This window comes from Tessaracoccus lapidicaptus (assembly GCF_001693815.1).
GTDB classification, from domain to species: Bacteria; Actinomycetota; Actinomycetes; order Propionibacteriales; family Propionibacteriaceae; genus Arachnia; species Arachnia lapidicapta.
The window spans coordinates 1-57179 of record NZ_MBQD01000004.1 but is presented as its reverse complement, the minus strand read 5'-3'; the positions used below and the strand labels follow the sequence as shown (position 1 = coordinate 57179).

51 protein-coding genes and 1 pseudogene (1 of these 52 running past the window's edge) are annotated in these 57179 nt (G+C 71.0%); 29 read left to right on the top strand and 23 right to left on the bottom strand.

The window, feature by feature from the left end:
• The 7 genes from BCR15_RS01965 to BCR15_RS01935 form a co-directional block, all read left to right on the top strand.
• A protein-coding gene (locus BCR15_RS01965) for a carbohydrate ABC transporter permease (protein WP_068749906.1) crosses the window boundary here: on the top strand, nt 1–29 show its 3' portion. Its footprint begins 895 nt before the window's first position; only the last 29 of its 924 coding nucleotides appear in the window; its start codon lies beyond the left edge, outside the window; the stop codon is at nt 27–29.
• 76 nt (nt 30–105) lie between these two features.
• On the top strand, nt 106–1500 hold the full coding sequence (locus tag BCR15_RS01960) for an ABC transporter substrate-binding protein (RefSeq protein ID WP_068749904.1): 1395 nt from the start codon (nt 106–108) through the stop codon (nt 1498–1500).
• Between the two features lie 163 nt (nt 1501–1663).
• A complete protein-coding gene (locus BCR15_RS01955; protein ID WP_228383369.1) occupies nt 1664–3277 on the top strand; it encodes an alpha-amylase family protein in 1614 nt (537 codons plus the stop codon).
• Nucleotides 3278–3498: 221 nt separating this feature from the next.
• Complete coding sequence (locus BCR15_RS14860; RefSeq protein ID WP_083196564.1) at nt 3499–5901, top strand: helix-turn-helix domain-containing protein; 2403 nt, start codon at nt 3499–3501, stop codon at nt 5899–5901.
• Between the two features lie 311 nt (nt 5902–6212).
• Entirely contained in the window at nt 6213–6659 is a 447-nt protein-coding gene (locus tag BCR15_RS14855; protein ID WP_068749903.1) for a hypothetical protein, read from the top strand.
• Between the two features lie 20 nt (nt 6660–6679).
• Nucleotides 6680–7156 carry a signal peptidase I gene (locus tag BCR15_RS14850; RefSeq protein WP_068749901.1) on the top strand — a complete coding sequence of 159 codons (477 nt, stop codon included), beginning with the start codon at nt 6680–6682 and terminating at the stop codon, nt 7154–7156.
• Complete coding sequence (locus BCR15_RS01935) at nt 7153–8376, top strand: hypothetical protein (RefSeq protein ID WP_141679990.1); 1224 nt, start codon at nt 7153–7155, stop codon at nt 8374–8376. The genes BCR15_RS14850 and BCR15_RS01935 overlap by 4 nt, the downstream gene beginning before the upstream one ends.
• Before the next feature lie 3 nt (nt 8377–8379).
• On the opposite strand, the gene BCR15_RS01930 is transcribed toward BCR15_RS01935, so the two are convergent.
• Together BCR15_RS01930 and BCR15_RS01925 are read right to left on the bottom strand one after the other, a co-directional pair.
• Nucleotides 8380–8985 carry a GNAT family N-acetyltransferase gene (locus BCR15_RS01930; protein WP_068749897.1) on the bottom strand — a complete coding sequence of 202 codons (606 nt, stop codon included), beginning with the start codon at nt 8983–8985 and terminating at the stop codon, nt 8380–8382.
• A 37-nt stretch (nt 8986–9022) separates the two neighbouring features.
• Nucleotides 9023–9730, bottom strand: coding sequence for a FadR/GntR family transcriptional regulator (locus tag BCR15_RS01925; RefSeq protein WP_068749896.1), 708 nt, complete (start codon nt 9728–9730; stop codon nt 9023–9025).
• A gap of 117 nt (nt 9731–9847) precedes the next feature.
• Here BCR15_RS01925 and BCR15_RS01920 point away from each other — a divergent pair, with 117 nt between their 5' ends.
• The 7 genes from BCR15_RS01920 (at nt 9848) to BCR15_RS01890 (ending at nt 18004) form a co-directional block, all read left to right on the top strand.
• On the top strand, nt 9848–11491 hold the full coding sequence (locus BCR15_RS01920) for an ABC transporter substrate-binding protein (RefSeq protein ID WP_068749894.1): 1644 nt from the start codon (nt 9848–9850) through the stop codon (nt 11489–11491).
• A gap of 93 nt (nt 11492–11584) precedes the next feature.
• Entirely contained in the window at nt 11585–12550 is a 966-nt protein-coding gene (locus BCR15_RS01915) for an ABC transporter permease (protein ID WP_068749892.1), read from the top strand.
• Nucleotides 12550–14628, top strand: a complete 2079-nt coding sequence (locus BCR15_RS01910) for a dipeptide/oligopeptide/nickel ABC transporter permease/ATP-binding protein (protein ID WP_068749890.1) — start codon at nt 12550–12552, stop codon at nt 14626–14628. Before BCR15_RS01915 ends, BCR15_RS01910 begins: the two co-directional genes overlap by 1 nt.
• On the top strand, nt 14625–15434 hold the full coding sequence (locus BCR15_RS01905) for an ATP-binding cassette domain-containing protein (protein ID WP_068749888.1): 810 nt from the start codon (nt 14625–14627) through the stop codon (nt 15432–15434). The genes BCR15_RS01910 and BCR15_RS01905 overlap by 4 nt, the downstream gene beginning before the upstream one ends.
• Nucleotides 15435–15468: 34 nt before the next feature.
• Nucleotides 15469–16386 carry a dihydrodipicolinate synthase family protein gene (locus tag BCR15_RS01900; RefSeq protein ID WP_068749886.1) on the top strand — a complete coding sequence of 306 codons (918 nt, stop codon included), beginning with the start codon at nt 15469–15471 and terminating at the stop codon, nt 16384–16386.
• Nucleotides 16383–17312 carry an ROK family protein gene (locus BCR15_RS01895; protein ID WP_068749885.1) on the top strand — a complete coding sequence of 310 codons (930 nt, stop codon included), beginning with the start codon at nt 16383–16385 and terminating at the stop codon, nt 17310–17312. The genes BCR15_RS01900 and BCR15_RS01895 overlap by 4 nt, the downstream gene beginning before the upstream one ends.
• A gap of 11 nt (nt 17313–17323) precedes the next feature.
• On the top strand, nt 17324–18004 hold the full coding sequence (locus tag BCR15_RS01890) for an N-acetylmannosamine-6-phosphate 2-epimerase (protein WP_068749883.1): 681 nt from the start codon (nt 17324–17326) through the stop codon (nt 18002–18004).
• Nucleotides 18005–18065: 61 nt separating this feature from the next.
• Here the strand turns inward: BCR15_RS01890 and BCR15_RS15420 are convergent, their stop codons facing one another.
• From BCR15_RS15420 to BCR15_RS01865, 5 genes are read right to left on the bottom strand one after another with little or no spacing between them, the layout of a single operon-like run.
• The gene (locus tag BCR15_RS15420; protein ID WP_078920467.1) at nt 18066–20282 is read right to left on the bottom strand and encodes a glycosyl hydrolase 53 family protein; all 2217 of its coding nucleotides are present in this window, start codon (nt 20280–20282) and stop codon (nt 18066–18068) included.
• A 44-nt stretch (nt 20283–20326) separates the two neighbouring features.
• On the bottom strand, nt 20327–21223 hold the full coding sequence (locus tag BCR15_RS01880) for a sugar ABC transporter permease (RefSeq protein ID WP_068749879.1): 897 nt from the start codon (nt 21221–21223) through the stop codon (nt 20327–20329).
• Entirely contained in the window at nt 21223–22758 is a 1536-nt protein-coding gene (locus BCR15_RS01875) for an ABC transporter permease subunit (RefSeq protein ID WP_078920003.1), read from the bottom strand. The genes BCR15_RS01880 and BCR15_RS01875 overlap by 1 nt, the downstream gene beginning before the upstream one ends.
• 32 nt (nt 22759–22790) lie before the next feature.
• A complete protein-coding gene (locus BCR15_RS01870) occupies nt 22791–24065 on the bottom strand; it encodes a sugar ABC transporter substrate-binding protein (RefSeq protein ID WP_068749875.1) in 1275 nt (424 codons plus the stop codon).
• Nucleotides 24066–24091: 26 nt separating this feature from the next.
• Complete coding sequence (locus BCR15_RS01865) at nt 24092–26116, bottom strand: beta-galactosidase (protein ID WP_068749873.1); 2025 nt, start codon at nt 26114–26116, stop codon at nt 24092–24094.
• Nucleotides 26117–26293: 177 nt separating this feature from the next.
• Between BCR15_RS01865 and BCR15_RS01860 the strand changes: the two genes are divergently transcribed.
• Nucleotides 26294–27307, top strand: a complete 1014-nt coding sequence (locus BCR15_RS01860; RefSeq protein ID WP_068749872.1) for a LacI family DNA-binding transcriptional regulator — start codon at nt 26294–26296, stop codon at nt 27305–27307.
• 83 nt (nt 27308–27390) lie between these two features.
• Nucleotides 27391–28302, top strand: coding sequence for a potassium channel family protein (locus BCR15_RS01855; protein ID WP_078920004.1), 912 nt, complete (start codon nt 27391–27393; stop codon nt 28300–28302).
• Here the strand turns inward: BCR15_RS01855 and BCR15_RS01850 are convergent.
• From BCR15_RS01850 to BCR15_RS01805, 10 genes are all read right to left on the bottom strand, one after another.
• Complete coding sequence (locus BCR15_RS01850) at nt 28256–28750, bottom strand: bifunctional nuclease family protein (RefSeq protein ID WP_068749869.1); 495 nt, start codon at nt 28748–28750, stop codon at nt 28256–28258. The two genes, BCR15_RS01855 and BCR15_RS01850, sit on opposite strands and share 47 nt — an antisense overlap.
• Before the next feature lie 84 nt (nt 28751–28834).
• Nucleotides 28835–29428 carry a cysteine hydrolase family protein gene (locus BCR15_RS01845; RefSeq protein ID WP_068749867.1) on the bottom strand — a complete coding sequence of 198 codons (594 nt, stop codon included), beginning with the start codon at nt 29426–29428 and terminating at the stop codon, nt 28835–28837.
• 247 nt (nt 29429–29675) lie between these two features.
• A complete protein-coding gene (locus tag BCR15_RS01840; protein WP_068749866.1) occupies nt 29676–31064 on the bottom strand; it encodes a glycoside hydrolase family 32 protein in 1389 nt (462 codons plus the stop codon).
• 34 nt (nt 31065–31098) lie between these two features.
• Nucleotides 31099–32685 (bottom strand): extracellular solute-binding protein, encoded by a 1587-nt coding sequence (locus BCR15_RS01835; protein WP_068749864.1) that lies wholly within the window; start codon nt 32683–32685, stop codon nt 31099–31101.
• Nucleotides 32686–32714: 29 nt separating this feature from the next.
• Nucleotides 32715–33656 carry a carbohydrate ABC transporter permease gene (locus BCR15_RS01830; RefSeq protein ID WP_078920005.1) on the bottom strand — a complete coding sequence of 314 codons (942 nt, stop codon included), beginning with the start codon at nt 33654–33656 and terminating at the stop codon, nt 32715–32717.
• A 5-nt stretch (nt 33657–33661) separates the two neighbouring features.
• Complete coding sequence (locus BCR15_RS01825) at nt 33662–34648, bottom strand: ABC transporter permease (RefSeq protein ID WP_078920006.1); 987 nt, start codon at nt 34646–34648, stop codon at nt 33662–33664.
• Complete coding sequence (locus BCR15_RS01820) at nt 34645–35670, bottom strand: LacI family DNA-binding transcriptional regulator (protein ID WP_141679989.1); 1026 nt, start codon at nt 35668–35670, stop codon at nt 34645–34647. The genes BCR15_RS01825 and BCR15_RS01820 overlap by 4 nt, the downstream gene beginning before the upstream one ends.
• A gap of 126 nt (nt 35671–35796) precedes the next feature.
• Nucleotides 35797–36288: a DUF456 domain-containing protein gene (locus BCR15_RS01815; RefSeq protein WP_068749860.1), complete on the bottom strand. Its 492-nt coding sequence runs from the start codon at nt 36286–36288 to the stop codon at nt 35797–35799.
• Between the two features lie 80 nt (nt 36289–36368).
• Nucleotides 36369–36779 carry a hypothetical protein gene (locus tag BCR15_RS01810; protein ID WP_068749858.1) on the bottom strand — a complete coding sequence of 137 codons (411 nt, stop codon included), beginning with the start codon at nt 36777–36779 and terminating at the stop codon, nt 36369–36371.
• Between the two features lie 79 nt (nt 36780–36858).
• The gene (locus tag BCR15_RS01805) at nt 36859–38289 is read right to left on the bottom strand and encodes an XRE family transcriptional regulator (protein WP_068749855.1); all 1431 of its coding nucleotides are present in this window, start codon (nt 38287–38289) and stop codon (nt 36859–36861) included.
• A 125-nt stretch (nt 38290–38414) separates the two neighbouring features.
• Between BCR15_RS01805 and BCR15_RS01800 the strand changes: the two genes are divergently transcribed.
• The 3 genes from BCR15_RS01800 (at nt 38415) to BCR15_RS01790 (ending at nt 43615) form a co-directional block, all read left to right on the top strand.
• Complete coding sequence (locus BCR15_RS01800) at nt 38415–40232, top strand: phosphoenolpyruvate carboxykinase (GTP) (protein WP_068749853.1); 1818 nt, start codon at nt 38415–38417, stop codon at nt 40230–40232.
• 97 nt (nt 40233–40329) lie between these two features.
• A complete protein-coding gene (locus BCR15_RS01795) occupies nt 40330–43008 on the top strand; it encodes an MMPL family transporter (RefSeq protein WP_068749851.1) in 2679 nt (892 codons plus the stop codon).
• Between the two features lie 4 nt (nt 43009–43012).
• Nucleotides 43013–43615 carry a TetR family transcriptional regulator gene (locus tag BCR15_RS01790; RefSeq protein WP_068749849.1) on the top strand — a complete coding sequence of 201 codons (603 nt, stop codon included), beginning with the start codon at nt 43013–43015 and terminating at the stop codon, nt 43613–43615.
• Nucleotides 43616–43628: 13 nt separating this feature from the next.
• On the opposite strand, the gene BCR15_RS01785 is transcribed toward BCR15_RS01790, so the two are convergent.
• The 3 genes from BCR15_RS01785 to BCR15_RS01775 are packed head-to-tail and all read right to left on the bottom strand — an operon-like array spanning nt 43629 to nt 45886.
• Complete coding sequence (locus BCR15_RS01785; protein ID WP_068749847.1) at nt 43629–44489, bottom strand: exodeoxyribonuclease III; 861 nt, start codon at nt 44487–44489, stop codon at nt 43629–43631.
• A 10-nt stretch (nt 44490–44499) separates the two neighbouring features.
• A complete protein-coding gene (locus tag BCR15_RS01780; RefSeq protein WP_068749846.1) occupies nt 44500–44949 on the bottom strand; it encodes an HIT family protein in 450 nt (149 codons plus the stop codon).
• Between the two features lie 49 nt (nt 44950–44998).
• Nucleotides 44999–45886, bottom strand: a complete 888-nt coding sequence (locus BCR15_RS01775) for a serine/threonine-protein kinase (RefSeq protein WP_068749844.1) — start codon at nt 45884–45886, stop codon at nt 44999–45001.
• A gap of 424 nt (nt 45887–46310) precedes the next feature.
• Between BCR15_RS01775 and BCR15_RS01770 the strand changes: the two genes are divergently transcribed.
• The 6 genes from BCR15_RS01770 (at nt 46311) to BCR15_RS01745 (ending at nt 50921) form a co-directional block, all read left to right on the top strand.
• Nucleotides 46311–47552, top strand: a complete 1242-nt coding sequence (locus BCR15_RS01770; RefSeq protein WP_068749842.1) for an MFS transporter — start codon at nt 46311–46313, stop codon at nt 47550–47552.
• An 81-nt stretch (nt 47553–47633) separates the two neighbouring features.
• Complete coding sequence (locus BCR15_RS01765; RefSeq protein ID WP_141679988.1) at nt 47634–48911, top strand: hypothetical protein; 1278 nt, start codon at nt 47634–47636, stop codon at nt 48909–48911.
• Between the two features lie 308 nt (nt 48912–49219).
• On the top strand, nt 49220–49501 hold the full coding sequence (locus tag BCR15_RS01760; protein ID WP_068749838.1) for a hypothetical protein: 282 nt from the start codon (nt 49220–49222) through the stop codon (nt 49499–49501).
• Between the two features lie 98 nt (nt 49502–49599).
• Nucleotides 49600–50049, top strand: coding sequence for a hypothetical protein (locus BCR15_RS01755; RefSeq protein ID WP_068749835.1), 450 nt, complete (start codon nt 49600–49602; stop codon nt 50047–50049).
• Nucleotides 50050–50075: 26 nt separating this feature from the next.
• Nucleotides 50076–50456 (top strand): thioredoxin, encoded by a 381-nt coding sequence (trxA, locus tag BCR15_RS01750; RefSeq protein ID WP_068749833.1) that lies wholly within the window; start codon nt 50076–50078, stop codon nt 50454–50456.
• Nucleotides 50457–50531: 75 nt separating this feature from the next.
• Nucleotides 50532–50921 (top strand): DUF302 domain-containing protein, encoded by a 390-nt coding sequence (locus tag BCR15_RS01745; RefSeq protein ID WP_068749831.1) that lies wholly within the window; start codon nt 50532–50534, stop codon nt 50919–50921.
• Between the two features lie 21 nt (nt 50922–50942).
• Here BCR15_RS01745 and BCR15_RS01740 read toward each other — a convergent pair whose 3' ends face one another.
• Entirely contained in the window at nt 50943–51767 is an 825-nt protein-coding gene (locus BCR15_RS01740) for a cytochrome b5 domain-containing protein (RefSeq protein ID WP_068749829.1), read from the bottom strand.
• 64 nt (nt 51768–51831) lie between these two features.
• Between BCR15_RS01740 and BCR15_RS01735 the strand changes: the two genes are divergently transcribed.
• On the top strand, nt 51832–52923 hold the full coding sequence (locus tag BCR15_RS01735; protein ID WP_176715167.1) for an LCP family protein: 1092 nt from the start codon (nt 51832–51834) through the stop codon (nt 52921–52923).
• Nucleotides 52920–53279 (top strand): annotated as a pseudogene (locus BCR15_RS15190) (VanZ family protein); the annotation flags it as partial. The gene BCR15_RS01735 and the pseudogene BCR15_RS15190, both read left to right, overlap by 4 nt.
• Before the next feature lie 45 nt (nt 53280–53324).
• On the opposite strand, the gene BCR15_RS01730 reads toward BCR15_RS15190, so the two are convergent.
• Complete coding sequence (locus tag BCR15_RS01730; protein WP_068749827.1) at nt 53325–54689, bottom strand: MFS transporter; 1365 nt, start codon at nt 54687–54689, stop codon at nt 53325–53327.
• Between the two features lie 44 nt (nt 54690–54733).
• Between BCR15_RS01730 and BCR15_RS01725 the strand changes: the two genes are divergently transcribed.
• Nucleotides 54734–55345 (top strand): beta/alpha barrel domain-containing protein, encoded by a 612-nt coding sequence (locus BCR15_RS01725; protein WP_068749825.1) that lies wholly within the window; start codon nt 54734–54736, stop codon nt 55343–55345.
• A gap of 6 nt (nt 55346–55351) precedes the next feature.
• Here BCR15_RS01725 and BCR15_RS01720 read toward each other — a convergent pair whose 3' ends face one another.
• On the bottom strand, nt 55352–56404 hold the full coding sequence (locus tag BCR15_RS01720; protein ID WP_068749823.1) for a hypothetical protein: 1053 nt from the start codon (nt 56402–56404) through the stop codon (nt 55352–55354).
• Nucleotides 56405–56571: 167 nt separating this feature from the next.
• Here BCR15_RS01720 and BCR15_RS14540 point away from each other — a divergent pair.
• Nucleotides 56572–57179 (top strand): hypothetical protein (locus BCR15_RS14540; RefSeq protein ID WP_218058936.1); only part of this gene is annotated, 608 nt, incomplete at its 3' end.

Below are 57179 nucleotides of genomic sequence, written 5' to 3'. Positions count from 1 at the left end.
ATTCGATCGGGTACTCGGGCAGCAAGTAGCCCGGGCCCGCCCTCTCCCGTGTCCGTCCACTCACTCACCCCACCCGTTCCACGTAAGTGCACGAAAGGAATTCCCATGGCCACGTTCAACTTCCGTAAGGCCGGAACCGCTTTGGCGGCCGTCACGGCCCTGTCCCTCACGCTGACCGCCTGCGGCGGCGAGTCCGAGCCCGCCGCCACGAACGGCGGCGACGGCGAAGCGGTCGACACGTCTGCCGCGTCGGGCCAGATCGACTACTGGCTCTGGGACAACAACCAGAAGCCCGCCTACGAGCAGTGCGCGGCCGACTTCCAGGAGGAGACCGGTGTCTCCGTCACCATTACGCAGTACGCGTGGGACGACTACTGGTCCGGCATCACCAACGGCTTCGTCGCCGGCACCGCGCCGGACGTGTTCACAAACCACCTCTCCCGTTACCCCGAGTTCGTCACCCAGGGCCAGCTCATGGCACTCGACGCCACCCTCGAGGCCGACGGGGTGGACGTCGACGGCTACCAGGAGGGCCTCGCGGACCTGTGGGTGGGCCAGGACGGTCTGCGCTACGGCCTGCCGAAGGACTTCGACACCGTCGCCATCTTCTACAACAAGGCCCTCATCGAGGAGGCGGGCGTCGACGAGGCCGACCTCGCCGCCCTGGAGTGGAACCCCGAGGACGGCGGCACCTACGAGGAGATGATCGCCCACCTCACCATCGACAACAACGGCGTGCGCGGCGACGAGCCCGGCTTCGACAAGACGAAGGTGGCCGTCTACGGCCTCGGGCTCGACGGCGGCTCCGGCGGCGGCAACGGCCAGACCCAGTGGTCCATGTACAGCGGCACCACCGGCTGGACCGTGACGGACAAGAACCCCTGGGGCACCAAGTACAACTACGACGCCGCAGAGTTCAAGGACACCATCTCCTGGATGGCGTCGCTGGCCGAGAAGGGTTACATGCCCACCGTCGAGGCGGTCACCGGCCAGAGCTCCGGCGACATCTTCGGTGCCGGCAAGTACGCCATGATCACCAACGGCTCCTGGATGATCAACCAGATGTTCGGCTACACCGGCATCGAGACCGGCCTCGCCCCGACCCCCGTCGGCCCGTCCGGTGAGCGCGCCTCGATGTACAACGGTCTCGCCGACTCGGTGTGGGCCGGCTCGGACAACAAGGCCGCGGCCGTCAAGTGGGTTGAGTACCTCGGCTCCGCCGCCTGCCAGGACATCGTCGGCGAGGCCGGTGTGGTCTTCCCGGCCATCCCCAGCGCCACCGAGAAGGCGCAGGCTGCGTTCGCGGATCGTGGCATCGACGTCGAGCCCTTCCTGGTGCACGTGAACGAGGGCACGACCTTCCTGTTCCCGATCACCGACTACGCCTCGCAGATCAACGGCATCATGCAGCCGGCTGTGGACGCTGTGTTCACCGGTCAGGCCGACGTGGACTCGCTGGACGCCGCCAACGAGCAGGTCAACGCCCTGTTCAACGGCTGATCCACTGACCGACGAGGGGCCGGGCGGGTGACCGTCCGGCCCTTCGTCTGGTCTGAGTTGAGCAGATGGCACGTGTCGCGGCCGAGCCCACGCTCAGGCACCGCGGGGGGATCTCCGCGACTGGTGCCATCTGCTCAAACCATCCCGCCCCACAGGAGGAGCCATGCCAAGCCTGACCGTCCCGACGCCTGATCTGGTCCGGGTCCAGCCCGGACCCCGCGACACCTGGCGCGCCCCGGCCGCGGCCGGCGTCGCCGTCGACCTCATCCCAACAGCCGACGGCGGACTGACCGTCCGGCTCGCCACCTCGAGGACGCCGCTCAGCCGAGTCCATCTCCGTTGGCGCCGCACACTCCCCGCGGACGCGCTCCTCCTCGGCGACGCCTGGGAGCGCACCTACGGCGACACCTGCTGGCAGCCGCTCCGCGCCGACGTCGCGCACCCGTGGATGGTGCTCGCACACTCGCCAGCCGCCGGGTCCACGTGGGGCGCCGGCGTCGACGTCCGCGCCGGATCGTTCGCCTTCTGGACCGTGGACGACGCGGGAGTCTCGCTCTGGCTCGACGTCCGCGCCGGGTCCGACGCGGTGCTCCTGGGCAACCGCCAGCTGACCGCCGCCGTCGTCCGGTTCGTCGACGGCGGCGACCCGTTCACGGTCCAGGGCGCGCTGGCCGCCGCGCTCTGCCGCGACCCGCGACCCACCGGTCCGCTCGTCGGCGCCAACAACTGGTACTACGCCTACGGCCGCGACTTCGACGCCGACGCCGTCGTCCGCGACGCCCGCACGATCGCCGACCTCGTCGGCGACCATCCCGTCCGGCCATTCGGTGTCGTCGACGACGGGTGGAGCATCGACGGCACCGCCGACGGCCTGCCCGCCTCGGGCGGCCCCTGGGACGTCGGCCGCCCAGGCGAGTTCCCGAACATGGCGGAGGTCGCCGCCCGCATCGCCGCGGAGGGGGTGCGGCCGGGGATCTGGTTCCGCCCGCTCCAACACCGGTGGCGGCCGGAGGCCGGCGGGCTGCGTCCGTGGGAGGGCGGCTGGGCCCTCGACCCGAGCCATCCCGCGACGCTCGAGCGCGTCACCGGCGACGTCCGCCGCATCCGCGAGTGGGGCTTCGAGCTGATCAAGCACGACTTCTCCACCTTCGAAGCACTCGGCCAGTGGGGACCGACCATGGGCCCCCGCCCTGTCGCCGACGGCGTGCACGTCCACGACCGCACCCGGACCACCGCCGAGGTGCTGGTCGACCTCTACCGGACGATCCGGGCTGCCGCCGGCGACGATGGGGTCGTGCTCGGGTGCAACGTCGTCGGGCACCTCGCCGCGGGCCTCGTCGAGGCGCAGCGCACCGGCGACGACACGTCCGGCCTGGTCTGGGAGCGCACCCGGCGCGTGGGCGTCAACACGCTGGCGTTCCGGCTGGCCCAGCACGGGCGGTTCTTCGCCGTCGACGCGGACTGCGTGCCCAGCACCCTGGGCACCGACTGGGGCAAGAACCGGCAGTTTCTCGACCTGGTCGCCCGATCGGGGACGGTGCTGTTCGTGTCGGTCGACCCCGCCACGCGCACCGAACGGGTCGACGCGGATCTCGCCGCCGCGCTGAGACTGGCCCTCGACGGCGGCGCCCCTGGGGGCGTCCGTCCGCTGGACTGGCTGCACACGGCCACTCCCTCCCGCTGGCGCACCGGCGACGCCACGATCCACTACGACTGGCTCGCCCACGAGGGGGCCGACCCGTTCGACGCGACCGAGTCCGCGTCCCCGTCCGAGTGAGGGGGACCTGCACTTTTCTCGCTGTGGGGCTTCCTGCGTGCATATGCACAGGAGAGGCTCCACAGCGAGAAACCTGCAGACCACTAACCGAGACCCGCCGCGCCTGACAACGGATTCTGTCCGAAGGTTACGTTGACTCACCCCGCAGTCAGACGGCAAAGTGCCACCGATTGGCGATCGTGGGGCGCCGAGGACCCTCCAACGGGAAGGTGGTGCGTCGGGTGCACGTGAACCCCTGCCCGGTGGCGGACGCGGTCGCCAGGCGCGTCGTGTCCGCGCTCCGCACCGATCAGCTGATCCTCGTCTGCGCCCCGCCGCCGTACCACCCGCGGCGCATCGTCGACCGCGCCGTCGCGCTCCTCGATGTCGGACGGGTCACGCGGCTGCGCCTCACCGGCGACGAGCCTCAGCCGTCGGTCATCGACGCCGACCTCGTCGTCCTCCATGTCGACGACGCCGATGACCGGGCAGCGCAGCGCGTCCGGAGGCTGTTGGGGGACCCGGCGCTGGTCGGTACGAGGGTGGTCGTCGCGGCCGAGCTCGACGGATGCGACTGGGCAGAGCTGCTGACAGTCGACCGGATCCTGCGGCACCAGGACCTCGTCCTCACCGAGGACGAGATCCTCGCCGTCCACCCCGAAGCCGCGGACCCCGTCGTCCTCCACCAGATCCTCCACCAGACCGGAGGGGTGCCGGCCCTCTCGCACGTGCCGTACAGCGACCCGCGCCGCTACGCGCTCGAGGTTGAGGAGGCGGCCCGCCCGTGGGCCGCCGTCGTCTTGCCACAGGTCCATCGCGACCCCCTGCTGCGGCTTCAGGCAACCCTGGGCCGTGCCGGCGACGACACCGTCGCCACCGTCGCCACCGCACTCCTGGAGCGGACGGTCACGCCGCAGGAGGTGCGCGAGCTGCGGGAGTCGTCCACGGCGGTGACGGTCGCCGGCCCGCACCGATCCAGCCTGCCGGACGGGCTGACCAGCGCCGTCTTCCGCGCCTGGGGGGACGCCGACCCCGCGGCGGTCGATGCGTGGCACGCCGACGTTCTCAAGACGGGCGACGCCGTCGCCCCGGACCTCACCGGGTTGGAACGCATCCGCGTCTACTCGACGCTCGGAGAGTGGGAGCGGGTCGACGAGGTCCTCGCGACCACGATGCACCCGCTCGTCCACCTCACCGCCGCCCATGTCACGTGCGTCCGCAGCGCCTGGCCGAAGCACTTCCCGCCCGCCCTGCGCCACCTCACCAGGGCCCGGCGCTACCTCGACGGCCTGGAGCGGCCGGCCCGCATCAGCTCCTCGACACCCGAGGCGTGGCAGGACCTGGGATACCTCCTGTCCGCCCAGCGGGCTCCCGAGCCCGGGTCGACCCTGGCGAGACTGCGCGAATGGTTCGATCCGCTCGCCGCGGGCGGGCGGCCGGCGAGCGCGACGCAGGCGCGCCGCCAACTCCTCGACGCTGCCAGATGGCTGGTTGCCGAAGCGGCCACCGGGCTGTCGCTGGACCGGAGGCGGCACGACGAGGCCGCCGTGGTGTGCGGGACCCTCCTCGGCGCCGCCGATGCCGGCCTCGTGCTCGGCGAGATGGGGATCGCCCGCGACTGCTCCTCGGCCGCGGTGCGCATGAGCATGGACATGGGCGCGCGCATGGACCACTACTCGGGCCTCCGTCGCGGCGTCATGCTGCGCGCCGCGCTCATGGCCGCGCACGGCGGCCTGCCCCGCGCCGCCGAGGCCCAGCTCGCCGAGGCTGACCGGTACCGCGTGGGGCCGGAGGCGTCCCAGGACGCGCTGCGCTCGCTGGCGGCCGCCTACGCGGTGCTGGACCTGGGACAGGCCGGGCCGGAGGAGGCGCCGCTCGTGGACCCGGACCGCGCGTGGGCTCCTCACGAGTCGACCATTCGGACCCTCGAGCTAGCGCTGTGGCGGGGTCCGGAGGCCGGCGCCAGGTGGGCCGGGTCCATGCTGCAGCGCGCCGCGTGGGCGGGCCGCCCCGGCTGGGAGTGGTGGCCGCTGCAGAGCGTGCTCGTGATGCTGCTGCTGCGCCGCGGCATGATCGGCCAGGCCAGGGGCGTCCTGGAACACGCCCAGGTCCCCGGATCGCTCAACGCGGTGCTCCTGGCCGCGCTGGAGTGCGCGGCCGGCCGGACGGGTGCCGCGGCCGCGCAACTCGACCATGCACTGCGCTCGGATCAGCTGTCCAACCGGTGGCGCATCGTCGCGACGGGGGTGCAGATCGCCTGCGTCGTCGACGACCCGGCGCGCGCGGACGACGTCCGCGTCCTCGCCAACTCGCAGGACTGGGGCAACGTGCTGGGCGCGCTCGCCGTCCTGCCCGACGCCGCCCTGACGGCCATCGCGCCGCTGATGGGGCAGCGCCTGGCCCGGTATCCAGGGCTCGTCGTCGCCCCGAATCCCGTGGCTGGAGGCGTCGACGGGGCCCTCACCCGCCGCCAGCGGGAAGTCCTCCAGGCGCTCGCCGAGGGCGGGACCATGGCCGATGTCGCCCGGCGACTCGTGGTGAGCACCGAGACAGTGCGCTCGACGGCCAAGGCCGCCTACAAGCGGCTGGGCGCGGGGGACCGGGCTGGAGCGCTGGCGATCGCCCGGGCACGCGGCCTCATCTGACGCTGGACGCGCTGGACGCAGCGGACGCGCGGGTGGCAGTGGGTGAACCGGGTGAAGTCGTGGGTGAATCCGGAGAGCGGCCGGGGGGAAGCAGTCGACCTTCGGCGGGTGGATCACTAACGAAAGTGCATGGCGGGAGCGTGATGCCGGTGGCATGGGGGTGATTCCCGGTCCTCACCCGGGCGCCGCGGTCCCGATGCGGCACCGCATCGTGCCCAGTAGACATGGGGTCACGGCGCCGGCCTCGCGGGATGGCACACGCACCACCCACCGCGGGCCGTGGCGCACCCCACCTGCACCGAGGAGAACCCATGAGCACCACGTCCCCCGTGTCGAAGCGCCGGATCGGCGCCGTCGTCGCCGCTGTCGCCACGTTCGCGATCGTCTCGGCCTCGGCCGCCACGCTGGGCGGCCTCGACAACCAGTCACTGGGCGCGAACAGCAACACCGTCGTCGCCCCCGTCGAGAACGGGGTGACCCTCACGTTCGACACCTCCTACGACGCGGCCGCGCAGGCGTACGTCGTGACCGCCGTCGACCTCCAGGCGACCGACCCGGCAGAGACCATCTCCGACGACGCCGAGATCAAGCTGACGCTCGTGGACGCTGCCGACGCCGTGCTGGTCGAGTACGTCAGCACCGACGGCGGCGAGACCTGGACCGATCCGGCTGTCACCGTGACCGCCCACGATGTGGCGCGCGCGTCGGTCGTCATCGACGGTGGGGTCGTGGCGGTCTCCGCGTCCGAGATCGACTGACCGCCGGCATCGTGCGTCGAGTGGGGCCTTGGGCGCTGACGCTCCTGCTCGTCGCGGCCGTCTGGCCGGCGACGTGGGGCGGCATCACCGGGCTGACCTTCGTCCAGGGCCACTCGATGGAGCCGACCTACTACACCGGTGACCTCGTGCTGACGATCAGGCAACCCGCCTACGAGGTCGGCGACGTCATCTCGTTCCAGGTGCCGCCCGGTCAGGCGGGGGAGGGCGGCCGCGCCATCCACCGGATCAGCGCGGTCGGCACGCTCGACGGCGCCGAGGCGTACGTCACCCTCGGGGACAACAACGCGGAGGCCGACCCGTGGCTCACTCCGTCCCGGCACATCATGGGCAGGGCGGTCGCCCACGTGCCGAAGGTCGGGCTGCTGCTCGGGTCGTCGCTGCAGCGAATCCTGCTGGGGGGCGCGGCTGCTCTGGTCGTCCTGGCGCTGCTGTGGCCGAGCCGGGCGCCGACGCCGGATTCGGAGCCGGCAGCGTGACGACCCCCCGTGTCCGCGCCCGTGTGGTCGTCGTCCTGGCCGCCGTCATCCTGGGCCTCGGTCTGGTGACGAGCTCGGCCGCCACGCTCGGTGGGCTCGTCGTGGCCCCGCTCGGCGGGGCGCGCGCGGATGTCGGCGGCGCAACGACCGTCACGCTCGACTGGAACGTCGGCGTCCCCGCGGTCTCCTTCGGCCGCCTGCAGAACGTCAGGGTCTCCTCGGCCGACGAGTTCGGGCCCGACGCCCGCATCGAGGTCACCGCCCGGGGTGCGGGCGGGGCCTGCGGCGGGGCGGCCGCCGTGGGGGAGTCGGGGGCCGTCGTCGTCGAGTTTCCCGGCTGCACCCTGGCGCTCGTCGACCTGGCGGGGGTGACGGCGGTCGCGGTGAGCCGCGGCGAGGCCGTCGTGCTGGAGGGCGACCTCGGCGGCGTCCGGGGGACCGTGTCGGCATTCCGCGGCGAGGTGGTCGAACCCGCAGCCGCGTCGGCGGATTTCGCGCTGGTCGAGCGCGACGGGTTCCGCTACCTCGCCACGGTCAGCGTGGACGTGCCGGCGGCCCGGCCGGACGAGGTGGACGGAGCTCGGCTGCTGCTCAGCCTCGAGGGGGCCGGTGGTGCGGTCGCTGTCGCCCGGGTCGGAGACAACGGTGTGGCCGTGGTGCCGGGAGGCGCCGGGTCGCGCGTCACCGTGGACCTGGCCCGGGTGCTGACGGAGCTGCCGCGGGCGGCCGGTGTCGCGGGATTCGCGATCCTGGTCCTGCGCCCGCAACTCCTGATCGCGGCAGGGGGAGGTGGGTACGCGGTGACGACGGCGGGCTCCACGGTCGACGTGACCGACCCCACCCCGACGCCCACCCCGGACCCCGGGCCGGATGCGTCGGGGCTCGTGCCGGTCGCCACCTCCGCGGGCCACGTCGTGCGACAGCGGTCCCTGGCCTGGAGCGACGACGGCTACTGCTTCGCGTTCGTCGTCGTCGGCGACGAGCCGGAGAAGCAACGGTGGACGGCCACGTTCGACACCCGGCTCCCGCCGATGCGGGGCATGGATCCCACGGCGATCCAAATGTGGAACGGGGAGACGATCGCCTTCGATGCGGATTCTGGACTGTGGACCGTCGGCGGCACCGGACCTAACCGCAACATCAAGGACGGGGAGACCTCGGCCGAGGTCGGCTACTGCGTCGCCGTGCCGTCGGCGCCCGCGGCCACCGCGACACCGTAAGCGTCAGGCGAGCGTCTTGGCCATCAGATCGCCTCGCCGCTCGAAGCCGACGTGCTCGAGGTAGTGGCGGTGGACGTCGGTGGTGGGCGCCGCCGTCACCTCCCGGATTCCGTGGGCGCGCAACGCGCTGGTGCGGGCACCGTAGATCCACCGACCGAGCCGTGAGTCGCGGTAGGCGGGGAGCACGTAGTCCAGGGCCAGGTGCAGGGAGTCGCCGTCGCGGGTCCCGAGGACTGCCCCGGCGGGCATGCCCTCGCGCATGAGGACGAAGGCGGTGTCGGACGGCCGCCGGCGGTACTCCGGCTGGGAGGCGGCGATGTCGTCCTCGTGCGAGTGCAGGAAGTCGACGAGGAACGGCGCGTCCGGCGCGATGGGGACGGCGCCCAGCTCGGTGGAGCTGCTGAACTCCTTGGACAGCGCGAGGACGTGGAACACGACGATGGTCGCGTTGGCGAGGATGATCGGGATCGAGCCGATGAGCGCGCCATAGCCGACGTAGAAGACCGACCCGATGAGCGAGATGGTGCGGATCTTCACGATCGAACTCATGGCGAATGACAGCACGACGAAGGCGGAGGCGATGTAGCCGACGAGCTCGATCCAGTTCATGAGGCAGCTTCCCACGTCAGCCCGGCTGGGCAGGCCGTCATCCGGTCGTCGAGGTCGAGTCCAGGACGCGCAGCAGCGGCGCGTAGTGGTTCCCGACGGCGGCGCGGTAACCCTCCAGGTCCCGCGACACCGCCGCGTCGAGCATTGCCCGGTGGGCCGCGACCGTGTCCGCGATGTCGCGCGGCGTCGGCACGCCCAGCCGCGGAGCCAGGCGGGTGTGTACGTCCCAGAACGCGGCCACGAGCTCGCTGTACAACTCGTTGCCCAGCATCGACGCCAACGCGAGGTGGAATGCCCTGTCCTCGGCCGCGAACGCCTCATTGCGCTCGCTGTGCTCGGCCATCGCGTCGCACAGCGCCTTCAGCTCGACGGCGACGGCGTCGTCCATCCGCTCGACGACGGCGTCAGCCAGCGCGTGGTCCAGACCGCTGCGCACCTCCACGATCTGCCGCAGCGACTGGAAGTCCTCACCGGGCAGCACCACGCCGCGGAACCCGAGCCCTTCGACCAGCGGCCTGAGCGACATCTGTCCGACGAACGTCCCTGTGCCGTGCCGCACCTCGAGGATGTCGAGCGCCACCAGGGTCCGCACGGCCTCACGCAGGTTCCCGCGCGACACGTCCAGCAGGTCCACCAGCTGCGCCTCGGTGGGCAGCGGGTCGCCCGGCTGCAGCCCCTGATCAAGGATCAGCTCCTTGACGGCCTGGATGGTAGCCCTCAGGCGCTGCGGTTCGTTCCTGGCCATGTGTACCCCCGTTGAGCGAAGTGCTCACAGTATTGAGCGAAGTGGAAGCGCTCGTCGATTCCATGCGCTAGTGTAGCCGACGTCAGACATCGGATGTCCGATCACCAAGGAGTTTCAATGACGAACCAGATGCCCGTCACCTCCCGACGGAGCCTGCTCAAGCTCGCCGGCAGCTTCGGCGCCGCGGCAGCGTTCACCGCTGGTCTCGCCGCCTGCGGCGCACCCAGCGACAGCACCAGCCCGACGGCGGCGCCCGGCACCACCGACGCCGGCGCCTCGAGCGCACCCGCCTCCTCGGCCGCGGCCGACGGCGCCATCACCGCCGCCATCTCCTACGAGCTGGGCACCAACGGCTACGACCCCATGACCACGACCGCGGCCCTCACCGTCGCCGCGAACTGGCACACCATGGAGGGCCTGACCGAGATCCACCCGGCCACCCGCGAGGTGTTCGCCGCGCTGGGCAAGGACCTCCCCACGCAGGTCGACGACACGACGTGGGAGGTCGCGCTGCGCGACGGAGCGGTCTTCCACGACGGCACCCCGGTGACCGCGGACGACGTGGTGTTCTCGTTCCAGCGGGTCCTGGACCCGGCGAACAAGAGCCTGTACGCCTCCTTCATCCCGTTCATCGACTCGGTCGCGAAGAAGGACGACACCACCGTCACCTTCACGCTGAAGTACCCCTTCTCGCTCGTCGCCGAGCGCCTGTCGGTGGTCAAGATCGTCCCGAAGGCGCTCGTCGAGGCCGACCAGAAGGCGTTCGACCTCGCCCCTGTCGGCACGGGCCCCTACAAGTTGGTCGACAACGGCGCCGGGTCGCAGAAGATCACGTTCGAGCGCAACGACGCCTACACCGGTCCGCAGCCGGCGCGCGCGGCGACCATGGAGTGGCAGATCATCCCGGACGACTCCACCCGCACCAACGCCCTGACGTCGGACACGGTGCAGGCCATCGACTCGGTGCCCGTGGCGAACCTCGCCACCCTCGCCGAGACCAAGTCGGTCGCAGCGGAGCAGGGCTTCGGCCTCGTGTTCGTGATGTTCAACACCGGCTCCGCGCCGATGGACGACGTCCGCAACCGCCAGGCCGTCATGTACGCCCTGGACTACGAGAAGATCTGCTCGGTCGGCATGTCCGACCTCGCCACCCCGGCCACCTGCTTCGTGCACGAGGACCACCCCGCCTACAAGGCCGCCAAGGTGCAGTACCCGGGCAACCAGGCCAAGGCCAAGGAACTCCTCGCCCAGACCGGCCTCACCCAGGTCCGGCTGCTGGCGTCCGACCACGGCTTCTTCGCCAACGTCCGCCCGATGATCAAGGAGTCGCTCGAGGCCGCCGGCCTCACCGTCGCCTACGAGGAGAAGAAGTCCTCCGACGTCTACGCGACCATCGACAGCAACCCCGACGCGTTCGACATCGTCGTGGCCCCCGGCGACCCCTCGGTGTTCGGCGACGACGCGGACCTCCTGCTGCGCTGGTGGTACGCGGGCGAGACCTGGACCGACGCCCGCATGCACTGGAAGGGCCAGGAGTCGCACACCAAGGTCCAGGAGCTCCTGGACACGGCGTCGCAGGCGACCGGCGACGAGCAGAAGGCCGCCTGGCACGAGACGTTCGACGTAATCAGCGAGAATGTCCCGCTGTACCCGATCTTCCACCGCAAGACGCCCACCGCGTTCGACCCGGAGACCCTGCAGGACTTCCAGCCGATCGCCGTGACCGGCCTGTCGTTCGTCGGCGTCGGCTCGACCAAGTAAGTGCCGACGGGCGCCGACGGCGCCCCACCGCGCCAGGCGGCCGCACCGTGACTGCGGCCGCCTCGCGCGGGCACCCCTAGGAGTTCATCCGACGTGTCCAACCTCATCCGCCTCCTCGGCCAGCGCCTGCTGGCCCTGCCGATCATGGTCCTCGGCGTGACGCTGCTGGTCTTCATCGTCATGTCGCTGTCGACCGCCGACCCCGCCCGCCTCGCCCTCGGTGAGAGCGCCTCCCCGGACGCGCTCGACGCATACCGCGAGGAGCGCGGCCTCAACGATCCCGTCCTCGTCCGCTATGGCCGCTATCTCGCGGGCCTGGTCCGCGGCGATCTGGGCGAGTCCTTCACCGGGGTGCGCATCTCCGACATGGTGGGGGAGAACTTCCCCGTCACCCTGCAGCTGACGTTCATCGGCCTCGCGATCGCGGTCGTCATCGCGCTGGTGCTCGGCGTCGTCGCCGCCCTCTACCGCGACAAGTGGCCGGACCAGCTGATCCGCTTCATCTCCATCGCGTCCCTCGCGACGCCGTCGTTCTGGCTGGCGCTGCTGCTCATCCAGGCGTTCGGCAACGTGCCCGGCGGCACGGGCACCTTCCCCGCGGTCATCACCGACTGGGCGTCGTTCACCGCGGATCCGGGCGCTTACGTCAACCAGATCTTCCTCCCGGCGTTCGCGCTGGCGGTGCCGGTGGCGGGATCGCTGACGCGCGTCGTGCGCACCGCCATGGTCGAGGAGCTCGACCGCGACTACGTCCGCACCGCGATCGGCGCCGGCATCCCCAAGCGGGTCGTCGTCGCCCGCAACGTGCTGCGCAACGCGCTGATCACGCCGCTGACCGTGCTGGGGCTGCGCGTCGGCTACCTCATGGGCGGCGCGGTCGTCATCGAGATGATCTTCAACATCCAGGGCATGGGCCAGCTCATCTTCCAGGGCATCACCCGCAACGACGTCAACATCGTCCAGGGCGTCACCATCACGGTCGCGATCGCGTTCATCGTGGTCAACCTCGTGGTCGACCTGCTCTACGTCCTTGTCAACCCGCGAATCAGGAGCATCTGATGTTGTCGGCTGAATCCCGCTCCAGGCTCCAGCGCCCGGGGCTCCGCCTCCCCGGCTGGTCGTCGCTGCCGGTCGGCTCGAAGATCGCCATGGTGGTGCTCGGCCTGATGGCGCTGCTGGCCATCCTCGCGCCCGTCGTCGCCCCCTACTCGCCCGACGCGGCCGGCCTCGTTCCCGCCGACATGGTGGTGCAGAAGGAGATCGAGATCGAGGGCGTCGGCAAGCAGGTCGTTCCCGACAGCGCCATCCCCCCGAACTCGATGTTCTGGTTCGGCACCGACGACACCGGCCGCGACACCTTCAGCCGCATCGTCCACGGCGCCCGCGTCTCCCTCATCGTCGGCCTCGCCGCGACCGCCCTCGCCCTGGCGGTGGCAGCGGTCCTCGGCTCGGTCGCGGCGACGGCGGGCAAGGCCGTCTCCGAGGTGCTGATGCGCGTCCTCGACATCATCATGAGCTTCCCCGGCATCGCGCTGGCCGCCGTGATGGTGACCGCCCTGTCGTCGCGGCTGCCCATCCTGCCCGTGGTGATCATCTCCATCGCGTTCCTGTACGTGCCGCAGCTCACCCGGGTCGTGCGGGCCAACGTGCTCGCGCAGTTCGGGGAGGACTACGTGGCGGCGTCGCGGGTCATGGGCGCGCGCACGTCGTGGATCCTCGTCAAGCACGTGGCCCGCAACTGCCTGGCACCCATCATGGTGTTCGCGACGGTGCTGGTGGCCGACGCCATCGTGTTCGAGGCGTCGCTGTCGTTCATCGGGGCCGGCATCACGTCGGTCAACACCCCAACGTGGGGCAACATGCTGAGCGAAGGGAAGGCCCTGCTGCTCAGCGGCCACTGGTGGGTGACGTTCTTCCCGGGCCTGTTCATCCTCATCACCACGCTGAGCCTCAACGTGCTCGCCGAGGGGCTCACCGACTCGCTGGCCTCGCCGAAGATCCGCACGCGGGTCAACGTGCAGGCCGACGAGGACGAGCTCGCCGGCGCGGCGACCGCCGCCGGCATGGCCGCCTCCTACACGGCCCAGGCCGAGTCCCTCCAAGGCCGTTTGACGGCCCTTAAGGCCGCGGAGGAGCGCCGCGACGACCGCCTCGTCCTCGCGGCGCCCGACTCGGAACCGCTGCTCGAGGTGGAGGACCTGTCGATCTCCTTCCCCGGCGCACACGGCGAGGTCAAGATCGTCGACGGCGTGACCTTCACCGTCCGCGCCGGCGAGACCATGGGGCTGGTCGGCGAGTCCGGATGCGGCAAGTCGATCACCTCGATGGCGATCATGGGGCTGCTGCCGGAGACCGCCCGCATCGAGGGCTCGATCCGGTTCGCCGGCCGGGAGTTGCTCACCATGACGCCCAAGCAGCGCAACGCCCTGCGCGGGCACGAGATGAGCATGGTCTATCAGGACGCGCTGAGCTCGCTCAACCCGTCGATGCTCATCCGCGCGCAGATGAAGCAGCTGACCTCGCGCGGCGGGCAGCGCACGGCCGAGGAACTGCTCGAGCTGGTGGGCCTGGATCCGGTCCGCACGCTGAAGTCATATCCCCACGAGCTCTCCGGCGGCCAGCGGCAGCGCGTCCTCATCGCCATGGCGCTGACCCGCAACCCGCGGCTCGTGATCGCCGACGAGCCCACGACCGCCCTCGACGTCACGGTCCAGGCGCAGGTCGTGGACCTGCTCAACGAGCTGCGGGAGAAGCTCGGCTTCGCGATGGTGTTCGTCTCGCACGACCTCGCGCTCGTGGCGCAGGTCGCCCACCGCATCACGGTCATGTACGCCGGGCAGGTGGTCGAGCAGGCCGCCACCCGCGAGCTGCTCACCAACCCGGTCCACGAGTACACCCGCGGCCTGCTGGGCGCCGTGCTGTCGATCGAATCCGGCGGCGGCCGCCTGCACCAGGTGCCGGGCGTGGTGCCGTCGCCGCGCGAGTTCGTGACCGGCGACCGGTTCGCGCCCCGCTCCTCGCATCCCACCGTCGGCCTCGACGAAAGGCCGCGGCTGCGCACCGTCCCGGGGACCGACCACGTCTACGCCCGCACCGACGCGCTCACCGCGGTGCTGGAGAAGGAGGCAGCCCGATGAGCGCGACCGACGACCGGCCGAGGGGGGTGCCCGTCGTCGACCTGCGCGACGTGCACGTCGTCCACAAGGCCCGCACCGGCACACTCTTCCGCCGCGACCGCGTGCACGCCGTGGCCGGGGTGAGCCTCTCCGTCAGCCGCGGCGAGACCGTCGGGCTGGTCGGCGAATCGGGCTGCGGCAAGTCGACGCTGGCCCGCGTCATGGTGGGCCTGCAGCCCGTCACCGACGGCGAGGTGCGCTACTTCGGCGAACCGCTCGAGCTGGACGGCGCGGGCCGGAAGAAGCTGGGACGCGCGGTCTCCGTCGTGTTCCAGGACCCCGCCACCGCGCTCAACCCGCGCATGCTCGTCCGCGACACGCTGCTCGACCCGTTCAAGGTCCACGGCGTCGGGACACCGGCCGAGAGGGAACGCCGCGTGAAGGAGTTGCTGGACCTGGTGGGCCTGCCGCAGTCGGCGCTCGACGTGCTGCCCCGGCAGATCTCGGGCGGCCAGCGGCAGCGCGTCGCGATCGCGCGGGCGCTGGCGCTGGACCCGGACGTGATCATCGCCGACGAGCCCACCTCGGCGCTCGACGTGTCGGTGCGCGCCCAGGTGCTCAACCTGCTCAGCGACCTCAAGGACCAGCTCGGCCTGGGGCTCGTCTTCATCAGTCACGACATCAACACCGTGCGCTACGTCTCCGACCGGATGGCCGTGATGTTCGCCGGGAAGATCGTCGAGATGGGTCCCGCCGAGCAGCTGTTCGAGGACCCGCGGCACGACTACACCCGGACGCTGCTGAGCGCCGTCCCCTCCCTGCTGTAACACCACACCCGCACCCGAACCACAGGAATCCCTCATGCACTCCTTCCGCGGCACCATCCCGCCCGTCGTCACCCCCTTCACGGCCGACGGCGACCTCGACCTGACCTCCCTCGACCGCGTCGTCGACCACCTCATCGACGGCGGGATGGACGGCCTGTTCATCCTCGGCTCGTCGGGCCAGGTGGCCTACCTCACCGACGACGAGCGCGACACCGTGACCCGCCGCGTCGTCGAGCGCGCCGCCGGCCGCGTCCCCGTGCTGGTCGGCACCCCCGACTTCACCGCCCGCCGCGTGGCCGAGCAGGCCGCCCGCGCCGAGCGGCTGGGCGCGGACGCCGTCGTCGTGACGGCCCCGCTCTACGCGATCAACGACGTCGCGGAGACCGAGCGGCACTTCCGCATGGTCGCCGCCGCCGTCGAGATCCCCGTCTTCGCCTACAACGTGCCCGTGCGCGTGCACAGCTACCTGGGCGTGGACCTGCTGGTGCGCCTCGGCAAGGACGGCGTCATCGCCGGCGTCAAGGACTCCTCCGGCGACGACGTCGGCTTCCGCCGCCTCGTCGCCGCCAACGAGCGCGCCGGGCACCCGCTGGTGCTGCTCACCGGCCACGAGGTGATGGTCGACGGCATGTACCTGCTCGGCGCCGACGGCGCGGTCCCCGGACTGGCCAACGTCGACCCGGCCGCCTACACCCGCCTCCGGCAAGCCGCTGAGGCGGGCGACTGGTCCGCGGCCCGCGACGAGCAGAACCGCATCGCGCGGCTGTTCGACATCGCGTTCGTGCCCCAGGGCCGCTCGGGTGACGCCGGCGGCATCGGCGCCTTCAAGGCCGCGCTGGCGCTGCTCGGGGTCATCGACTCCGCCGCGATGCCCGCGCCGCTCGAGGGCCTCTCCGACGACGACACCGCCAGCATCCGCGAGATCCTCGCCGAGGTGGGACTCCTGCAGTGAGGGCCGTCGGCGTCGACCTCGGCGGCACGAAGACCGCGGTGGCGGTCGTCGCGCCGGACGGGACGATGGGCGAGGTCCTCACGGCGCCGACGCCCGCGCTCGCCGGCGGTGAGGCGGTCCTCGACGCCGTCGCGGACCTGGTCGCCCGGGCCGCGGCGGGGCACGACGACGGGGCGGGCGTGGGCGTGGGACCCGCCGGCGTCGTGGACGCCCCCCGCGGCGCGATCATCTCCGCGACCGAGACGTTCGCCTCGTGGGTGGGCACGGACGTCGCGGCGGGGCTGCGCGCCCGGCTGGGCTGGGGCGACGCCCGCCTCGTCGAGGTGCGCAACGACGTCGACGCCCACGCGCTGGGCGAGGCGTGGCTCGGCGCGGGCCGCGGCCGCTCGTCGGTGCTCATGGTGGCGGTCGGCACCGGCGTCGGCGGCGCCGTCGTCCTCGACGGGCGGCTGTGGACCGGTGCGCACCACGTCGCCGGCGAGATGGGGCACATCCCCACCCCCGGGGCGGCCGGGATGCGGTGCCCATGCGGCGTCGACGGACATCTGGAGGCGGTCGCGGCCGGCCCCGCGATCGAACGGGCGTACGCCCTCGCCGCCGGGGAGTCACTGCCGGGCCGCGACATCATGGCGCGCGCCGCCGACGGCGGCGAGCCCGCGCGAGGAGTGGTCGCCGCGGCCGCCGTGGCCCTCGGCCGGGCCATCGCGGGCGTGGTCACCGTCCTGGACCCGGCCTGCGTGGTCATCGGCGGGGGAGTGGCCGCGGCGGGCGACGAGTGGTGGACGCCGCTGCGCGCCGCCTGTCGCGGCGAGGTGGTCCCCGTGCTCAGGAACCTCGAGCTCCTGCCGGCGGCCCTCGGGCCCGAGGCCGCGATCCTGGGTGCGGCGCGCACCGTGTTCGACGAGGCCCGCGTGCGGGTGAGATGAGAGGACTGCAGATGAGTGGAGTGACCGAGGCGATCCGGGGCCGACTGGTGGTGTCCTGCCAGGCGTACCCGGGCGAGCCCATGCTGGACCCCAGGACGATGAGCCAGGTGGCGCAGTCGGCGGTGATCGGCGGCGCCGCGGCCATCCGGGCAAAGGGACTCGAGGACCTGCGTGCGATCCGCACCGCCGTCGACGTGCCGATCATCGGCCTGGTCAAGGTGGGCAAGGACGGGGTCTACATCACGCCCACGCTGGCCGACTGCGTCGCCGTCGCCGAGACGGGGTGCGAGGTCGTGGCGCTCGACGGCACCCGCCGCCCCCGGCCGGACGGGCTCTCGCTCGCCGAGACCGTCGCGGGGCTCAAGGAGCGCTTCCCGGAGGTGCTGGTGATGGCCGACTGCGGGTCCGCCGGTGACGCGGTCGCGGCCCAGGAGGCCGGCGCCGACCTCATCGGCACCACGCTGGTGGGTTACTCCGGCGAGCGCCCGAAGACCGACGGCCCGGACTGGGCGGCGATCGACGAGATGCTGGCGGTCGCGGACCGGCCGCTCATCGTCGAGGGCCGCCTCCACACGCCCGCCGACGCGGCCGAGGCGATGCGCCGCGGGGCGTGGTCGGTCGTCGTCGGGACCGCGATCACGCACCCCGCGACGATCACGCGCTGGTTCGCCGAGGCGCTGCCCGGATCCTGAGGACACAGCGGCCGGCCCGGGCATGCGCACCCGGGCCGGCCTGATCAGTGGACCGCCGTCGTTACCGCAGCGGGTGCGTCGGCTCCGGGGGCAGGACGGGCCGCTTCGACGGCGACGCCGGCGACGGCAGCGAGTCCTTCGCGTTGGGCGCCATGACGAGGGAATCGATGGCCGCGGCGAGCAGGGCCTCGGCCTCGCCCACCGTCGCCGCTTGCGGTGTCGCGGCGCCCAGCACCACGGCCGCGACATCGAGCGCCTCCGTCAGGTCCGCGTAGGACTCGTCCGTGTAGTCCCGCGCATCCAGCCCGGACACCGACGCCACGAGCTCCGCCAGGTCGGACGTGTCCGCCCCGACGCCCGCGGGGCGCCCGAGAACCACGTCGTCGATGGTGCCCCACGCGCCGGCCGGCAGGGAGGCGCTGAGCGTGACGGTGACGGTCTCCCCGGCCTCGACCGGGACGGCGGCCGTCTCGGCCGTGTGCCAGGCCATCCACCCGTTCAACTGGAGCCCCGCCGATGCGCCGGCGCCGCCGGAGGTCGCGACGGAGATGGTCAGCGACCCGTCGCCCTCGCCGTCGCCCTGCGTGGACGCCGACGCCGCGAACTCGCCCGCCACCCCGGCCGTCACCGTCTGGGACAGCGTGAACTCGTAGGCCGACCCGTCCCAGAACTTGGCCGACCGGGTGCCGGACCGCGGCATCTCGGCGCTGGGGACCGTGAGCCCCTGGCCGCTGGTGGCCCACATCGACACGTCCTCGGACTCGAAGCCCGGGTTGGTCAGCAGGTTCGACGCCACGACGGTGACGGTCGCGGTGACCGCGTGCCCGCCTGACGTGACACCGGGAACCGGGTAGACGCCGGGCCCCTGGATCCACGCCGCGGCGTCGGACCAGGTGACCGCCTGGTCGTCGGTCGTGCCGTCGTTGAACGTGACTGACACGGTCTTCGGCAGCTCGACGGGCTGCCCGTCGGTGACCTCCACGTCGAGCCCCGCGACCGAGATGACGGCCTGCGGTGCGACGGACCCGGTGCGGACGTACTCGAAGACGTTCAGCGACTCCAACGGGCGTCCCTGGGCGTCGAACAGCGCCTGGTTCTCCCAGGCGGAGCCCCCGTACCACTGGCCCGCGTCGTGCGGGTCGTACTCGCCGGCGTAGCTGGTGGCCCAGCCGGAACCGTCGCGCTCCCAGAGCACCCGGTTGGCCTCCCACTCGGAGGCGGGACCGACGGGGAGCCACGCGGGCTCCCAGTAGTAGACGCCGATGCCGCCGGCGTCGGCGACGGCCTGGATGACGTCGCGCACGGCGGTGGCCTGTCCCTGGACGCTCACCGGGTAGGCGGTGGCCTCACCCGGCTGGTCGATGACGTTGGTGTGACCGTCCAGGTCCTCCAGCGTGTAGGCCCAGGAGGTCTCCACCACGGCGACCTCCTTGCCGTAGTCCTCGCGGACGTCCCTGAGCACCGACGTGAGGTTGTTCAGCGTGCCGTGCCAGAAGGGGTAGTACGACGACGCGAAGACGTCGTAGTCGACGCCGCGGTCGGCGAGAGCCTTGGCCGCGGTGGCGTAACGCCCGGCCGCCTCGGGGTTGGTGAAGTGGATCGCGACCTTGGCGTCGGGGAGGACCTCCCTCACGGCCGCGGACCCCGCCGAGAACAGCTGGGCCATGCCGTCGAAGCCGCTGACGCCGGAGATGGCGCCGTTGGTCTCGTTGCCCACCTGCACCATGGCGACGTCGACGCCTGCGTCCCGGAACGCGGTCAGCGACTCGGCGGTGAACTCCCGCAGCGCCGTCGCCTTCTCCGCGACCGACAGCCCGGCCCAGGCCTTGGGCGCCTGCTGCTTGGCGGGGTCGGCCCAGAAGTCCGAGTAGTGGAAGTCGACGAGCACCCGCAGCCCGGCGGCGGTGGCGCGGCGGCCGATCTCGACGGCACGCGGGACGTCGACGTTACCGCCGCCGTAGCCGTGGCCGTCGGCGTCCCACGGGTCGTTCCAGACCCGCACCCGTACGTCGGTGACGCCGTGGTCGGCCAGCACGTGGAACAGGTCGGCGGGCTTGCCTGTGCGGGTGCGGAACACCACGCCCGACTCCTCGAGGGACAGCACCGACGACACGTCGACGCCGTTGATGAAGCCGTCGGGCAGGTTGGCGACCTTCTGGACCGCCACGTCGGCGCGGACGGGGCCACGGTCGGCCGAGGCGGGCAGGCCCACGGCGGACAGCGCCAGGGCAGGGACAAGGAGCAGGGCGAACGCCTGCCCGTAGTGGGGGACTCTCATGATGGGCACTCCGATCGTCGGTGATGGGGAGAGCGGGCTGCGGGTCAGCCCTTGACGGAGCCGGCGGTGAGTCCGCCGACGATGTAGCGCTGCAGGGACAGGAACAGGGCAAGGACGGGGAGCGCGGCGAGCACGACGCCGGCGGCGAACAGGCCCCACCGCGACGTCAGCTGGTTGGACACCCACTGGTACATGCCGACGGCGAGCGTCCAGTTGTCCTCGCTGACGAGCACGATCTTGGCGAGGATGAAGTCGCCGAACGCCGAGATGAACGCCAGCAGGGCGACGACGGCGAGGATCGGGGCCACCAGCGGCATGATCAGCCGCCAGAAGATCTGGGCGTGCGAGGCGCCGTCCATCTTGGCGGACTCGTCGATCTCCATGGGGATGGTGTTGAAGAACCCGTACATGAGGAACGTGTTCGACCCCAGGGCTCCGCCGAGATAGACCGCGATGAGCGCGAGCTTCGAGTTGATCCCCAGCGCGGGCACGACCTCACCCAGCGCCAGGAGCAGCAGGAAGACGGCGACGAACGCGATCGTCTGGGGGAACATCTGGATGATCAGCAGAGACGTCAGCGACAGCCGTCGGCCGGCGAACCGGAAGCGCGAGAACGCGTAGGCCGCGGCGGCGCCCATGAGCACCGCGCCCACGGCGGCGGATCCCGCCACGATGAGTGTGTTCAGGAACCAGGTCCAGTACATGGTCTCGCCCAGCGCGGCGAAGTTCGACGCGGAGAAGGTGCTGAACATATTGCTGCTGCCGGCGAGCGAGCCGCGGGGGTTGAGGGAGGCGGACACGACGTACAGCAGCGGGAACACCGCGTAGAAGATGAGGATGACCGCCAGCGGGTACTTCCAGCCCACCTCGGCGAGCCAGATCTTGCGCCGCGCCTTATTGCGACCCTCGGAGTTGCGTTCGTCGAGCGGAACGGTGGACATCACTGGTACTCCTCCAGCTTGCGCGTCTGGCGGAACGCCAGAGCGGAGATGACGCCGATGACGATGAACACGACGATCGACAGGGCGCTCGCGAGGCCGTAGTCGGCCACGCCGCCGGAGACACCCGAGATCTTGTAGATCGCGGAGATGAGGATGTCCGTGGCGCCGAGCCGGGCCTGGTTGCCGGGGAAGGCCGGCCCACCCTCGGTGAGCATGTAGATGATGGTGAAGTTGTTGAAGCTGAACGCGAACGACGAGATCGCCAGGGGCGCCGTCGCCACGAGCAGCAGGGGCAGGGTGATCGCCTGGAATCTCCGCCAGCGTCCCGCGCCGTCGATGGTGGCGGCCTCGAGCGTGTCGGCGGGCAGCGCCTGCAGCGCGCCGGTGGACACGAGGAACCAGTACGGGTAGCTGAGCCACACGTTGACGAAGACGACGGCGAGCCGGGCCAGGACGGGATCCGACAGCCAGCCGATCGTCGAGCCGAAGAAGAACAGCTCGTTGACCACACCGAACTCGGCGTTGAGCATGCCGCGCCACAGCAGCGCGGACATGAAGGCAGGGAAGGCGTAGGGGAGGATGAGCAGGGTGCGGATGACCTTGCGGCCCCGCAGCCGCGGATCGTTGTAGATGAGCGCGAAGGCCAGCCCGACGGCGAAGCTCACCACCACTGACGCGATCGCGAACACGAACGTCCACAGCGTGACGGTCAGCAGCGGCCCGGCCAGTGACGGGTCGGTCACCGCCCGCACGAAGTTGTCCGCGCCGATGTTGACGTACCAGCCGGTGGGCAGGCGGGAGCCGTCGTCACCGACGAACTCGCCGCGGTCGTTGGCGGAGTAGACGACGCCCGTCTCGGTGTTGGTCAGGGTCTGGCCGGTCTCGTCCCACTCCAGCGACGACGAGTAGATGGTGCCCTTCGACCCCTCGCGGGTCCGGATCGAGCCTTCCTCGGCGTCGTCCGAGACCGGGACGCGCAGGGACGTCACGAGCTGCTGCAGCGTGGTGTCCGTGAGTAGTTGGGCGCGGGGGATCACCTCCCAGCCCGGGACGGCGGTCGGGACGTCGCCGTCGCCCACCGCGGCGTCCTCGACGGCGCTGAGCGGCTCCTCCGCCGTGCCGACCCGGACCTCGCCGTCGTCGGTGATCGCGAACCCGATCTCGTCGCCCTGGCGGACGACGGCGAGGGGATACGTGGGGGAGTCAGGCAGGCGCTTCTCGGCCTGGATGAGGGCCGCGTCCACCGCCTGCTGCATGGATCCGGCGTGTCCGGTGCCGTAGTTGGTGAACGCGACGTACCCCGTGTAGGCCAGTGTGAAGACCTGGAAGATGGCCAGGAACACCAGACCGGGCAGGAGGTACTTCAGCGGCAGGGCGCGCCGGCTGAAGTAGACCCAGTCGGCAATGGCGAGGAGCGCGACGGAGACGCCGAGGATCGCCCAGGACTGGGCCTGCCACGCGCTGAGGATCACCGAGACCCCGAACGCGTTGACGATGCCCATGAGCAGGAGCTTCACCAGGAAGCCCCCGCCCATGCGGCCCCATCGTCGGGAGTGCGACTCTCCGGTCACTTGTCGAGCTCGGCCTGCAGGTTGGTGATCATGGTGTCCCAGGTGGCGACCGGCTCAGCCCCGGCGATGATCTGGGCCTCGGCCGCGTTCCAGAAGTCCCAGACGGCGCCCATCTCCGGGATGTTCGGCATCGGGACGCCGTTCTTCGACGACTCCAGGAAGCCGGCGATGATCGGGTCGGACTTGACCTCCTCGCCGATGGCGGTGAGGGCGGGCAGGCGCGGGTCGGCGTCGTAGAGGGACTGCTGGCCTTCCTTGGTGCCGAGGTAGTTGACCAGGAAGTCCTGCGCCAGCAGCGGGTTCTCGCTCTGCGAGCTGAGGTAGAAGCCCTGGACGCCCACGAACGGCCCGGCGGGCTCGCCACCGGCGGAGGGGATGGGGCTAACCTTGACGTTGACGCCCTCGTAGGCCGGGATGGCCCACGGTCCCTGGACGGTGAAGGCGGCCTTGCCGGAGGCGAAGAGCTCATTGTTGATGTCGTAGTCGACGGTGGTGCTGAGGTAGCCCTTGCCCTTCATGCCGTTGTCGTACAGCCACTGGGCGAAGGCCTGGCCCTTCTCGCCGCCCATGCCGACCTCGGAGGTGTAGGAGCCGCTCTCGTCCTGCACGAAGACGGGCGCGCCGAACGAGGTCTGGAAGCCATACATGGTGTAGCCGTCGCCGGTCTCACCGCCGGTGTTGATGACGAACGGACGCTCGGCGCCCGAGGCCTCGCCCATCTGGATCATCTCGTCCCAGGTTGCGGGGGCGGTGTCGCCGACGAGATCGACGTTCTGGATGAGCGCGACGGTCTCCAGGGAGTAGGGCAGGGCGTAGAGCTGGCCGTCGTAGGTCATGGCCTCGAGCGCGACGGGCTCGAACTCGGCGGCCATGTCGCCGACGTCGACGGTGTCGACGACGCCCGCGGTCACGAGGGCGCCCAGCCAGTCGTGCGCGCCGACGGTGATGTCGGGGCCCTCGCCGGTCGGGACCTGGGCGATGAAGTCGTTGCGGAGGTCCTCGAAGTTCTTCTGGACGACCTCGACGTCGGCGCCGGTGGCCTCCTCGAAGCGCTCGGCCTGGCCCTTGATGGCTTCCTCGCGCTCGGCGTCGGTCCAGATGGTCAGCGTGGCGCCCTCGCCGGCGGGGGCGGCGCTGCTCGACGTGGCGGTGCTGGTGGCGGCCTCGCTGGCGGCGGGGGCCGAGGTGGCGGGGGACGTGCCGCCGCCGCTGCAGCCGGCGATGAGTGCGGCCGTGCCCAGGGCGAGCGAGGCCTGCAGGAGCTTGCGCATGATGGTCCTTTCGGTGGGTGGGGTGGTCAGTGCTCCGGGATGGAGCGGTCGGGGTCATCGGCACGGACGACGGCGACGGCGCCGCCGGCCAGGCGGAGGGATCCGCCGGTGTCGTGGCCGGTGACCAGATCGGTGCCGGGGAACGGGAGGTCCACGGCCTGGTCGGTGTGGTTGACGGCGACGGTGAACGTCTCACCGGCGCCGCGCCTGGCGACGACCTCGACGCCGTCGGGGAGGGCCGCCGGTGCCAGGCCGGCGTCGTCGTAGACGCGTCGCATCACCTGGCGGAGGGCGTCGGCGTCCAGTCGGGTCGAGACGTACCAGGCGTGACCGGCGCCGTGCCGGTGCCGGGTGATGGCCGGCTTGCCGGCGGCGGGTCCGTCTTCGTACGTGGCGACGACGTCGGCCCCGGTCACGACGAGGTCCTCCGCCCACATGTCCGCGGCGAGCGATGCGCCGTCGCCGGTGACCACCGTCATGGAGTCGCCTTCGCGCAGCGGCAGGAACTCCTCGACCCACACGCCCAACGCCGGTTCGAGGGGAGCCAAGAACCCGCCACGGTGGACGGCGTCGTACTCGTCGACGACGGCCGAGAAGTAGGACACCAGCAGCGTGCCCCCGGCCTCGACATAGCGCGTGAGGTTCGCGGCGTCGTCGGCGCGCAGCAGGTACTGCGACGGGATGACGACCAGGCGGTACCGGCTGAGGTCGTGCGAGGGGAGGGCGAAGTCGACGGTCACGTTGTCGCGCCAGAGCCGCTCGTAGTAGGCGCGCAGTTGCTGGCGGTAGTCGAGGTCCTCGGAGGGACGCCATTCCAGGTCCTGAGCCCAGAAGGACTCGAAGTCGCACAGCACCGCCACCTCGGCCTCGACGCGCGACCCGCGGACGGCGTCGATGCGCTGGAGCGTCGCGCCCAGATCCACGACCTCGCGGAAGACGCGGCTGTCGACGCCGGCGTGCGGGAGCATCGCCGAGTGGAACTTCTCCTGGCCGTAGCGGGCGGCCCGCCACTGGAAGAACATGACGGCGTCGGCGCCGCGCGCGACGTGGGTCAGCGAGTTGCGCGCCATCTCGCCGGGGCGCTTCGCGACGTTACGCGGCTGCCAGTTCACCGCGGACGTGGAGTGCTCCATCAGCATCCAGGGCTTGCCGCCTGCGACGGAGCGGCTGAGGTCCGCGGCGATGGCCAGCCCGATGTGGGCCTCCCGGTCGGCCGCGGTGAGGTAGTGGTCGTCCGCCACGACGTCGACGAGCTTCGCCCACTCCCACAGGTCGGTGCCCCAGTGCTGGTTGGCCATGAAGTTGGTGGTGACCGGCTGGGTGGCGTGGCGGCGGATCGCGTCGCGCTCCAGCGAGAAGCACTCGCGTAGCTGGTGGTCCGTGAACCTCGCCCAGTCGAGCCGCATCGTGGGGTTGACGACCGACGGGGCGGCGGCGGGGGCGCCGATGTGCTCCCAGGAGTGGTACGTCTGCCCCCACACTGCGGTGCCCCACAGCTCGTTGAGCTGGTCGAGGGTGCCGTAGCGGGCGCGGAGCCAGGAGCGCCACGCGGTGACGGAGTGGCGCGAGTAGTCCTCGCTCACCGGGGTGCCGTACTCGTTGTGGATGTGCCAGAGCACGACGGCGGGGTGGTCGGCGTAGCGCTCGGCCAGCGCCCCGGCCACGCGGACGATGGCGTCGCGATAGGCGGGCGAGGAGTGTGACACCATGCCGCGGGACCCGAAGCCCATGACCGTGCCGTCGCGGGTGATGACGCGGGAGTCCGGGTGGTCCGCGAAGAACCAGGCCGGCGGAGCGGCGGTGGGCGTGCCGAGGTCGACGGCGATGCCGTTGCCGTGCAGGAGGTCGAGGATCTCGTCGAGCCAGGCGAAGTCGAACCGGCCGGGGGAGGGCTCGAGCTTTCCCCACGAGAAGATGCCGACACTCACCAGGTTCACGCCCGCGCGGCGCATCAGGGCGACGTCCTCATCCCACACGGCGCGCGGCCACTGGTCGGGGTTGTAGTCGCCGCCGTAGGCGATGCCGTCGATGGCTGGCCAGGGGGTTGTCACTAGGGCTGACACCTCGTCGCATCTCGATCCGTCGTCGGGTTGTCCCGACCTGTAAGCGCTTACAGTCTGGGAGCGGCGGCGTCGCGACGCAACCCTCCATAACGAATCGTTATCAAACTGTAATCGCTTACAGGTTCCCCGCCGATCGCCCGGCGTGACGGCGCTACAGTTCGTCCCATGGAGACCGTGACGCCCCGACCGCGGCCGACGATCAGCGACGTCGCCGTCGCCGCCGGCGTGTCGAGCGCGACCGTGTCACGGGTGCTCAACGGGGGCCACTGGGTGTCGGAGAAGGCGCGCGCGGCCGTCGAGGAGGCCGTCCGCAGCACCGGGTACACCGCCAACCACTCGGCGCGGAGCCTGGTCACCGGCAAGGCCAACTCATTCGCGTTCCTGTTGGCCGAGGACACGGCTCTGTTGTTCTCGGACCCCACCTTCTCCAACCTGCTGCGCGGGGCGACGCAGGCGCTCGCCAGGCGCTCGATGACCCTCGTCCTGCTCGTGGCCGGGTCCGAGCCGGAGCGCGACAGCGCGCGCCGCTACCTCGCCTCGGGACACGTCGACGGGGTCATGCTGATCTCGTCACACCAGTCGGACCGGCTCATCGAGTCCCTGACCGCCGCCGGGGTGCCGACCGTGGTCTGCGGCGTGCCGCTCGGGCGGGAGGCCGACGCCGCATGGGTCGCCGTCGACGAGGCGGGCTCGGCCAAGGAGATGGTGCGATACCTCCGGTCCCGTGGCCACCGTCGGATCGCGCTGCTCGCCGGCCCCCAGGACACGTCGGGCGGACTCTTCCGGCTCCAGGGATTCCGCGAGGAGATGGGTCCGGACTTCGATCCCGACCTCGTCGAGATCGGCGACTGGGGCCTGCGCTCGGGCGTCGCGGGGATGTCGCGGATCCTGGCGCGTGGGAAGCCGGTCGACGCGGTGTTCGCCGCTTCGGACGCCATGGCCGCGGGGGCCATCCGCGCGCTGCGCCAGGCGGGGCTGCGGGTGCCCGATGACGTCGCCGTCGCCGGGTTCGACGATTCCGGTCTCGCCGAGGAACTGGACCCGCAACTCACCACGATGCGCCAGCCCTGGGCGGACCTCAGCGAGCAGATGGTGACCCTGCTGTGCGAGCTGACCAGCGGCGAGGTACCCCGGCACGTGACGCTACCCACGACACTCGTGGTGCGCGACAGCGCCTGACGCGTCGACCCCTGGCGCGCCAGCGCCGGATCGCCCCAGGCGCCGGAGCGACGTCCTAGGCTTCGATCAACGGAGGTGGCGACGTGGAGCTGGTGATCGCGGTGCTCGGCCTGGCCATCGTGGTGACCGGGCTGCTCGACATGTTCCAGACCCTGCTGTATCCGAGCGGTAACGGCTGGCTCAGCACTGCCGTCATGCGGGCCGTCTGGTGGCTGTCGAAACTCTCGGGACACCGGATGCGGTCCGCGAGCGGGGCGGTCGCGATGATGGCGGTCATCCTCATGTGGTTGTTCCTCCAGGTCCTGGGGTGGGCGCTCGTGTACTACCCCTACGTGCCGGAGGGCTTCGCCTACGCGCCCAACATCGACCACACCGCGTACAACGACTTCGCCGAGGCCTACTACCTGTCCCTCGTGACGATCGCGACGCTGGGCTTCGGTGACGTGGTCGGCACCGGTCCGTGGCTCCGCTTTGCCCCCGCGCTGGAGGCCGTGGCCGGCTTCGCGCTGCTCACCGCGGCGCTGGCCTGGTTCTCGCAGGTGTGGCCCCCGCTCGCGCGTCGGCGGTCACTGGCCGCCGAGTTGCGGGCGTTGGGTGACGCGGGCGTCGCGGGGCGGCTCAGCACCTGGGACCCGGTCGCGGCCACCCTCACCCTGCGCGCCCTCGCCAGGCAGCTGCTGGAGGTTCGCAGCGACTTCACGCAGCACTCCGAGCAGTTCTACTTCCAGGAGGCCGACCCCGACACGTCGCTGGCCAAGCAACTGGTCCACGCCGTCGCGCTGCGCGACGCGGCCCAGGCCTCGGCCGACGCGACCGTACGCGATGCGGGCATCCACCTCGGGTTGGCGCTCGAGGATCTGGCGACGACCCTGGCGCGGCAGTTCCTCTCCCTCGAGGGCGACGTGGACGAGACCATCGACGCCTACCACCGGGAGCACTATCGGGGAGTCACCCCTGGAAGTCCTCGGGGTCGACGTGCTCGAGGAACTCGCTGAACGCCTTGACCTCCTCCTCCTCGTCGACCTGCTCCTCGCGCTCGTCCGCGATCCCGGCCTGGTCGAGGACGTCCTCCGCGACCCAGATGACGGATCCGGTCCGGAGCGACAGGCCGATGGCGTCGGAGGGCCGGGCGTCCAGCACGCGGTCGCCGAGCGGCGTGTTGAGGGTGATCTCGGCGTAGAACGTGCCGTCGTCGATGCGGGTGACGGCGATCCGCTCGACCTCGGCGTCGAGCGCCTCGAGCATGGAGCGCATCAGGTCCAGGGTGAGGGGGCGGGGCGGCGGCGTGTCGTCGGCGCCCTTGAGGATCGCGGCCGCCTCCAGGCCGCCGATCCAGATCGGCAGGATGCGGCCGTGGCCGAGGTCCTCGTCGAGGGGCTTGAGGATCACTACCGGCTGTTGTCTGGCATCGAGGGCCAACCCGGCGATGCGGACGGGGATCATGCGCTCCACCTCCCAGCGGGTCCCGGCGGGGGCCGGGTTGTCGCGGTCATGTCCATCGTATGCCGGGCGCGCGCCGCGGCGGGGCTACCTCCCCGAGAGCAGAGCCAGGCAGTCGGCCTGGGCGAGGGTCGGCTGTCGCATCTCCGTCCTGAGGAACTCCAGCAGCGCCCGGGCCAGATCCGCGTTCTCGGATGTGACGGCGTCGACGGCGACGGCGACGTACAGGTTGTAGGCGAACGCGTCGGTCGCGGTCTGGGCGATGCAGCTGTGCGTGGAGACGCCGCAGAGCAGCAGCCGGGTGACGCCCAGCAGCTCGAGCTGGCCGCGCAGGTCGGTGCCGTGGAATGCGCTGTCGCGGGTCTTGACGATCTCCACGTGGGGGACGTCGGCCACGCCGTCGACGAACTGGGCCTCGGCCGTGCCCGGGAAGGCGAAGCCCTGGTGGTCCTCGAGCATGTTGAGCGTCCAGGTGGAGCGGTCGCGCTCGTGTTGGGTGCGAACGAGGATGACGGGGCGCCCGGCGTCGTGGGCGGCGTGGATGAGGTCGAGGACCTTCGGCAGGAGGGCGTCCTTCTGTTCCGTCAGCCCTGGCAGCTCGAAGTAGCTGTTCTGCACGTCGACGACGACGAGTGCGAGCTCGCCGGGGAGGTGGCCGAAGGACTCCGGGGAGGGGCTCATGACGCCATTGTGGCTGCCGGCCGCGCGGTCCGCGCGGAGTTGAGCCTGACTCGCGGTCCGGTGGGTGGGGTTGAGCCTGACACGCGGTCCGGTGAATGGCGTTGAGCCTGATCCTGGTCTCGCCCCGCTGGCAGCGTTGACATCCCGCATTTCCGTCGTCGAGCCTCGGCTCAGGCTCGTCGAGGGCCACCGGACCGCGTGTCAGGCTCATCGAGGGCCGACAGACCGCGTGTCAGGCTCAACCGTCCTAGCCGACGGCGACCGCGCCAGTATCCGCCGCCGCGACGGCCGCGACCGCCGCATCCCCCGCACGACCGCCCGCGCCGGGCCGAGTCGGACCGACCACGCGCACCGGACCGACGTGGGGGAACGTCTGGGTCGTCACCGCGACGCGCCCGCCGTCGAGAAACACCTCGATCAGACCGTGATCCTCCACGAGGAACCCCGTCACCGGCCCGCCGGGCAGGGCGATGGGCGGCGTGACGTGGATCCCGCCGTGGACGCCGTGCGGGTCTGCGCCGCTGCGGTCCACGACGAGGTCGCCGTCCGGGAGGCGCTGCAGCATGAAGCGGCTCAGCTCCTCGCCGTCACCGGTCTCGACGACCACCTGCTCGCCGGGGAGCAGCTCGAAGTCCGCCAGATGGACCCCCTCCGGCGCAACGGCCGGCAGCACCGGCGTGTGCCGCAGCACCGGCCCCCGGACGCCCGGAGCGAGCGTGAGCGTCCGGGCCAGCGTCATGGCCGACTGCCACGGATAGGTCGGCGTCGCGTTGGCGTAGGCCCAGTTGCTCATCCACCCCATGACGGTGGGTTGGTCGGTGCCCTGGAACGACACCGCCGCGTACATGTCTGCCCCGTGGTCGAAGCAGCGCAGGCCCCCGTCCGGGGTGAACGTCGCGCCGTCGAAGTCCCCCACGAGATAGTGCATGCCGGAGCCGCCCGCGAAGCCGCCCGGGTTGGTACTCAGCAGCAGCACCCACCGCGACACCCCGGCGCCCTCGAGCGGCACCTCGATGAGATCGGGGCACTCCCACAGGAGCCCCTCCTCGCCGAGCGGCCCGACGCTGCTCTCGTGGGTCCAGTCGATCAGGTCAGGGGAGGAGAAGATGAGGACCTGCCGGTCCGCCGCCTCTACCGCCACCATCACCCACCGACGAGTGGGCTCGTGCCACGACACCTTGGGGTCACGGAAGTCCCGCGACCCGCGGTCGAGCACGGGGTTGCCGGGGTACCGCGTCCAGGTCAGCCCGTCGTCGACGCTGAACGCCAGCGACTGCGCCTGCAGCCCGGCGCGCTCGGGATGAGCGGCCGTGTACGAGCTGGTGAACAGCGCCACCAGCGGGCCGTCGGGGCCGTCGCCCAGGCCGGACGTGTTGTCCCGGTCCCAGACGACGGACCCCGAGAAGGCCATCTCCTGCTCGGTGGCGGGGATGGCCATCGGTAGTTCCTCCCAGTCGAGGAGGTTCGACGACACCGCGTGGCCCCAACCGATGTTGCCCCAGGTGCGTCCCGCGGGGTTGTTCTGGAAGAACAGGTGGTACCGGCCCTTGTGCAGGATCAGGCCGTTGGGATCGTTCATCCAGGTCGACCGCGGGGTGAAGTGCAGCGCCGGGCGGTAGTGGGGGGTGGGGTGCATCAGGAAGAAACCTCGTCAGACTGGGATGGATGGATCAGGCGCTCTTGTAGCGGTCGTAGGCGCCCTGGTAGACCTCCACGACCTTCGACAGCCCCATGGACTCGAGCTGCGCCACGTAGCTGTCCCACTCAGCGTCGATGTTGCCCTCGACGATGAACTTCGCGAACTGCCGGCCGACGTAGGTGTTGATCTCCGTCTGCGCGTCGGCGATCTGCTGCAGTTCCTCGTTGCTGAGCATGACGGGCGGGTAGGCGTCGTTGGCGCGGTGCGGCTCGTAGAACTCGCGGCACATGTCCTGGCGCTCCTTGGCGCGGGGCTCGGGGGCGACAACGGTCTCGAAGTGCTCGCGCGTGGTGATGCAGGGGCCGCCCGGCGCCACCTTCTGGCGACGCTCGCCCTCCGACTCGCCCGCCTTGGCGGGGATCTGGACGAGGATGCCGTCGGCGTTCTCCTCCAGCGTCACGCCGATCGGGCCCCAGCGGGTCTCCGCCGACATGACCGGGTCGTACAGGCGGTCGGCCCAGCGCATGGTGGCGGCCGGGTACTTGTTGGCGCTGGTGATCGCGAACGCGCCTCTGTTGATCTCGGCGTAGTTCGACACCGAGGCCCGCTGCTTGCCGTCGAAGCCCTTGAGCACGCCGACGTGCGCGTAGTCGGCCACGCGGTCCTCGCCCACGGCCTCCTTCATCTCCCACCAGATGAACGAGCCCAGGTTCATCGGGTCGGTCTTGCCCTTGGCGAGGTAGGTCGGGTCGTCCTGAGAGAAGCTCTCCGGGTCGATGAGGCCCTCCTGGTACCACTCGCCGAGGCGCTTGACGGCGGTGCGCCACTCCTCACGGGCGGCCGTGAAGATGACCTTGTCGTCCTGCACGATGCGGTGGTCGTTGTTGTCCGGCAGACCACCGATGGCCGCGATGAGGTCGGCGACGTTGGCGCAGAACGAGTCGACGCGGAACGACAGCGGGATCGCGCCGCGAGCCTTGTACGCGCGGAGGGCCTCTTCGTACTCGTCGATGGTCGTGGGAACCGGCAGGCCGGCCTCGTCGAGCCACGTCTTGTTGACGAAGAGGAAGTTCGGGTAGGCGAGGATGCCCAGCTCCTCGACGGCGGGCAGGGTGTAGATGTGGCCGTCGGAGGCCGTGATGGCGCCGCGGATGTCGGGGCGCGCGTCGAGGATGCCCTGCAGGATCGGCGCGTGCTCGGCGATCAGGCCCTCGAGCGGGATGAGCGTGCCGTTGGACCCGTTGGTCACGACGTCGAAATCGCTGAGGCCGGTGTTGAACAGGGCGTCGGGCAGATCGCCGGAGGCGAGCATGAGGTTCTTCTTCTCGGCGTACACGTTGTCCGGGAGGTTGTCCCACGCGACGTCGATGTTGGTGTCGCTCTTCCACCGCTGGACGAGCTCCATGCTCTCGTAGTCGGGGGCCAGGGCGGACTTGGTGCCGGAGAACTTCAGCGGGAGCGGCTTTTCCGTGATGGGCAGGCCCTCGGGCTTGAAGCCGAACGCGTCGGAGGAGTCGGCGGGCAGGCTGCTGCCGCCGGATCCGTTGGAGCAGGCGGCGACCAGTCCGGAGGCCGCCAGGGCCGCGATCCCAGTGAGGATGCTGCGTCGCTTGATCATCGTTGATGTGTCCTTTCGGGGTTGATTGATCACTTGAGGGCGCCGAGGGTGGCGCCCTTCACGAAGTACTTCTGCAGGAAGGGGAAGATGATGAGCAGCGGCACGGTGGAGACGACGATCATTCCGTACTTGATCAGTTCGCCGAGTCGCTGTGCGGCCGCGTAGGAATCGATGGATCCGGTGTCGAGTGAGGCCGAGGCCTGGGACTCGACGAGCACGTTGCGTAGAACCAGCTGCAACGGATACATCGACTCGTCATTGAGGTAGATCATCGCGTCGAAGTAGGAGTTCCAGTACGCCACGATGTGGGTCATGGCCATCAATGCGATGAGTGGCTTGGTCAGGGGGAGAGCGATTCCGAAGAAGAAGCGGAAGTCGTCGGCGCCGTCGATCTGCGCCGCTTCGCGCAGTTCCGCGGGGACGTTGGTCTCGAAGAACGTGCGGGCGATGATGAGGTTCCACACCCCGACGGCGCCCGGCAGGATGACGGCCCACATGGTGTCGAGCAGGCCGAGGTCGCGGACCACGAGGTAGCGCGCGATGAGCCCGCCGTCGAAGAACATGGTGATGACGAACAGGATCATGAAGAGGCTGCGGCCGGGCATGTCGCGGCGGGACAGGGCGTATCCCGTCGTCAGGGTGACCGCGACGCTCACCAGCGTGCCGACGAAGGTGTAGAGCAGCGAGTTGCCGAAGCCGCGCAGCATGGCGTCGTTGGCGAACAGCGTCTGGTAGCCCTCCAGGGTGAATCCCTGGGGCAGCAGCCAGACCTTACCCTGCGCGATGAGGTTCGGGTCGCTCACCGACGCGATGACGATGAAGTAGAGGGGGTAGATGATCATCATCACCGCGATCACGAGGATCCCGACGGTGACGATGTTGAACAGGGGGTCGGCCATGCGGGCGGCCAGGCCGTCGCGCGGCTTGGCGAGGGTCGACGCCGGGGGCAGGGGTGCTGTGGTCGTGGTCATGTGGCTCACCAGAGAGAGGATTGGTTGGCCTTCTTGGCGACGTAGTTGAACGTCACGAGAAGGATGAGGTTGAGGACCGAGTTGAACAGCCCGATGGCGGCCGAGTAGCTGAATTGCGCCTGCTGGAGGCCCGCCTTGTACACGTAGGTGTTGATGATCTCTGAGGTGTCGAGATTGAGCGGGGTCTGCATCAGATAGACCTTCTCGAAACCGAGGTTGAAGATGTTGCCGATCGCCAGGACGAAGAGGATCGTGACGACAGGCATGATGCCCGGAATGTCGATGTGCCAGATGCGGCGGAATTTGTTGGCGCCGTCCATCTTGGCCGCCTCATGCAGCGACGGATCGATGGCCGTGAGGGCGGCGAGGTAGATGATCATCGAGAAGCCGGCGTTCTGCCAGATGTCCGAGCCGATGTAGAGGGGCCGGAACCACTCCGGGTCTCCCATGAAGAAGATCGGCTCGCCTCCGGAGAGTTCGATGACGTTGTTGACGATCCCGGAGCCGGGGCTGAAGAGCAGGAAGATCATGCCCACCACGACGACGACGGAGATGAACGACGGCGCGTACAGGACGCTCTGCACGACCTTCTTGAACCGCCGCGACGAGAGCTGGTTGACGATCAGTGCCAGGACGATGGGCACGGGGAACGCGACGAGCAGGCCGACGGTGTTGATGGTCAGCGTGTTGACCAGCAGCTCTTCGAACTGGAACGAGTTGATGAACCGCTCGAAGTGCATGAGGCCGACCCACGGGCTACCGGTGAATCCCGAGGCGGGGTTGTAGTTGCGGAACGCGATCTGGGCGCCGTACATCGGCCAGTACTTGAAGATCAGCAGATAGATCAGGCCGGGTGCCAGTAGTACGTATAACTGCCAAGAGCGAAGGATGGCGGCCCGCCGCGAGACACGCCTGCGTGTCGTGGTGGCGGGGGCCGGCTCGGCGACCTGCGGGGCCGGGGGCGGCGGGAGGACGGTGCTGGTGGACGTCATGCGGGGACCTTTGCGAGCGCGACGGAGTCGCGGGAGTGGAGGGTGCAATCAACGGCGAGTCGCTTCGGCGTCGAGCTGCCGCTCAACACCTCGGCGACCGCGAGGCGTCCCATCTCCACGAGCGGGAGCTGGAACGTCGTGAGGCGCGGGGAGAACATCGGGATCAGGAGGGACTGGTTGTCGAACCCGACGATGCTGACGTCGTCGGGCACGGAGAGCCCAAGGAGATGGGCGGCGTGGTACGTGCCCAGAGCGGTCCGGTCGTTGCCGCAGAAGATGGCCGTGGGGCGGTCCGACCGGCTGAGAAGCTCCGCGCCGAACGTGAGCCCGTCCTCGTAGGCGCCGTCGCCGTAGCGGAGTTGGCGCGGGTCCAGCAGGAGCCCGGCGTCGGCCAGGGCGTCGGTGAACCCCTGGAGGCGGCCGGTGGCGGCGGGCAGCGGCGATCCCTCGGGGGCGATGTTGATCATGGCGATGCGACGGTGGCCCGCGTCGAGGAGGATCCGGGCGGCGTCACGCCCGCCCGCCACCTCGTCGGGGAAGATGCTGGTGAGCGAGCCGCTCGCATCCTGGGAGTTGACGCAGACAGTGGGTATGCCGGCAAGGGTCGCGGGCACCTCGACCTTGCGGTGGTACATGGCGGCGTAGATCACCCCCGCCACGCGGTAGGACTGCATCATCGAGATGGCGGCCTTCTCGAGCCCGGGATCGCCGGCGGTGTCGACGGTGAGCAGCACGTATCCCTGACGCCAGGCTTCCTGCTGGGCGCCGAGGATCATCTCCCCGGCGAACTCGGTGGTGGCCACCTCGTCGCCGATGAGCCCGATCATCCGCGATTTGCCCTCGCGGAGCACCTTGGCGTGGACGTTGGTGCGGAAGCCCAGATCCTTGGCGGCGTCGAGGACCCGCTGCGCCGTGGCGGCCGACACGCGTCCCGAGCGGGTCCCGTTGAGCACCATGGACACCGTCGCCTGCGACACGCCGGCTGCCGCGGCGACGTCGTTCATGGTTGGCTGGTTCTCCATCGAACACCTCTCTGGGTTATGCGTATAACTAGAAGAGTAAGCAGGTCGGCGCGGTCCTGTCAAGAGTGGGTTTCTGCGGTGGGTGGCCTGCGGGCGACGCAGGCGGAATCGGGAGCAGCGGCGGCGTCACCAGGCCGTCGCGACGCTCACCGCGAGCACCGCCGTCGCCAGCATCGCGCAGCCGAGTTCGATGAGGATGCCCAGCCCGAGGGCCTTGACCGTCTCCCAGCTGGTGACCGCCGCCTGGCGCAGGTCGCGCACCCGGTACCACTCGGCTACGAGCAGTCCGACGACAAAGCCGATCGGCAGGCCGAACCCGGGCAGCAGGATCATTCCGACGATACCGAGTAGGAGGCCGACGGCGATCGGCCACTTGGGGATCTGTCGCTGCTGCAGGGAGCGCCCGGTGAGCGCCCAACTGCTGAGCCCGCCGATGAGCAGCAGGACGACGGCCACCCCGAACGCGACCCAGCCCCAGCCGGACGTGCCCCAGATGGCCCACACCAGCGCTCCGCCGCCGACGAGGATGCTGCCAGGCAGCACGGGAAAGACGATGCCAACGAGGCCGACGAGGGCCAGGACCACAGCCGCGATCGCGGCGACAACTTCGACAGTCACGCGCCCCACCCTACGGCGCGCGAGGGTCCGAGGGCCGTGCCGTCGGTCGGGGCCGGCGCCCGGAGGTCGAGCGACGCGACTCAGGCCGAGCCGGCGTCTTCCATGCCGCGTCCCAGCGCCAGGGCGACCAACACGGCCAGCAACGCGACCTGGGCGACCGAGATCAGCACGCCCTGCACCAGGAACCGTCGGGCGAACTCCTGCTCCTTGAGCACCGTGATCCCCACATAGCCCGCAAGGAGCGCCACCTGGACGGCGGCGCCCAACCACTGGAGCCCACGGTTGTCGAAGACGAGCGTCACGATGGCCCCCACCAGATAGACGCCCGCCAGGAACTCGAACGCGGGAGTGGGATCGTCGGGCAGCTCGCCGAAGGTCCGCAACAGCTGCAGGAACACCACCAGGTAGGTGGCGCTGACCACCAGACTCAGGAGAGCGGCGACTCTGCGCATCGTGGTGCGCGGTCGCGAGGACGTTGTCATGAGGGCCATGGCCCCTCCTCACCTCACCACGATCGTACGCTCGCGGGGCGCTCCCGGGGTGCGGAAACGACGAGCGTACAGGCGGGTCTCAGTCGTGCGCGTGGGCCTCCAGGAACTCGTAGAGCTCGCGGTCGTCGACGCCTGGGTAGGTGCCTTGGGGCAGGGGCGCGAACAGGTGTGTGCGCACCCTCGGCGACGCCCACCCCTGACCCTTCCAGCGCTCGGTCAGCCCGTCGTCGGGCCTGCGGCAGCACCGCGCGTCCGGGCAGGTCGACAGCTCGCGCCGCTGGGTCTCACGCCCCCGGAACCACTTGGACTCGGCGTACGGGACCCCGAGCGTGATGGAGAACTCCGAGTTCGTGCCGATGCCGGTCTGTGTGGACTCGAAGAACGTGCCGACGGGGGTGTCGGTGTACTGGTAGTGCTCGCTGGTGCGCGTGGTCCGGGCGAACGCCTGCCGGGCGCTCCAGTGCCGGCAGACCACCTCGCCCTCGGTGGATCCGGTCGCGTCCTGGGGCAGGGGCAGCCCGTCGTTCTCGTAGGCGCCGACCACGCTGCCGTCGCCGTCGACGCGCAGGTAGTGCAGCGTGATGCCCAGATACTGCGTGGCGAGATTGGTGAACCGCAGCGCGGCGCCTTCGTGCGTGACGCCGAAGGTGTCGCGGAAGTCCTCGATCGCGATGTTGCGGTTCCGCTTCGCTCGCTCCAGGAACTCGACCGATGCCGCACGGGGCATCAGACACGCGGCGGCGAAGTAGCTGGCCTCAAGGCGCTGCCGCAGGAAGTCGGCATAGTCGACGGGCTCCCGGTGGCCGAGCATCCTGTTGGCCACGGCCTGCAGGGCGAGGGACCGGAGCCCGTGGCCGCCGGGGATGGAGGCGGGCGGAATGTAGATCCGGCCATGCTCCCGGTCGACGACGGCGCGCGCCGAGTGCGGCAGGTCGTCGGTGTGCACGATGGTGAGCCCCACCTGTTGGGCGATCTGCGCCACGGCGCGGTGTGTCAGAGCCCCGGTGGTGTGGCGCACGGCCTTGGTGGCCTGCTCGGCGATCGCCTCGATCTCGGGCAGGTGGTTGTTCCGCTCGCGCATGTCCGCCCGGTGCTGCGTGTTGGCGCGCCGCGCCTCCTCGGGGGTCGCGATCGACATCCGCGCCCGCCGGTCGAGCTCGCGATGGAGGCCCACGAGGGTCTTGAGCATGGTGTCGGACATGGCGCGGGTGGGCCGAAGGATCGGCAGGCCGAGCTCGCGATAGGCCGGGGATGCTTGCGCCCGCTCCAGCTCGATCTCCAGGGCTGCGCGCGGCGACGGCGGTTCCCCGTCGAGCAGGTCCGACGTCGAGACCGCCAGCGCCGTCGCCAGCGACTCCAGGAGGGACAGGCGGGGCTCGCGGTGTCCGTTCTCGATCATGGACAGCTGACTGGGGGCGGTCCCTGTGATCTCTCCCACTTCTTCCAGCGTCAGGCCGGCCTTGGTGCGGAAATGTCTGATGCGGCGCCCCAGCGTCGAGAGATCTGCCATGGACTTCACTCTATGAGAAGAATAGCCAAACTTCACAGCAATTCGACTATCCAGACCGCGGGGTCCGCTGCCTATGGTGAAACCACGAGGTTATCCGCACCGCAGCGCACCACAGGGAGATTCGCATGACCGCCACCGCCACTCTCACCCGCCACGCCCCCGACAACGCCGACTCCCGAGTCGTCGATTGGGTGGACTCGATCGCCGAACTCACACAGCCCGACCGGATCGTGTGGTGCGACGGCTCCGCCGCCGAGCGACAGCGCCTGCTCGACGAGGCCGTGGCCGCCGGCACGCTCATCCGGCTCAACCCGGAGAAGCGCCCCAACAGCTACCTGGCCCGCTCGAACCCGAGCGACGTGGCCCGCGTCGAGTCGCGCACCTTCATCTGCTCCGAGCGGGAGGACGACGCCGGTCCCACCAACAACTGGGCGGCTCCCGCGGAGATGCGCGTGACGCTGACCGGCCTGTTCCGGGGCGCCATGCGCGGTCGCACGATGTACGTCATGCCCTTCTCCATGGGCCCTGTCGGCAGCCCGCTCGCCCGCCTCGGCGTCCAGGTCACCGACTCGCCGTACGTCGTGCTCAGCACCGGCACGATGACACGGATGGGGGCAGACGCCCTGGCGCAGATCGGCCCGCGCACCGAGTGGGTGCCCGCCGTCCACTCGGTGGGGGCTCCGCTGCAGCCGGGGGACGCCGACGTCGCCTGGCCGTGCAACGAGACGAAGTACATCGTCCACTACCCCGAGACGCGCGAGATCTGGTCCTACGGCTCGGCGTACGGCGGCAACGCCATCCTGGCCAAGAAGGCCTTCGCGCTGCGGATCGCCTCCAAGATCGGCGAGCAAGAGGGCTGGCTGGCAGCCCACATGCTGCTGCTCAAGGTGACCAACCCCAGCGGCCGCGCCTTCCACGTCGCCGCCGGGTTCCCCAGCGCCTGCGGCAAGACGAACTTCGCGATGCTGAAGCCGTCCATGCCCGGCTGGACGGTCGAGACCATCGGCGACGACATCGCCTGGATGGCCCCCGGCCCTGACGGCCGCCTGCGGGCCATCAACCCGGAGGCGGGATTCTTCGGCGTCGCACCTGGCACCGGCCACTCCACCAACCCCACCGCCATCGCCACGGTCCAGAGCGACACCATCTTCACGAACGTCGCGCTGACCGACGACGGCGACGTGTGGTGGGAGGGCCTCACCGAGGAGACCCCGTCGCACCTCGTCGACTGGCTGGGGCGCGACTGGACCCCGGACTCGGAGGCCCCCGCAGCCCACCCCAACTCGCGTTTCACGGTCTCCGCGGACCTCTGCCCGTCCATCGCCGACACGTGGGACGACCCTGCGGGTGTCCCGATCGACGCCGTCATCTTCGGCGGCCGGCGAGCCACCAACGTCCCCCTCGTTGCGCAGGCCAGGAGCTGGGAGCACGGCGTCTACATCGGCGCGACGCTCGCCTCCGAGCGCACCGCCGCCGCCGAGGGCACCCTGGGCGAGCTGCGCCGCGACCCCTTCGCGATGCTGCCGTTCTCCGGGACCCACATGGCGGACCACTGGCAGCACTGGCTCACGGTGGGCGAGCGGCTCGGGCGCTCGGGTCAGGCACCGTTGATCTTCCAGGTGAACTGGTTCCGCCGCGGCGAGGACGGCCGCTTCCTCTGGCCCGGCTTCTCGGAGAACTCCCGAGCCCTCGCGTGGATGACCGAGCGCATTGAGGGTCGTGCCGACGCCGTCGACTCGCCGTTCGGCCTCGTGCCGGTCGACGGCGCCATCGACTACGCGGCGGCGGGGGTGAGCCGCGAGGACTGGGACGCGTTGTTCGCGATCGAGCCCGAGGCGCTGAGCGCCGAGGCCGACGACACGGACGTGTTCCTGGCCCGGATGGGTGCCAAGGTCCCCGCGGCCGTCATGCGGCAGCACGCGGAGTTCCGCGCCCGGCTCTGACACCACGAGATGTGTTGCCCATTAGGCAAAGTTGCCTAATGGGCAACATTGCGTCTACCGTGGGGACGTCTCCGTCATCCACCGAAGGGCCAGCCGCATGTCCTCCATCCTCTACCGCCTCGGCAGGACGGCGGCCACCCGGCCATTGGCGTTCCTGGTGGCCTGGGTGCTCGTCATCGCCGCGGTGGTCGGGCTGCTGCTGACGCAGACCCCGTCGATCTCCTCACGTCTCACGCTCGACGACGCCCCCGCGCAACTCGTGCTGGACGAGGTCACCGCGGCGCTCCCCGAGGCCGGCGGCACGCAGGGCACCCTCGTCTTCTATGCCGACGACGGCGGGCGGGTGGATACCCCGGACAGGGCAGACGCGATCGCCGGGGCGCTCGACGCCGCTGTCGGAACCGGCTTCGTCTTGGACCGGGACGCCCGGTTGGAGGAGCAGCGCGCGGAGGTGGAGACCACCGTCCGCACGACCGTTGAGGGCAAGGTGGCCGACGAGGTACGGGCCCAGCTCGCGGCGCTGATCACCGCCCTGGCGGACGCTGCCCCCGGCGGGGTGCCGTCCGCATCGCCCGCGCACCAGGAATCCATGGCGGCGCTCGGCGCGCGGTTGACGGAGGCCACGGCGACGGCACGCGCCCTCCTCGCCGCCCCTGACGAGCAGCTCATCGCCCAGTCCGGCGCCTTCTTCGCCGAGGTCGGGCAGCTGCGGTCGCAGCTCCAGACGCTCGGCGTCCCGGTCGACGGGTTCCCGGCACCCGAGCCGGGCATGACCGACCCGGCCGCGACCGCCGATCACTCCATCGCGAAGGCCACCGACGAGGCCCTCGGCCGCCTGGACGGACTCCTCCAGGGCACCTCGCCGCGCGGAACCACACTGGAGACCTCCGACGGGGTGCGCCGGACGGTCGTCGTGTCCGACGACGGCACCGTCGCCATCGCCTCCATCCAGCTCACCGAGCAGATCTCCGATCTCCCCGAGGGCAGCCTCGACGACCTGCTCGCCGCGGTCGACGGAGAGGTCGCGGCGGAGGGCCTCGCGGTGGCCGCAAGCAGCGCCCTGCAGCCGATGGAGCCGCCGATCGGCGGGAGTGAGGCCATCGGACTCGCCATCGCCGCCGTCGTGCTGCTCCTGACCCTCGGGTCCCTCGCGCTGGCCGGCCTGCCCATCCTGCTCGCCCTCGTCGGCGTGTTCATCGGGGTGGGCGGCGCCTACGCGCTCTCCGCGAACTTCGAGATGACCACGTCGACGCCGGCGCTCGGGCTGATGCTGGGCCTGGCTGTGGGGATCGACTACGCCCTCTTCATCATCCACAAGCAGCGGTCGCTCCGGGCGCGCCTCGGTCTCGACGCCGTTGAGGCCACGTCCCGCGCCGTCGCCACCGCCGGCGGGGCGGTCCTGTTCGCCGGGCTGACGGTGGTCATCGCGCTCCTCGGGCTGCTCACCCTCGGCATGGGATTCGTCTCGACGATGGCGGTCACGGCCGCCGTCACCGTCATCCTGGCCATCGCCCTGTCCCTGACGGCGCTCCCTGCCATGCTGGGGCTGCTCGGTCGTGGGCGACGCGGAGGCACTCAACCCGTGCGGGCCCATCGGGGCCACGCGCACTCGCGCTTCGGACGGCTGGCCACCCGCTGGGTCGAGGGCGTCACCGCGCGACCGATCCTCACGATCGTGCTCATCGTTTTCGCGCTGGGTGCCGTGGCGCTGCCCGCCGCCCAGATGCAGCTCGGGATGCCCTCGGGGGCGGTCGCTGCCCCCGACTCGGGTCAGCGCGTCGCCTACGACTCGGTGACCCACGCCCTGGGTGAGGGCGCGAACGCCCCGCTCATCGTCGCGCTGACTCCGTCAGACGCGGGCGCGGTGGACCAGGACCGGCTCGAGGCATGGCAGTCCGAGCTCGCCACGCACGAGACCGCAGCAAATGTGCAGCTGATGGGGACCTCCGAGGACCGCTCCCTCGTGCTCTACACCGTCGTCCCGGACGCCGGACCCACCGATGAGAGCACGGCCGAGCTGGTCACGACGGTGCGTGCCGCGGAGCTCAACGGTGTTGATCGGATCGGCGTCACGGGGCTTACGGCCATCAACATCGACCTGTCCGAGTCGCTGGCAGAGGCCATTCCCGTTTACCTCTCCTTGGTGGCCGCCCTGTCGCTCGTCATCCTGTTCGTGGTGTTCCGCTCCGTCGTGGTTCCGCTGGCCGCCACCGCCGGCTTCCTCCTGTCCATCGGCGCCACCATGGGACTCGTCGTCACGGCCTTCGGCAATCCCAGCTTCACCTGGCTGGTCGGGGTGGATCGCGCCGGCCCGGTGCTGAGCTTCCTGCCGATCATGGCCACCGGCATCCTCTACGGGCTCGCGATGGACTACCAGGTCTTCCTGGGCACCTCGATCCGCGAGGCCTACGTGCACGGCGAGACCGCGCGGCAGGCAGTGGTCGACGGCTTCCATCACGCGAGCCGCGTCGTCGTCGCGGCGGCCATCATCATGGTCTCCGTCTTCGGCGGATTCGTCCTCAGCGAGGACTCCATGATCCGGCAGTTCGGCTTCGCGCTGGCAGTGGGCATCCTCATCGACGCCTTCGTCATCCGCATGGCGCTTATCCCGGCGGTGCTGCACTTGGCGGGGGACCACGCCTGGTGGCTGCCAAGATGGCTCGACCGGATCCTTCCCGAGGTTGACGTCGAGGGCACGCGCCTCCAGGTGGCCGACGTGGCGCCGGAGACCGCTCCGCGTGAGGAGGCGCCCGTCGTGGCCGGGGTGGGACACTGACTCCATGGCCCCAGGACTACGGGACGCGAAACGCGCCGCGGTCGCGCAGCGACTCGCCGCGACCACCTTCAGCCAGGTACGCGAGCGCGGGTTCGGCGCGGTGACGGTGGACGACGTCGTGGCGGAGGTCGAGGTGTCGCGGCGGACGTTCTCGAACTACTACTCCTGCAAGGAGGCGGCCGTCGCCGCGGTCGTCGTGCATCGCGTCGAGGCCGCCCTGCGCGAGTGGCGACCGCCCGCGGCAGGTGACCCCCTCAAGCTGGTCAGCGACCTCGTCGAGCACCAGATCAGGGTGGGTTCTTTCCACTCGCTGACCGAGGTGGCGAGGCTGGCGGTCGGTCATCCCCAGCTCGTGCCCTTCGTCCGCGAAGCCCAGTGGCAGCTGTGGGTTGCTGTCGGCGACCGCGTTCTGGAATGCCTCCCGCAGGCCGCCGACGACGATCGCGAGACGGTCCGGCTCGCCGTCGGCGCGCTATTCGGGCTCGTCAGCGCCAGCCTCCTCGGAGCCGGTGACCGATCGGAGGCCCTCACGATCCGGGCCGCCGTGCGGCGCGGCATCTCCCGGCTCGCGACCGGGCTCCGACGGGATGCGCAGTCGCACCCATGACGCCCGATGAGGGTCAGTCCCGCGACTGTGGCAGTCGGGTTCGCGCTCCGCGCCGGGGGTTCGACGGCGGAGGCACGACCGGCCCGATGTCGCCGTCGGGTGCCTCGTCCAGGTCCACGATGACCGGGGCGTGGTCGCTCGGCAGCTTGCCCTTGCGGGCGGCGCGGTCCACCCACGCCGCCGCGACGCGGTCCGCCACCGGCTGCGACGCCAGCACCAGGTCGATGCGCATGCCGAGGTCCTGGTGGAACATGCCCGCGCGGTAGTCCCAGTACGAGAACACGCGCTCCGGCTCCGGCCAGCGCGCGCGAACCACGTCGACCAGTCCGAACGCCGCGATCCGCGCCCGCTCCGGACCGGTGACGTGGGTGTGGCCCACGTAGGCGGCGGGATCGAAGACGTCGGCGTCTGCCGGCGCCACATTCATGTCTCCGCACAGCGCCACGTCGGCCGGGCCTGCCGCGACGGCCTCCGCGAGCGCATCGAGCCACTCGAGCTTGTAGGCGTAGTGGTCCGAGGCCACGTCGCGGCCGTTGGGGACGTAGAGACTGTGGATGCGCACACCAGCGCAGGTCGCGCTGATGGCGCGCGACTCCGTCGCGCCGAGATAATCGGGTTGGCCGGGGAAGTTGTGCTCGACGTCGACTAGCCCCACCCGCGACAGCAGCGCCACCCCGTTGAACCCTCCCTGCCCGTGGTGCGCGACCTCGTAGCCCAGCTGGGTGAGGGGACCCATGAACAGGTCGAAGAAGGCGGCGTCGCTCAGCTTGGTCTCCTGGAGGCAGACGACGTCGGGGCGCCGCTCCTCGAGCCAGGGCAGCAGCCGCGGCAACCGCTGCTTCGCGGAGTTGACGTTCCAGGTGGCGATCCTCACGCCGGAGAGGCTACCCGTCCTGTGGCACCGGGGGAGCCGAGAGCGCCGCTCGCAGCCGGGCCGCGTAGGCGGACTGCTCGCCGGGCGCATACCGGGTGCGGGGCCAGAAGAACCCGCGCAGGCCGTCGCCCTTGGTGCGGGGCACGACGTGGACGTGCAGGTGGGGCACCGACTGGCTGACCACCGTGTTGATGGCGGTGAATGAGCCCTGGGCCCCGAGCGCGTCCACGACGGCGACCGCGACCCGCTGTACGACGGCGAAGAGCGGGAGGATCAGGTCAGCCGGCAGTTCCGTCAGGGAGTCGACGTGGGTCACGGGGCAGACCAGCACGTGGCCCTTGAACACGGGCCTGTGGTCGAGGAACGCCACGACCTCCTCGTCGCGGTAGACCACGTCGGCGGTCACGGCGCCCGCGACGATCCCACACACCAGATCCTGGGAGTCGGGCTGCCTGCTCACCGACCCATTATCGAACCCGGCGGCCCGCACAGGGGCAGCCCGTGTCGCGTCAGTCCTCGACCATCGCGCGACGGGGGACCGCCATCAGCGGGGCCGTCGCGTCGGGATCGGGCCCGTCGCCGGGGTCCGCCGCGAGGTCGAGGTCGTGGGGGATGACCACGGGCTCCTCGAGCAGCCGGGCGACGACCGCCGCCGTCGGGCGGTCCGCCGGCTCTTTCGCGAGGCAGGCGGTGATGATCGCCTCCAGGTCCTCGGGCGTTCCCTCCGGCAGCGGGGGCGGAGCGTCGCGGACGTGCGCCAGCGCGGTGGCGATGGGCGTTCCGCGGTCGAACGGCCTGTCGCCGGTCAGCATCTCGTGGGCCAGAACGCCGAGGCCGTAGATGTCGGACTCCGGCCCCACCTTCTGTCCCAGCGCCTGCTCGGGGCTGAGGTAGTGCGCGGTGCCGAGCACCTGGCCCGTCATGGTGTGGGTGCCGCCGTCGATCGACCGGGCGATCCCGAAGTCGGTCAGCTTGGCCCCGCTGTCGGAGACCAGGACGTTGGCCGGCTTGATGTCGCGGTGGATGATGCCGGCCTCGTGGGCCACTGCGAGCCCGGAGGCGAGGGCTGACAGGATGGCCCGCGTCTCGTCGGCAGAGAGGGGGCCGCGCGCGAGCACGCCACCCAGTGTCGGGCCGTCGACATATTCCATGACCAGGCAGGCCAGACCGTCGACGTCGAGATAGTCGAACACCGTGACGATGTTGGGGTGGGCGAGTTGGGCGGCGAACCGGGCCTCGTCACGGAACCGTTCTGCCAGGGTGATCTCGTCCTGGCTGTGCGGATGCATGATCTTCAGGGCCACGCGGCGCTCGAGCACGTCGTCGAAGGCCTCCCAGACCTGACCCATCCCGCCGGATGCGACGTGTCCGATGAGCCGGTACCGGTCCGCGAGCACGAGCCCAGGCCGTAATCGTTGCAAATGCTCCTCCGAGCGTCTCCCGCGGAAAGACGCGATCCCCCTGAGCTTAACTCATGCCTGTGGAGATCCACGCGCTCCCACTCGCCGTCGCGCAGCGGGAGCACCGCTCCATGCTTGGTGTGCGGAGGCAGGGAGAAGCCCGGGACGGGCTGCCACTCCCCGTCCAGTGTCGGTGACGTCAGCGCGTGGTGCCGTCGCGGGCGGCTACGACGACGCCGAGCGCGGCGTGGGTTTCGTGGACTTCCTCCACGGTGGGGGCCGAGCGGGCGGGGCGCTGGCGCTGCACGCGCCCCCTCACGAGCCGGGCCGAATGGGCGGCCTCACTGCTGGGGTCGTCCGTGCCCTGATCCCCCAGGGGGTATGCTCGGTCGTCGATTCCCGACCCCGACGGAGCCCCGCCATGCCCTCAACCCTGACCGTGCTGCCCGACGCAGCCGAGCGTGACCGCATCCAGCGCCGCACCCTCGCCGTCGTCGTCGCGAGCCAGGTCCTCGGCGGGGCCGGGCTCGCGGCGGGGGTCACCGTCGGCGCGCTGCTGGCCCAGCAGATGCTGGGCTCCGAGGGCCTCGCCGGCCTGCCGACCGCGCTGTTCACGCTCGGATCGGCCCTCACCGCGTTCCTCGTGGGCCGCACGACGCACCGCTGGGGCCGGCGCGTCGGGCTGGGCCTCGGCTTCGCGGCCGGCGGCGTCGGGGCGATCGGCGTCATCGTCGCGGCGGTCCTCGGCAGCGCACCGCTGCTGTTCGCGTCGCTGTTCGTCTACGGCGCCGGCACGGCCACCAACCTCCAGGCCCGCTACGCGGGTGCCGACCTCGCGCTCCCGGCCCGGCGAGGGGCGGCCGTGAGCGTCGCGATGGTCTCCACGACCCTGGGCGCCGTCGCCGGGCCGAACCTTGTCCAGCCGCTCGGGCGGCTCGCCGAGTCGATCGGCATTCCTGCGCTCGCCGGGCCGTTCCTGCTGGCCGCCGTCGCCTATCTCGGTGCCGGCACCGTCCTGTCCCTGCTGCTCCGCCCCGACCCCTACCTGCTCGCCCGGGCGCTGGACGCCGCCGCCGAACCGGCGGAGGGGGCGCGGCCCGCCGCACTCGCCCCGGTCGGCGTGGGGGCCTACGTCGGCGCCACCGTCATGCTCCTCACCCAGATCGCGATGGTGGCGATCATGACGATGACGCCCGTGCACATGCGCGCACACGACCACCACCTGGGCGCCGTCGGACTCGTCATCAGCCTGCACGTGGCGGCAATGTTCCTGCCGTCACCCGTGACCGGCATACTCGTCGACCGCTTCGGCCGCACCGTGATGGCGGTGGCCGCCGGGGTGACGCTGCTCGCGGCGGGAGGTGTCGCGGCGGTGGCGCCGGGGGACTCGCTGGGTCTCCTCATCCTCGCGCTGGTCCTGCTGGGCGTCGGCTGGAACTTCGGCCTCATCGCGGGCACGGCGCTGGTGATCGACGCCACGGTTCCCGCCAACCGTGCCCGCGTCCAAGGCAGCATCGACGTGCTCATCGCGCTGGCCGGCGCGGGCGGCGGCGCCATGTCCGGCGTCGTGATGGCTGCCACCGACTTCGCGTTCCTCTCCCTGGCCGGCGGGCTGCTGGCCCTGGGCCTCATCCCCGTCCTCGTGTGGGCGCGGGGGCGCTGACCCGGCCCGGCGCGCGCACCCGGCGCCACGGCCGGGCCGCTGTTAGCCTGGCCGTTCGAACGACGGCGTCCCAAGGAGACCATGAGCCGACCAGTGGGTCTGTACGCCTGGGGCGGGCCTGGGACCATCCGGCTGCTCCGGGCCAAGTACCGCGCGCCCCGGATCGACGAGGACAGCTTCCTGCGCCTCTACGAACCGTCGTCGCTGGCCGCCGCCCGCGAGCGGCTCGGAGTCACGGACATGTGGGTGACCTACTCGTGGGGGTTCTCCGACGCAACCGAGGAGCCCGACCGCCGGTTCCTCCGCGACCGCCTGCCGGGGTTCCGTGACCAGGGCGTCCGGACCCATGCCTACGTTCAGGGGCTCAACGTCGTCACCGACGAGTTCGCCGGCCGAGACATCTTCTGCCGCGACGGCGACGGCCGGCTCCTGCCCTACAGCCGCGGCCGCTCGCTGACCTGCCCGAACAATCCGGAGGCCCGCCGCATCGTCCTGGACCGGGTCCGCGCCGCGTCCCGGGAGGACGTCGACGGCGTGTTCGTCGACAACATCGTCTTCGGTATCCCGCCGCTGCTCGTGCGGCGCGACTTCATCTCGTTCTTCGGGTGCTCCTGCAGGTTCTGCCGCGCTGAGTTCCAGGCCCGGTACGGTTACCCGCTGCCCGCCGCCGCCAAGGCGGGGCCACAGGCGATCGCCGACTACCTCGACTTCCGGCGGCGCAGCGTCGCGTCCCTCCTGGCGGAGGCGTCCGCGATCTGCCGCTCGAGCGGGAAGAGCTTCGGCGTGAACCTCTACGACCCGCTCCGGCACACCCCGGAGATCTTCTTCGGCTACGGGTTGGAGGACATCGCCCCGCTGCTCGACTACCTCCTCATCGAGAACCACGCGCTCTCCACGCACGGCGGGATCAGCAACGGGCACCTCGCGCCACTCATCGCCGCCGCCGAGGCGCCCGTGTTCGTCGTGTCGTACCGCTTCGGGATCGGGTTCGAGCCCGCCTACGGGGCGCAGGAGCTCGGCGCCATCTGGGGCGACGCCGCAACACTGGGCTACTCGCCATGTCTCAAGGCCTCCGAGTTCACCACCGGCGGCGTCTGGCACGCCCTGGACCTCGCTGCGGTCCGCACGCCGGTGGCCGCGCCGTCGCGTGGCGCCGCGCGGGCGGTGGCGGCGCGGCGGCTGAGATCCAGCTCGCTGGGGGAGCGGGTCGTCGCGCGCGCCGTCGAGAAGCGCTACGCGCGCATGGCGACGGCGGCCTTCGAGAACGACGCCGTGGCCTACGTGCTGGCGAAGAGCGGGTTCGCGCCGCGCTCGCTGCGCCATGACCGCTACTTCCTGCTCGGCCACTCTGGGGCCTGACTCGTCGCGCGGGCCTCGAGTGGCGGATCTCGCAGCGACTACGCCACCACATCCGCCACCCGACCCCGCTGGCCGCGGGGCCCTGGGTCGGGAGGCGCATGACGGGCCGCAAGGTCTACTACCCCCAGTAGGTATCGACGCGAGACATTTGTCCAGAGTCACCACTGCTCTGACAAGCGTGGAAGTAGCGACCCGCTGAGACTCGACGCCGGCGCTGGCCCCCAGGTTGGCCGAAAGTTAGCGTCGGGGAGGCCCGCAGCAGGTCGCTCGGGTGTCATCACAGGGGGTATGGGGCCATGGTGATCAGAATGAGGTCGACGTTGATCGGGCTGTGCGCGGCCGCGGCGTTGACGGTGGGCGCCGGATCGGCGTTCGCAGGGGAGATCAAGGGCACGGGCGAGCTGATGGAAGTCAAGGCGAACTCCGAGTGCGCGTACTCGGGGCTGGAGGACCATCCCTTCGAGCCCGGGACGGTCCAGACGTTCGGCTACGTGAAGCGCATGTACGGCGCGACGGGCGGCGCCAACGAGCAGGAGGGTCCCTTCGGGCTCACCGGCTGCAACGCCCGCGACTACGGCATGCACGACTGAGCAGGCCAACGACCAGGGGCGGTCCCGACGACGGGGCCGCCCCAGCCCATGTCCCGGAGCGACTTGCATACCCCTAGGGGTATGGCATACTGGTGCACATGAACACAGCAGGACCCGACGCCGCCGGTACCGCCGCACCTGAGGTGCAGACCAGCGTGCTGGGCGACGTGCGGGTCGTGGCCAGCGGTCCCGCCTACTGGCGGGCGGTCTGGTCGACGAGGCACACGGTCACGGCCGTGCTCGCGGCGGTGGCGTTGTACCTCGCTCTCAGCGCGGCCCGACCCGCGTCGGGTAGCGTCGAGGTCGTGGTCCTCGCCCTCGCGTCGCTCGTCGGCGCGGTCGCGTTGGCCACGTACGTCCCGCCCGCCGGGGTGTCTCCCCGCACGCACATGACCGGCGGCTCCTGCGGGATCATCCCGCTGGCGGCCGTCGTCGTGGCGCCGTACATGCTGGCGCAAGCTCCGGTCACCGGGTTTGCGCTGGTGGCGCTCCTGGCCTGCTACGGCATGGCCGCGGCCAAGCGCATCACCGACCACGCCTCCTGCTGACCCAGTAGCCACCCGAAAGGAACCACATGCCCACGCTGGAACTGACCGCCGAGAACTTCGAGACCACCGTCGAGACCGAGGGCATCACCTTCGTCGACTGGTGGGCCGACTGGTGCATGCCCTGCAAGGCCTTCGCGCCCGTCTTCGAGAAGGCGGCCGAGAACCATCCCGACGTCCGCTTCGGCAAGGTCGACACCGAGTCGGAGCAGGGCCTCGCAGCCGCCGCGCAGATCTCCGCCATCCCCACGCTGATGGCCTTCCGTGACGGCATCCTCGTCTTCCGCCAGTCCGGCGCCCTGCCGCCGAAGGCGCTCGAGGAGGTCATCGAGGCCGTCGAGGCGCTCGACATGGAGGACGTCCGCCGGCAGCTCGCCGAGGCCCAGGCCGCGGAGGCCCAGCAGGCCTGACGCCCCCGATCCGCCCGCCCGGCCCCACTCTCGTGGCCGGGCGGGCATCATCGTTTCTACAAGGAGGTTCGATTCATGAACTACGCACTGCGCATCGACCTGGACCGCCCGTTCGACGAGACCCTCGCCCGCACCAAGGAGGCGCTGGCCGAGAACGGATTCGGCGTCCTCACCGAGATCAACCTCAAGCAGACGCTGAAGAACAAGATCGACGTCGACATCGACGAGCAGGTCATCCTCGGCGCCTGCAACCCCCGCTTCGCCCACCGCGGACTCGGTGTCGAGCCGTCGCTGGGTCTGCTGCTGCCCTGCAACGTGGTGGTCCGGCACAGCGCCGGCGTCACCGTCGTCGAGGCCATCGACCCGGAGAGGATGGTCGAGGTCACCGACAACCCGAAGATGGAGCCGCTCGCGCAGGAAGTGCGGCAGGCGCTGAAGAACGCCCTCGACATCGTCGCGAGCTGACGCTGGCCGGCGGGGCCGCGCCTAGGCCAGCGGCCCCAGCCGGAGCAGTTCCAGCTGGGCGGTCGGCGGAGCGTCGCCGTCGTGCTGCGCGGTGAAGGCCGCCGTTGCGTCGGTCCCGCACAGCGCCAGGATCCTGTCCGGACCGCCCGGGTGCCGGGCGATCCAGTCCGTGAGGTCGTAGACGAACCCGTCGATCGCGGCCCAGCAGGAGTCCGCCGTCGCGTTGGCCTCGACCGTCGCCATCGTGATGGGGCCGTCGCCGGTGGTCGTCGTCGCGGGCGGGCTGCCGAAGCGCGACGGTGTGGCTGTGCTGTCCGTCCGCTCGACAGACGGCGACGGTGTCGCTGACGGTGGGCTCGGGGACGCCTCGCCGGACATGGTCGGGGCGGGCGACGGCGTCGCGTCGGCGACCCCGGACCACACCGCGGCCGACCCCGAATGTCCCGCGAGCACCGTCAGCACCAGCACCGCCATCGACAGGACGGCGGCCAGCCAGCCGAGCACCTCCCGGGCCCGGGACGGCTCGTCGTCGGCCTCGCGCACCCACCACAGCCAGGCTCCCGCCGCCGCGAGATAGCCGACGGCGGTGAAGGCCAGTGTCACCCCCCACGTCCGATGCGTCCCCGGGACGCCGACCACCTCGGCCAGCGCGTCGCCGGCCAGCATCGCCACGACCGCCGAGACTGCGCCGACGACGAGGAGGCCGAGCAGCGGCACCGCGAACCGAGCGCGCCACCGGGGCATGAGAACCAGGGCGATCACGCCGAGCGCGACCAGGGGCAGGAGTACGACCACCGCATGCACCACCAGCGGGTGCAGGGGGAGTCCGAACACGGCGTCCACCATGTGCTGAGCGTAGTCGTGGCGGCCAAGCTTGGGTCCTGGACGGACTAGGGGCGACAATATGACCATGAGCCATGCGAGTGACGAGGGCCTCGGCGTCTTCGACGATGACCGCCCCACCGCCCCGAGGCGGAAGAAGCGCCGCGGACCGCTGTTCGTGCTGCTGATGGTCTGCATCGGCGTGCTGGCCATCGCGCTGGGCGTCGCGGGCTATTACGCCGGCCGGGGACTCGCCGCGCTCGACTCCGTCTCTCGCGATCAGCAGCTCACCCCCCAGGACTACGAGGGCCGGCCCGCGCCGGCCACGCCCAAGCCGGCCGCCTCCGGGGAGGAGCAGGCGCAGGCGCCCGTCAACTTCGTGCTCATGGGCAGCGACTCGCGCAGCGACATCGAGAACGGGCGCAGCGACTCGATGATGATCGCCCACGTCACCGGCGACCGGAAGGCCGTGTATCTGGTGTCCTTCCCCCGCGACATGTGGGTCGACATCCCGGGCCACGGCAAGGGCAAGCTCAACTGGGCCTACGCCTACGGGGGACCGCAGCTCACCGTCCGCACGCTCGAGCAGCTGACCGGCGTCCGCATGGACCACACGGTGCTCATCGACTTCGAGGGTTTCGTCAAGCTCACCGACGCCGTTGGGGGCATCGAGGTGTACAACCCGTGGGAGACCGAGCAGAACCCGGGCGTCCGCTTCGAGGAGGGGCTGATCCAACTCGACGGTGAGCGCGCCCTCACCTACGTCCGCGAGCGCTATCCGCTGCCCAACGGCGACCTCGACCGCGCCTACCGCCAGCGCACCGTCGTCAAGGCCATCATCCGCAAGATCATGACGCCCGAGACGCTGGCCAACCCCGTCACGTTCACGCAGGTTGTGGGCCAGCTGGCCGACACCGTCACCGTCGACGACGCCATGACCAACCAGTACGTCACCGACCTGGCGCTGTCCATGCGTCTGGAGGGCACCGGATCCATCGGCATGCTGCAGGCCCCCATCAAGGGCTTCGGCACCATCGAGGGTCAGTCGGTCGACGTCGTGGACACCGAGGGCCTCGCGGAGCTGTCGGCGGCCCTGGCCGGCGACACGATGGACGAGTATCACGCCGCCAACCTCGACGAGGCCTCCGGCGAGCTCGGAGAGGTGGAACCCGAGGAGTGATCCGGCCGCCGGTCCGCTGGTGGGCCCTCGGGGTCGCGGCGGCGCCGGCGCTGGCCGTCGGCTGGCTGGTGTTCGTGGCCGACGGCTGGACGGTCAACCGACTGGTCATCGCGGTGTGGACGCACCTGGGGGCCCTCGGGATCGATTTCACGCCGGCCCAGGTCGACGGCGCCCTCAACACCGTCATGCTCGCGCCGATCTCGTTCCTCGCTGCCCTCTGGCTGCCGGCGGTCCGCTGGTGGGTGTGGGGCCTGGCCGGCGCCGCGGCGTCGGTGGCGATCGAGGGCGTGCAGTACTTCACCGCGCGCGACGCCAACGGCTACGACGTCGCGACCAACAGCTTGGGGGCCCTGGTGGGTGCCGCCGTCGGGGGGATCGTCAACGCCGCCGTGGCGTGGCGGTCACGTCTCGTCGAGCGCCCGGTCGGTGTACTCGGGCAGGAACCAGGCGGCGATCATCGCGACCGTGAACATGGCCCCGAACAGCCCGAACAACACCGGGCGACCGGCGGCGGCGACCACCCACGGCACGACTAGCGGCGCCGCCATCGCGGCGATGCGGCCGAACGCGGTCGCGGCGCCGGCTCCCGTGGCGCGCATCGCCGTCGGATACACCTCAGGGGTGATGGCGTAGAGCGCCCCCCATGCGCCGAGGTTGAAGAACGACAGCACGCAGCCGGCGGCAAGCGTGACGGCGAAGCCGGTCCCCTCGTCGCCGGGGGCGACGGCGGCGGCCAGCCCGGGCGCCAGGCCGAACGCGACGGCGCCGACGACCGATCCGCCGAGGAACGTCACCAGGGTCGGCCGTCGTCCCCACTTCTCGATGAGGAACGCCGCCGTCGCGTAGCCCGGCAGCTGAGCCAGCGTCATGTAGAGGGTGAACTCGAACGACTTCACCAGCGTCATGCCGCCCTCGAACAGCAGCGTCGGCAGCCAGATGAACGCCCCGTAGTAGGCGAAGTTGATGCCGAACCACGTCAGCCACAACGCGATGGTGCGGACGCGGAAGCGGTCTCCCCAGAGGTCGCGGCGGGTGCTCGTGACTGTCGGCAGGACCGGGCTCTCGGCCGCGGCATGCGTGGGGCTGGCGATCCCGGCGGCGCTCTCGAAATCGCGGACCACGCGCTCGGCCTCGGCGTGGCGACCCTTCGCCTCGAGGAAGCGGACCGATTCGGGCAGCCCGAAGCGCACGATCAGCGAGTAGGCGGCCGGGATCGCGCCCAGCGCGAGTGCCCAGCGCCAGCCGTTGTCCTGCGGGACGACGAAGAAGCCGATGGTCGCGGCGGCCAGCCAGCCCACGGCCCAGAACGACTCCAGCGCGACCACGACGCGGCCGCGGATCTTGCGGGGCGCGAACTCGCTGACCAGCGTCGAGGCGACGGGGAGCTCGGCGCCGAGGCCCAGGCCGACGACGAAGCGGAACGCGATCAGCGCCACCAGCCCCGTCGACAGTGCTGAGAGCCCGGTGGCCACCCCGTAGATCAGCAGCGTGAGCGCGAACACCTGCCGGCGGCCGATGCGGTCCGCCAGCAGCCCGCCCAGCGAGGCCCCGAACGCCATGCCGACGAATCCCACCGATCCCAGCAGCGACAGTTCGCCTCCGCTCAGGCTCCACTCCTTGGCCAGCGCGGCCATGATGAACGAGATGAGCCCGATGTCCATGGCGTCGAGCGCCCACCCCACGCCGGAGCCGATGAGCAGCTTGTTGTGCCGACGCGTGTAGGGCAGCCGGTCGAGGCGCTCGGTGCGCGTGAGGAGTGCGGACATGACCGCAGTGTAGGCAGCCGGGGGACTGCGGCAGAATGGCGACCATGTCTGAGCTCCGCGGCCTGATCGTCTGCCTCCCCGACGCCCCCCTCGACGACGTCGTCGGCGCCGTCGAGGTGCTGATCCAAGAGGGGTTCTCGCGGTTCGCGCTGCCAGCGTCCGGGGAGGCGTTCGCCGACGCGGTGGCCATCTTCGGAGCCCGCGCCACGCTGGGCGCGCTGCGGGTGTCGACCATCGTTGGCGTCGAGAGCGCGGCGGCCGCGGGTGCGCGGTTCGTGCTGGCGGACGTCGCCTCGGGCGAGCTCGCCGAGTCGGCCGCCCGCGCGGGGCTCGCGTGTTACCTGCCGGCGATGACGCCGACCGAGATCAGGGCCGTCCTCGATCATGCACACGTCGCCGGCGCGCTGCTGTATCCCGCCGACGTGGTCGGGCACGCCATGGCGCACCGCCTCGCGGAGCTGGGGCTCGCGGATCGGGTGGTGCCGTTGGGCGGCGTCGGAGCCTACGCCGCGGGCGAATGGAGCAAGGCGGGCTCGCCGGCGGTCTGCGTGGACCAGGCCCTGTTGGGCGATGCCCTGGCCGGCGGGTCGCTCGCGCTGCTCAGAGACCGGTGCGGGTCGTTCCGCTCCGTCGAGCAGGCGATGCCGCAGGGCTGACCTCGATCAGTCCTCGTCGAGGAAGCTGAGGGAGCCCTCCTCGTCGCCGTCACCGCGGGCGTTGACGCCCCGGAAGACGAGCACCGCGGCCGTGAGCAGTGCGCCGCCTCCCGCGACGGCCGAGGCCAGCAGGAACCAGGTCACAGCAGCCGGAGCCGGCGGCTGCACGGCCGTGGTGGCGGGCGTCGAGGCGCCGGGGGAGGGTGTGCCCCGGTCCGCGGTGGGCGACGGCGACGGGGTCGTGCTCGGCGAGGGCGACTCGCTCGGGCTCGGGTTCGGGGAGGCGACCTCGGTGTGCTCGATGACGACCGTCAGGGTGGTCCTGGAGGGCTTCAGCCCGTCAGCGCCCGGGAACGTCAGCGTGAGCGTCATCCGTCCGGACGGCTGAGCCTCAGGCACGGCGTAGAAGGTGGTGAAGGCCCCGCCCGCCGTGGTGAGGGTGTAGGAGTCGTCCACCTCGCCGCCGGCGTCGGTCAGGCTGATCCCGGCGTCGACGATCCCGCGGCCGGCCGGGTCGGTGAGCGTCCCGGTCAGGGTGAGGAGTCCGGAGTTCACCGACTTGGCGGGGCCGGTGGCGGTGAGGACCGTGGTCGTCGGGGCGGGCGGCGTCGGATCGGGACGGGCGCTCGCCGTGGGCGTCACCGATTCGGTCCGGCGGGGTGGGGTCGGGCTGGAGGACGGTGGCTTCTGGCCCGTCGCCTTCCCCCCGACGGTGATGGCTCCGACCGCCCGAGCCGGCTGCACGTCGCCGTCGCCCGCGAACTCGACGGCGACCTCGTGGGTTCCGGCGGCGAGGTCGGAGGGCAGATCGAACCGCAGGGTGAACCCTCCGTTGCCCTGGGTCTCGGCCTCCGCCTGCCGCGCGCCGTCGAGGCTGGCGACGACGACGCGCCGCCTGAGGGGTTCCTCGCCGTCGGTGAGGGTGCCGGTGACCGTGACGCGGCCGTCGGCGACGTCGAAGGCGACGTCCAGCGCGCTGCGGGCATGAGCGGGCAGGGGGAGAAGCGCCAGCACGACGATGAGCGCCAGGACGGCGGCGCGCGCGAGGGTGCGGGGCATGGGGGTCCTTCGTTGGATGCAGTGCTGCGCAGCGTAGCGGATGGCTGAGGGGACCCTGAGAACGGCCCGCCATAGGCGGGTGACTGAGGGGGTTGCATCCGGGCGACGATCACGTATTCTGAGACACGCCTTAGAGATTCTCAGGATATTCAGGAAGCGGTGGATCGATGAGCAGAGCCCGGCGAGCCCAGCGGCCGGATGCGTCGAGGGCGGACTCCCCGGAGATCATCGTCGCTCGACGTGCGGCCCCTGCCGCCCTGGCCCGGACCCGCGCGCAGGTGTCCCGACGGGTCGCGGGTCCGCTGGCGCTCCTGACGGTGGTGGGGCTGGCCGCGGCCGCCGTGATCGCCCCGCCCGGCGCTCAGCTGCGGGAGATGACGGATCCCCAGTATGCGGCCGTGGACACCGGTGTTGTGTCGCGCAACAATGCGAGGCCGTCGCTGTCCCCGTCGCCGAGTCCGACGGCCTCCGCCTCGCCGAGCGCAGTGGCATCGCCCAGCCCCACCCCCAGCGCCTCCCCGTCGGTCGCGGCGGCCGGCACCCCCACCGCCCCCCCCGCCCCACCCGGGCCCCCCACGGCGGCGCCCCTCCCGCCCGCCACGGGGAACGCGGCGCTCCCCGTCGACGAGGCGCGTGCCGCGAACGCGACCCCGGACGCCGCCGACCCCACGTGGGAGGCCGCGTCCGCCACGACCGTCACGCTCACCGGCGACTCCGCTGCCGTCGAGGGTGGGGGCGCCACCGTCGACGGCGCCACCGTCACGATCACCACCGG

What these genes read in the sequence shown, in the direction of transcription:
- BCR15_RS01820 (WP_141679989.1), bottom strand. Translation starts at nt 35,670, where the DNA reads ATGGAGAACCAGCCAACCATGAACGACGTCGCCGCGGCAGCCGGCGTG.
- BCR15_RS01910 (WP_068749890.1), top strand. Translation starts at nt 12,550, where the DNA reads ATGTTGTCGGCTGAATCCCGCTCCAGGCTCCAGCGCCCGGGGCTCCGC.
- BCR15_RS01830 (WP_078920005.1), bottom strand. Translation starts at nt 33,656, where the DNA reads ATGACCACGACCACAGCACCCCTGCCCCCGGCGTCGACCCTCGCCAAG.
- BCR15_RS01800 (WP_068749853.1), top strand. Translation starts at nt 38,415, where the DNA reads ATGACCGCCACCGCCACTCTCACCCGCCACGCCCCCGACAACGCCGAC.
- BCR15_RS01920 (WP_068749894.1), top strand. Translation starts at nt 9,848, where the DNA reads ATGACGAACCAGATGCCCGTCACCTCCCGACGGAGCCTGCTCAAGCTC.
- BCR15_RS01930 (WP_068749897.1), bottom strand. Translation starts at nt 8,985, where the DNA reads ATGAACTGGATCGAGCTCGTCGGCTACATCGCCTCCGCCTTCGTCGTG.
- BCR15_RS01770 (WP_068749842.1), top strand. Translation starts at nt 46,311, where the DNA reads ATGCCCTCAACCCTGACCGTGCTGCCCGACGCAGCCGAGCGTGACCGC.
- BCR15_RS01880 (WP_068749879.1), bottom strand. Translation starts at nt 21,223, where the DNA reads ATGTCCACCGTTCCGCTCGACGAACGCAACTCCGAGGGTCGCAATAAG.
- BCR15_RS01760 (WP_068749838.1), top strand. Translation starts at nt 49,220, where the DNA reads ATGAGGTCGACGTTGATCGGGCTGTGCGCGGCCGCGGCGTTGACGGTG.
- BCR15_RS01805 (WP_068749855.1), bottom strand. Translation starts at nt 38,289, where the DNA reads ATGGCAGATCTCTCGACGCTGGGGCGCCGCATCAGACATTTCCGCACC.
- trxA (WP_068749833.1), top strand. Translation starts at nt 50,076, where the DNA reads ATGCCCACGCTGGAACTGACCGCCGAGAACTTCGAGACCACCGTCGAG.
- BCR15_RS01845 (WP_068749867.1), bottom strand. Translation starts at nt 29,428, where the DNA reads ATGAGCCCCTCCCCGGAGTCCTTCGGCCACCTCCCCGGCGAGCTCGCA.
- BCR15_RS01905 (WP_068749888.1), top strand. Translation starts at nt 14,625, where the DNA reads ATGAGCGCGACCGACGACCGGCCGAGGGGGGTGCCCGTCGTCGACCTG.
- BCR15_RS01870 (WP_068749875.1), bottom strand. Translation starts at nt 24,065, where the DNA reads ATGCGCAAGCTCCTGCAGGCCTCGCTCGCCCTGGGCACGGCCGCACTC.
- BCR15_RS01835 (WP_068749864.1), bottom strand. Translation starts at nt 32,685, where the DNA reads ATGATCAAGCGACGCAGCATCCTCACTGGGATCGCGGCCCTGGCGGCC.
- BCR15_RS15420 (WP_078920467.1), bottom strand. Translation starts at nt 20,282, where the DNA reads ATGAGAGTCCCCCACTACGGGCAGGCGTTCGCCCTGCTCCTTGTCCCT.
- BCR15_RS01755 (WP_068749835.1), top strand. Translation starts at nt 49,600, where the DNA reads ATGAACACAGCAGGACCCGACGCCGCCGGTACCGCCGCACCTGAGGTG.
- BCR15_RS01720 (WP_068749823.1), bottom strand. Translation starts at nt 56,404, where the DNA reads ATGCCCCGCACCCTCGCGCGCGCCGCCGTCCTGGCGCTCATCGTCGTG.
- BCR15_RS01840 (WP_068749866.1), bottom strand. Translation starts at nt 31,064, where the DNA reads ATGCACCCCACCCCCCACTACCGCCCGGCGCTGCACTTCACCCCGCGG.
- BCR15_RS01810 (WP_068749858.1), bottom strand. Translation starts at nt 36,779, where the DNA reads ATGGCCCTCATGACAACGTCCTCGCGACCGCGCACCACGATGCGCAGA.
- BCR15_RS01740 (WP_068749829.1), bottom strand. Translation starts at nt 51,767, where the DNA reads ATGGTGGACGCCGTGTTCGGACTCCCCCTGCACCCGCTGGTGGTGCAT.
- BCR15_RS01860 (WP_068749872.1), top strand. Translation starts at nt 26,294, where the DNA reads ATGGAGACCGTGACGCCCCGACCGCGGCCGACGATCAGCGACGTCGCC.
- BCR15_RS01955 (WP_228383369.1), top strand. Translation starts at nt 1,664, where the DNA reads ATGCCAAGCCTGACCGTCCCGACGCCTGATCTGGTCCGGGTCCAGCCC.
- BCR15_RS01730 (WP_068749827.1), bottom strand. Translation starts at nt 54,689, where the DNA reads ATGTCCGCACTCCTCACGCGCACCGAGCGCCTCGACCGGCTGCCCTAC.
- BCR15_RS01745 (WP_068749831.1), top strand. Translation starts at nt 50,532, where the DNA reads ATGAACTACGCACTGCGCATCGACCTGGACCGCCCGTTCGACGAGACC.
- BCR15_RS01790 (WP_068749849.1), top strand. Translation starts at nt 43,013, where the DNA reads ATGGCCCCAGGACTACGGGACGCGAAACGCGCCGCGGTCGCGCAGCGA.
- BCR15_RS01925 (WP_068749896.1), bottom strand. Translation starts at nt 9,730, where the DNA reads ATGGCCAGGAACGAACCGCAGCGCCTGAGGGCTACCATCCAGGCCGTC.
- BCR15_RS01960 (WP_068749904.1), top strand. Translation starts at nt 106, where the DNA reads ATGGCCACGTTCAACTTCCGTAAGGCCGGAACCGCTTTGGCGGCCGTC.
- BCR15_RS01850 (WP_068749869.1), bottom strand. Translation starts at nt 28,750, where the DNA reads ATGATCCCCGTCCGCATCGCCGGGTTGGCCCTCGATGCCAGACAACAG.
- BCR15_RS01725 (WP_068749825.1), top strand. Translation starts at nt 54,734, where the DNA reads ATGTCTGAGCTCCGCGGCCTGATCGTCTGCCTCCCCGACGCCCCCCTC.
- BCR15_RS01735 (WP_176715167.1), top strand. Translation starts at nt 51,832, where the DNA reads ATGAGCCATGCGAGTGACGAGGGCCTCGGCGTCTTCGACGATGACCGC.
- BCR15_RS01890 (WP_068749883.1), top strand. Translation starts at nt 17,324, where the DNA reads ATGAGTGGAGTGACCGAGGCGATCCGGGGCCGACTGGTGGTGTCCTGC.
- BCR15_RS01900 (WP_068749886.1), top strand. Translation starts at nt 15,469, where the DNA reads ATGCACTCCTTCCGCGGCACCATCCCGCCCGTCGTCACCCCCTTCACG.
- BCR15_RS01825 (WP_078920006.1), bottom strand. Translation starts at nt 34,648, where the DNA reads ATGACGTCCACCAGCACCGTCCTCCCGCCGCCCCCGGCCCCGCAGGTC.
- BCR15_RS01765 (WP_141679988.1), top strand. Translation starts at nt 47,634, where the DNA reads ATGAGCCGACCAGTGGGTCTGTACGCCTGGGGCGGGCCTGGGACCATC.
- BCR15_RS01795 (WP_068749851.1), top strand. Translation starts at nt 40,330, where the DNA reads ATGTCCTCCATCCTCTACCGCCTCGGCAGGACGGCGGCCACCCGGCCA.
- BCR15_RS01875 (WP_078920003.1), bottom strand. Translation starts at nt 22,758, where the DNA reads ATGGGCGGGGGCTTCCTGGTGAAGCTCCTGCTCATGGGCATCGTCAAC.
- BCR15_RS14855 (WP_068749903.1), top strand. Translation starts at nt 6,213, where the DNA reads ATGAGCACCACGTCCCCCGTGTCGAAGCGCCGGATCGGCGCCGTCGTC.